This window comes from Amycolatopsis sp. NPDC059021, from assembly GCF_042739895.1.
Lineage (GTDB): Bacteria > Actinomycetota > Actinomycetes > Mycobacteriales > Pseudonocardiaceae > Amycolatopsis.
Window position 1 is genome coordinate 21,514 of the sequence record NZ_JBHYIQ010000019.1, and the last position, 56,189, is coordinate 77,702.

Genomic DNA, 56,189 nt, shown 5'->3' on the forward strand with positions numbered 1-56,189 from the left:
TCACAGCGCTCAACGCTGTGAAGGAGGCCTTCACGGCACGTCCGTCCGTTGTGGACAGTCAGGCGGAGCGGGCGAGGGCGGCGCGGACGATCGAGGTGACCCGGTCGGCGACGTCGTCCGGGGATTCCTCGGGGTCGACGACCAGGTGCCGATCCGCCCGGTAAGTCGCGATTTCGGCGATCATCTGCCCGACCTGCCAGTGCTGGTCCGACGACGGGGACGACGCACCAGAGGAAGCGGAGTCGAAGAGGACCACGAGGTCCGGGGCGGGATCAGCGGCCCAGGAGGCGAGTTCACGCAGGTCGTCGGCATCCTCGGCGGCGGAGGCCAGCGGCACCAGTTCGGCGAAGCGCCGCGTGACCACGATGCGGCCGGACTCCAGCGCCGACGTCACGCGCTCGACGGAGTCGGCGTGCACCGCGGCCGCCACGAGCGCACGCGCCCGCGTGCCGGTGAGATCGACCAGCGACACCACGTCGTGCTGCCGCGCGAGGTCCATCGTCGGGTCGACGGCGCACAGGGAGTCACCGAACTCGACGCCCAGCCGTTCGACGAGCCTGCCCGCGCGCGTCCCGTCGGTTTCGCCTTCCAGGACAAGGAGAAAGCCCCGCGTGTGCGCTGGCCGCCTGCGCATCACGCGCACCAGGTCGGCGATGCCGGGCGACTTGCTCTTGGCGTCCATCTGCCGGTACGCGACGACACCGATCACGGCGCACACGACCCCGGCGCCGAGGATCACCGGGCGGGTAGCGTCGACGACCAGCGGATGGCCCCACAGGGAGAACCGCTGCTTGCCGATCACCGTGATCAGGATCGGCGTGACGGCCACCGTGCACCCGACGACGACCTTCAGCATCGACTGGTAGATCGCGTTGATGCGGCCACGCATCGCGTCCTCGACCTTGGACCCGATGATCGTGATCCCGGTGAGGAACGCCGTCCCCGCACACGCCCCGACCAGCGTCACGGCGATCATCGCGACGGTCAGATGCGGCGAAAGCGCCACCGGGATCAGGCCGATCCCGGCCAGCACGATGGCGAGGCCGAACAGCCGCGCGTGCGGCACCCGGCGGGCCAGCTTCGGCGCGCCGAGCAGCCCGGCGACGAGACCGACGAAGATCGCGAGCAGCAGCAGGCCGAACGCCGCCTGCCCGCCGAGCAGGCTCAGCGCGTACGGTTGCGCGGCACCCACCACAGCCCCGCCGGCGGCGAACGCGCCCATCATGCCGATGAGCAGCCCCCGCACGACGCGGTTGCCGCGGATGTAGCGCGCGCCGTCCCGCAGCATCTCGCGGAATCCCGGCCCCTCGGGGCCGCCCGGCCGGACGCGGGCGACCCGCTGCGACAGCTCGGGCAGCCGCGTGGCGATCGAGACGGCGCTCGCGAGGTACAGCAGCGCGGCGATGACCACGCACAGCTTCAGGAAGCCGCGCAGCCCGAGCATGTCCTGCGGTACATGGAAAACCGCGGGGATACCGGTGACGAAGGTGAACAGCCCGCCGCCGATCGCGACCGAGACGCCGTACGTCATGACCAGGCCGAGCTGCGTCGCGGACTCGACCTGTTCGGGGCCGCGCAACAGGTTCGGCAGCGCGGCGTCCTTGCAGGGAATCCACATGATCGCGGCGACCTGGACCAGGAACGTCCCGGCGAAAACCCACCAGTATTCGTCGACGAACACGATCGACAGCAGCAGCCCGAACCGCAGGACGTCGGCGATCACCATCACGACGCGCCGGTTGAACCGGTCGGCCAGCAGTCCGCCGATCGGGGCGAACACCAGCCCCGGCAGGATATTCGCGAAAAGGACGCCGCTGAACGCGAAGTTCATGCCGATGGCGTTCGGCGCGAGCTTGCCGGCGAGCGCGGCGAGCGTCATGACGGTCAGCCAGTCGGCGGAGCTGCACAGCCCGGTGACCAGCCACAACCGGCGAAAAGGCCGGGACGCCAGCACTCGCCGCGCGAGATGAATAGTGGACGTCCGGGGTTTCTCGGAAACCGTGTCCACGGTTGGCATGCCGATGTGGACACACCCCTTTCCGGCTCTGTTCGCGGAGATCCGTCGGGCCGAGCGACGGTATCACCGCAGGTTGCAGCCGTTCTCTCGCAGTCTGCCTGTGTACAGAGCGCAACAATGGGGTCCATTTTCAGCGATTTTTTCTGTCGTACTCCGGTGACAGAATGCGCCCATGAGAACACTCGTTGCGACACCCCGGCTACGAGCGCTCGGAGCGGTGTTGCGCGCGGCTCGGCTGGAACGCGGCTGGAGCCTGCGCCGGCTGTCTCAGTTGACGGGCCTGAACTACGTGATGCTCTTCTCCTGGGAGAACGCGACCCGAGTGCCGCGCGTCGAGGACGTGTCGGCGATCCTGACCGGCTTCCGGATCGGCGGCGAAGAACGCGAGTACCTGCTGGACCTGGTCCGCCACGCCCACGACCCGAACTGGGTCGAGATGAGCGAACGGGGTCTGGAGACCATTCGCACGGCATTCCGGGAATTCGAGCGGACGGCCGCAGCGAAGTTCTCCTGGGAGCCGTTGCTCATCCCGGGACTCCTGCAGACGGCCGACTACGCGCGGGCGATCTTCTCCCGCGTGAACCTCTCGAAGGACGAAGTCGAGAAGAGGGTTCTCGCCAGGCTCACCCGTGCTGACGTGCTCAGCGGGTCCGAACCGCTGAACTTCACGGCCTTCGTGGGTGACCAGGCTCTTCGGCAGCCCATCGGCGGCAACGCCGTGATGCTCGACCAGCTCAGGCATCTGCTGATGGTTTCGGAGTCGGAGAACGTGCATCTCCACGCGGTCGCGAGCGACGACTATCACCTCTCGTACGGCAACTCGTTCGTGCTGTTCGACTTCGTGAAGATGCCGCCGATCGGTTTCGTAGACATGTTTGCCGGGAGCGCTTTTGTCTACAGTGATGAACAGCTGACCGGGTTCGTGTCCGCCAAGGAGACCCTGACCGACCTCGCGCTGAACGAGCACGACACCCGCTCGCTCATCCGGGAGGTGATTACCGAACGGGAGGCCTAGAGTGCACACCACATGGCGAAAGTCCACGCACAGTGACCATAAAGGGGACTGCGTCGAGGTCTCGGTGGCGCAGGTGGTGCGGGTCAGGGACACCAAAGACCGGGACGGCGGGATGCTCGCGGTGCCCGCCACTACATGGTCAGGTCTGCTGCGCGACCTCAAGGAGTAGAGCCGGTCATGCATGCCACCTCATGGCGGAAGTCCACGCGTAGTGGCAACAACGGAGTGAACTGCGTCGAGGTCTCGATCGCGCAGGTGGTGCGGGTCAGGGACACCAAGGACCGGGACGGCGGGATGCTCGCGGTGCCTGCGGAGGCGTGGGTGGGGCTTCTGCGGGGGCTGGGGCGCTAGCGTCATGTGCGCCAACGCGGAACTCGCGTGATTGGACGCGTAACTTGCGTGATTGAACGGAGAACTCGCGTGATTGGGCGCGCGACTCGCTCAGGTGGTCACCGGGGTTGGATAGGCGACGGGGCTTCGGTGGCCGGAGGGTCCGACGGCACGTACGCCGAAGAAGACGTTGTCCTTGGAGAGGTCGATCTTCGCGGTGGTGACGTCGCCGACGTCGATGCGGTGCGTCCAGTCCGGCGCGGTCGTCTCGCGCCACAGGACCTCGTAGCCGACGGCGCCCGCGGAGCGCTGCCACAGCAACTCGCTGGCGTTGGTGAGCGCGGCCGTCCGGATGCCCACCCCGGCGGGCGTTCCCGGCGCGGTCGCCAGTGACCACAGCGCGGCGCCGTTGACCCGCGCGACCCGGGCGATGAAGCCGAAATCGCAGAACTCCGGTAGATCCCCGAACTGCACGCCGTTCTCGACGCGGACGTTCTGGTGCTGATGTGCGAAGTTCTCGGCCGGCTCGGTGAACCGCGCGGCCGGGTAACGCTGCTCCAGGAACGGAATGTGGTCACCGCCGCGCAGGTACCGATCGCGGCGATAAACCACACGCACGTTCATACCGGTCGCGTCGTTTTCCGCAACAGAACGGACAAACCGGGCGAGCTGACGCGGCGGCGAGTCGTTCTCGCCGCCGATGCTGCGTCGCAGGTTCGCCTCGGCCGGGGTCTCGGCGGTCGGGACACCCTCGGCGAACAGACGGATGGTGCGCGGGTCACGGGTGCCGTCGTCGGCGGTGCTGGAGCCGACGATGTCGTTGGTGAACATCGCCTGTACATCCGTGTTCGCCGCCCGGAACTGCGTCGCCAGGTGCCGCGCGCCGTGCAGTCCTTGTTCCTCCCCGGCCACCGCGGCGAACACGATGGTCGCGGCGGTCTCCCGCGTCGCGAACACCCGGGCCAGCTCCATCGACACCGCGACGCCGGACGCGTCGTCGTCGGCGCCGGGTGCGTCGCTGGTGGCGTCCATCGGGTCGGAACAGCGCGAGTCGTAGTGGCCCGAAACGACGTAGACGCGCCCAGGTTCGGACGTTCCACGCAGCGTCGCGAGGACGTTGGTGATGCGCGTCGGCACCGGGACGCGGTCGCCGGGCGGCTGGATGTAGGACTGCAGCTCGACGATCATCCGGCCGTCCGACGCCGCAGCGTAGCGCTGCAACTCGGCGAAGATCCAGTCGCGCGCGGCGCCGATGCCGCGTTTCGGATCGTCCTGCGACGAGAGCGTGTGCCGGGTGCCGAACGAGGCCAGCTTGCGCACGATCGCCTCGACGCGCCGCTCGTCGACCTCACGCAGGATCGCGCGCAACTCCCGGTCCGGGCGCTGCGGCAGCACCGGACGTCCGGGCCCGCGATCGCCGAGTTCCACCGCTCCGGCGGGCGTGCCGCCAAGAACCGTCGCGGCGAGGGGAAGCGCCGCCGATGCCGCCAGGAAAGCCCGCCTCTGCACCATGCTGACCTTGATACCGCCGCGTCCCGCCGTGGGATACCGCCGACCGTATGCCGATCACCCGGTGAGGCGTTTGGCCTGGGCGTCGTAGGCGACCAGCGGGGTCAGCAGGCTCGCGGACGGGACGTCGGCGGGGTCGAACCAGAAGAAGGTGATGCGGTTCCCCTCCTGCCACTTCCCCAGCTTCGCGTCGACGGTCTTGCCGCGCACGGTGCTGGTGATCCGCGCGACGTCGCCGGAGAAGTAGCCGAACACCGGGAAGTGGCCGCTGTTGTTCGTCACGTCGCTCGACACGGCGTGGAAACCGAAGGCGTAATCGGCGCCCTTGGTCTCGTTGCTCAGGATCCCGGGGACGATCGTGCCCCCGGCGGTGCGGTGCCCGGCCATCACGCCGAACCTGACCTCGGGAAGGCGCGGCTCGTCGACGCGGACGGCGTACAACACGATCTCACCGGTCGCGTCATGAATGCCGGTGCCGACCACGGTGCCCATCGGCTCCTTCGCGGGATCGGCGGGCTTGCTGGTGGTCATCGGGGCCGAGGGCGCCGGTGACGCGGCGGGCGGCACCGTCATGACGTCGCCTGACTGTCTGAAGTAGACGGTCGAGCCGACGACCAGGACGATCGCCGCGGCCACCGCCGCCGCCCCGGCACCGGTCAGCACCCGGCGACGACGGCGGATGCGGGTGCCCGCGGCCATGATCCGGGTGAGGTCGGGCTCGGCGAACGGCTCGGCCGGCGGTTCTCGCAGTGCTTCGCGCAGCTTGTCGAGGTCGGTCATCGTCCGCCCCCGTTCGGTGTCGCGTAGTCCGCTTCCGGCTCGTCAGGCGCGGTGATCCGGAGTTTGGCCAGCGCCCGTGAGTTCGTGCTCTTGACCGTACCCAGCGAAACGCCGAGTTCCGCCGCGACTTCGGCTTCCGGCAGGTCGAAGAAGTGCCGCAGCACGACGATGGCTCGTTCCCGCGCGGTCAGCGTCGCCAAGGCCGCGGTGAGCCATTCCCGCTGGGTGACGACCTGCGCGACGTCCTGCCCCGTCGGCCGTTCGGGGACGTCCTCGGTGGCGTGTTCGCGGATCGGGCGGCGCCAGCCGTCGACGACGTGGTTGGCCAGCACCCTCCGCGCGTAGGAGTAGGCGTCCTTGTTCCGCACCCGCGACCACGCCGCGTAGGTGCGGGCGAACGCCGTCTGCGCCGCGTCCTCCGCCTGGTGCCGATCGCCCGTGAGCAGGTAGGCCGCATGGGTCAGGCGTGCCGAGGACGCCCGCACGAAGTCGGCGAACTCGTCGTCACCGCGAGCCATGCCCCCACCCCGATCCCGCCTCAACCATTTCGACCCTACGCCCGTAGGTCTCTCCGGACGATCTTCGACCCCGCGAGCGGGCGGTCAGAGGCGCTGGGCGCGAGAAGTGGTGAGGGCGTCCAGGCCGATGGTGATCGAGGTGCCCGCGAAGTCGAGTTCGACGACGCCGGAGTGCTCGAAGCACCAGCTGCAGGTGTGCAGCACCGAGCCGAGCAGTCCGCGCATGCACCAGACTGGCCGGAGTCACGACCACAGGTGACGCTACTCCGTGAAGTCGCCCGATGGGGCTCCCCAGCCGGTCGCGTCACCGCCCCGTTCTTCCGCGATCGCGCGGCGCCGCGCGTTTTCCGCGCGCACTCGGTCCACTTCGGACTGAATGTATTCCTCGTCGTAGCGCTGGAACACGCGCGCCGGATTGCCCGCGACCAGTGAACGCGGCGGAACGTCCTTGGCCACCACGGAATTCGGCTGCACGGTGGCGAAATCGCCGATCGTCACCCCGGCCATGATCACGACGAGACCGCCGATGAAACAGCCTTTTCCGATCTTCACGGGCTTGCGTTCGATCAGGTCGCTGCCGGAATGGTTCTGCAGCGTCATGTTGGCCAGCCAGCTGGAATGCGTGAAAATCAGCGTGTTCAGCCCGATGCTGGTGTGCTCGCCGATTTCCAGCCCGCCGCTCGCGTCCAGCGCTGCGCCCTCGCCGATCCAGCAGTGCTCGCCGATCTTGAGGTTCTCCGGGCTGATGATCTTGACGCGTTCCCGCACGCGCGTGGTTTCCGGCAGACCGTAGAACTTCGCGCGCTCGGCGTCGTTCATGTACTGCGAAACCAGCTCGGTCAGGATCTGCGGGCGCAGCCGGTTGCTGCGCTCGTCATCGAAGAACATCGGAGTCCGCCACGAGTTTGTCGAAGGTACGCAGGTGTTCCTCGGCGACGACGTCGAGGCCGAAATTGGCGCGCACCATGGCACTCTCGCTGCGCGCGATCGCGGCGCGGTGTTCCGGGTCGTCGAGCAGTTCGATGACAGTGCGCGCCACGGCTTCCGCGTCGTCCGGGCGCACCAGCAGGATGTTTTCGCCGTTGCGCAGCTGGATTCCGGGGTAGTTGTCCTCGGTGACCGACGCGATCGTCGCCGTCTCCGAGAGCATTGCCTCCAGCGACGCCGTACCGCAGCCGCCGTTGAGGTCGTGCGTGACGATGTCAGCCGCGGCGAAGTACGACGGGACGTCTTCCTTCGGCACCGCACCTGTGACGATCAACGACTCCGCGACGCCGAGTTCCTCGGCCCGCTTGAGAAACGCGTCGTGGTAGACGCGGCCGACGACGACTACCTTCACGCCGGGGTGCTTGTCCACAATGGACGGCAAGGCTTCGACGAGCGGGAGCCGGTTGCGCAGCGGGATGACGTGTCCGAGCGAGACGATCAGCGGCGCGTCACCGATTCCGTGTTCCTCGCGGACGTCCTTCGTCAGCGGCTTGTCGAAGTGCGCGACGTCGACCGCGATCGGGAAGTACTCGGAGTTCGCGTCGCTGGTGCCATAGCGCTCGACGCAGTAGTCGACGCCCAGCTTGTCCAGGATGACGTACCGCGGCTTCAGGTAGCGCAGGATCGGCCGCACCAGCACCGCGTCGAGGAACCGGAACACGCTTCCATACAGCTTGTTGTCGCTGATCAGGAGCGTGTGGATGGTGAGCAGCGCCGGAATTCCGTGCCGCCGCGCGTAGATCCCGGCCAGCCACGAAAGGTCGAAGAACTGGCCGTGCAGGTGGATCGCGTCCGGCTTGAACTCGTCGAGCAGCTTCCAGAGCCGCCGCCAGTTCCCCGGCCGCAGCGACGCGAAGCTCATGTCGAAGTCGATCGACAGGCCGAGCTGCGGCATCTTGACCGCGGGCAGCCGGACGACGCGGTAGCCGTCGCACTCCTCCTCGGCGGGCGCGTCGGCGTAGGCCGCCGTGATCGCGAGGACCTCGTGGCCGCGCGCGGCGAACTGAGCGGCGAGCGACGCGGCCATGTGCGCGCTGCCGCCCACTCGCGGCGGGAAGAAGTTGTTCACCACCGCGATGCGCAGCGCACGCCCTTGTGCGGGTCCCGCGGAGGTCACGGGGTGTCACTCACCAGTTCACGCATACCGTCCTCGACCGAGATCTTCGGCTCCCAGCCGAGGACCTCGCGGGCGCGGGTGATGTCGGCGGCGCGCCGCGACACCAGTACGTCGCGGTCGTTGAACACCGGTTCGACGTCGACGCCGACGGCCTCGATGAGGATCTTCGCCAACGTCGCGATGGACGTGTCGATCCCGGTGCCGATGTTGATCGGCAGGTTGCCGCGCGCGGATTCCAGCGCGGCGACCACGGCCCGCGCCAGGTCGGAGACGTGCACGAAGTCCATCGACTGGTCGCCGCGGCCGTCGATGATCGGCGGCTGGCCGCTGCGCAGGCGCTGGATGAAGTGGTTGATCACCGAGGTGTAGTAGGCCTCGATCTTCTGGCCGGGGCCGTACACGTTGAAGAAGCGCAAAGCGTTCCAGGACAAGCCCTTCTGCCGCTCGTAGAACCCGAGCAGGTCCTCGCCGGCGCGCTTGCTGATGCAGTACGGCGTGAGCGGGCGCAGCTCGTCGTCCTCGTGCATCGGCAGCCGCTCGGGGTCGCCGTAGACCGAGGCCGTGGACGCGAACACCAGGCGCTCGACGCCTTCGTCCGCGGCGGCGGCGAAGACGTTGTGGTTGCCGATCATGTTGATGTCGATCGACTCGTGCGGGTCGGCGATCGACTTGTTGATCGACACCGTGGCGAAGTGGATGACGTGTGTGCAGCCGCGCATGGCCTCGCGCACCGCGCCGCCGTAGCGGACGTCCTTCTCGACCAGCTCGACCTTGCCGGTGGCGACGAACTCGTTGACCCTGGCGCGGTCGCCGCGGGTCATGTTGTCGAGGATCCGGACGGTGTAGCCGCCCTCGATCAGCAGCGGGATGACGTGCGCGGCGATGAACCCGCCGCCCCCGGTGAAGAGGACCTTCTTGTCGGACATGGTCACGCTTTCTCCTCGATCGGCGTCCGGGCGGTGGGCAAGGGGCTTCCGGCCTCGCGGCCTGAGCGTTGAACAGTGCTCACGTGAGGCTGTGCACGGCGTCGCGCACGGTCGTGGTGACGCGGTCGACCTCGGTGTCGGTGAGGTTCGCGTGCATGGGGACGGCCAGGTGGCGGGCGAAGGCGTCGGCCGAGACCGGCAGCGGCGGCTGATCACCGTAGATCGGCTGCAGGTGCGAGGCGTAGGTGCCGAAGTTGCACTGGACGCCCTGCTCGCGGATCCGCAGCGCGAGCGCGTCGCGGCTGATCTCCGGCGCGACGGTGAGGATGTAGGCCTGCCACGGGTGTTCGCGGTCGGGCAGTTCGACGGGCACGGTCAGGCCGTCGATGTCGGCGAACGCCTCGTGATAGCGCTTCGCCACCGACCGGCGGGCGGCCAGCAGATCCGGGAGGCGGTCCAGCTGGACGTTCATGATCGCGGCCTGGATGTCCGAAAGCCGGAAGTTGTAGCCCAGTTCGTGGAAGCTCGGGATCGGCAGCGCGCCCGAGCCTTCGCGGGAGATCGCGGGCTCGATGCCGTAGGTGTGCAGCTTGCGGGCCCGCGCGATCAGGTCCTCGCGGTCGGAGACCAGCGCGCCGCCCTCGCCCGCGGTGATGCCCTTGCGGCCGTGGAAGGAGAACGCCGCGAGGTCGGCGAGGCTGCCCGCCGGGCGCGTCCGGTACGTCGCGCCCGCGGCGCAGGCGGCGTCCTCGAACAGCCAGAGGCCGTGCTTGTCGGCGATCGCGCGGTACTCGTCGAAGTCCCCCGGCTGACCGGCGACGTCCACGGCCAGGATGCCGACGGTCCGCGGCGTGATCGCGGCCTCGATCGCGGCCGGGTCGGCACTCCAGATGTCGGGGCGGATGTCGGCGAACACCGGCTTCGCGCCCGCCTGGACCACGGCGTGGCCGGTGGCGGGGAAGGTGTAGTCGCCGACGATGACTTCGTCGCCGGGCTGGACACCGAGCACCTTGAGCCCCAGGAACAGGGCGGAGCCGCAGTTGCTCGTGCTCAGTGCGTGGGCCGTGCCGGCGGTGCGGGCGAAGCGCTCCTCGAAGCGGCGGCACGCGGGCCCCGCACCGGCGAGCCATCCGGAACGGAAGACCTCGGCCACGGCGGCCAGCTCTTCGTCGCCGACGGTCGGCTGGCCGAGGACCACGGGTTCCTCGCTGTTGGACATACCTCTCCCATTGCGTGGGGACGCGGCGAAGTGTATAGAGCGCCGGATGCCAAGAGCCTTTCGGGTGACATCCGGGCGTGGCGTGACGCAAGGGGCAAGTGGGACGTTGACGCCGTTCGTGCTCGTCGGCGGCTTAGGCTGACCGTATGCGCTTCGGCATTCTGGGGGAGATCGCCGCGTGGGACGCCGACGGCGGCCGGATCGCGCTCGGCGGCCCACGGTCGAGAGCACTGCTCTCGCTGCTCGCGCTGGAGGCGGGTCATTTCGTCCCCGCCGAGCGGCTCATCGACGGGATGTACGGCGATTCCCCGCCGGACGGCGCGGCCAACGCCCTCCAGTCGCAGGTGTCGAGACTGCGGAACGCGTTGAAGGACGTCGCGTCCGTCGAATTCACGTCGGCCGGGTATCGACTCGACGTCGACACCGCCGAGGTCGACGTACATCGCTTCGAGCAATTGGCGGGCGAAGGGCGTCGCGCACTGGCTTCCGGTGAGGCGGACCGAGCGGCGGAGTTGCTGCGTGACGCGCTGGCGTTGTGGCGCGGGCCCGCGTTCGCGGATGTCCCCGAGGCCCCGTTCGTGGCCGCGCAGGTCACCAGGCTGGACGAGCTGCGGGCGGACGCCGCCGGTGATCGCGTCGATGCCGAGCTGGCGCTGGGGCACGCGCAGGACGTCGTGGGCGAGCTGCGCTCGGCGATCGCGGATCACCCGCTGCGGGAACGGCCGCGGGCACAGCTGATCCGCGCGCTGAACGCGTCGGGGCGGCCCGCCGACGCGCTCGCCGCGTTCGAGGAGGCGCGGCGGACGCTGGCCGAGGAACTGGGCGCCGACCCTGGTCCAGACCTCGCGGAAGCACATCTCGCGGTGCTGCGCGGTTCGCCGGAGAAGCCGTCGACGACGGCGTTGCCCGCCCAGTTCACCAGCTTCGTGGGCCGCGACGAGGAACTGCGTCAGGTCTCGGAGCTGTTGAAGCGCGGCAGGCTCGTCACGCTCGTCGGACCAGGCGGCACCGGGAAGACGCGGCTCGCGATCGGGGCCGCCGGTGTCGCGCCGAAGCAGGCCACGTTCGTCGGGCTCGCCCCGTACGCCGACGACGCCGAGCTGCCGCAGGCGGTCCTGGCGGCGCTCGGCCTGCGCGATGGGCCGCTCACCACTCGCGGCGACGGCGTCGCGCGAGATCCGGCGGATCGGCTCGTCTCGGCACTGGCCGAACGTGCCGGGCTGCTGGTACTGGACAACTGCGAGCACCTGATCGACGCCGTCGCGCGGCTGGTGGCCCGGCTGCTGGCGGCGTGTCCCGGGCTGCGGGTGCTCGCCACGAGCCGGGAGCCGCTGGGCATCACCGGCGAACTGCTGGCGCCGGTGCCCCGGCTCGCGGTGCCACCGCCCGGGACGTCGGCGGTGCGGGCCCTGGACTACGCCGCGGTCCGGCTCTTCGCCGACCGGGCGAGTGCCGCCGATCCGGCGTTCGCCGTGGACGAACGGACCATCGGCGACGTCCAGCACGTCTGCGCGGCGCTGGACGGACTGCCGCTCGCGATCGAGCTGGCGGCCGCGCGGGTCCGCGCGCTGCCGGTCGGCGAGATCGCGGCCCGGCTGGACGACCGGTTCCGGCTGCTCGCCCGCGGGAGCCGTGTCGCCGACGCACGGCATCGCTCGCTGCGCGGCGTCGTCGAGTGGAGCTGGGATCTGCTCGACGAGGACGAGCGGCGGCTCGCGCGCAGGTTCACCGTGTTCGCCGGAGGCGCGACGCTACCGGCCGCGGAGCAGGTCACCGGCGTCGCCGACACGCTCGACCTGCTGCCCGGCCTTGTCGACAAGTCGCTCGTCGAGGTCGTCGGCGGGCGCTACCGGATGCTGGAGACGATCCGCGCGTTCTGCGCCGAGCAGCTGACCGCCGCCGGCGAGGACGACGAACTGCGGCGCGCGCACGGCGAGTACTTCGTGCGGCTGGCCGAAGAGGCCGACCCGAAGCTGCGCACGGCCGATCAGCTGTCCTGGCTGGACCGGCTCGACGCCGAGTACGACAACATCCTCGCCGCGCTGCGCTGGTCCGCCGAGTCGGCGTCCGACATCGCGATGCGGCTGGTGACGGCGTTGTCGATGTACTGGTGGATGCGGGGGCGCCGGTTCGAGGGGGCGGCGCTCGCGCTGGAGGTCGTCCGGCACATCGGCGCCGAACCGCCCGCCGAGCGGATCGACGACTTCGTGGTGTGCGTGCTGAACGCGATGTCGAGCGCACCCGACGACGAGCTGGTGACCCGGCACGCCGCGCTGGTCGAGAAGTACGCCGAAGACCGGGTGACCACGCTTCGGCATCCAGCGCTGACCATGCTGCTGGGCGTCGTGCACGGCCCGCCGGGCGACGACGAGGACCTGGTCCGGCGGGGCGAAGTGCTGCTGGCCGACAGCGATCCGTGGGTGCGGGCGCTGGTCCCGACGGGGCTCGGCCTGTGGGCGATGATGACCGGCAAACTGGCTCTGGCCGAACAGTCGCTGCGCGAAGGGTCGACGCGGTTTCGCGCGCTCGGTGAACGCTGGGGCCTGTCGATGACGCTGGATCACCTTTCGCAGTTGCTGAGCTGGCAGGGCCGGTACGCCGAGGCGCTGGACATGATGGGCGAAGCGATAGCGCTGATGCAGGAGCTGGGCGCCACCGACGACAATGCCGATCTGTTGTGCCGCCGGGGCGACAGCCGTGCCGCGCAGGGAGACCTCGCGGGTGCGCGGGAGGACTACGAGGTCGCGATCGCACTCGCGAAGCGCGCCGGGATGCCGGAAAGCCGTGCCCTGGGCTACCTCGGTCTCGCCGGGCTCGCGCGGCGCGGCGGTGATCTGACGGCGGCGGGGGCACTGAGCGAACGAGCGCTGACGGAATGTCCCGGCGGGTCGTTCGCCACCGAAGGAGTGCGGACCGCGGCGATGATCTCGCTCGGCTGGATCGCCGTGGAGCGGGGTGTGGCCGCCGAAGCCGGGGAACGGTACCGGCTGGCGCTGCTCTCGGGCCGCCGGTGGCACGACGGGACCGCGGTGGCCTCGGCGCTGGAGGGGCTGGCCGGGGTGGCGATGCTGGAGAACGAGGGCGAGCGGGCAGCACTGCTGCTCGGCGCCGCGGTCGCCGTGCGCGGCACGGCCATGGCCGGGGATTTCGATGTGGCACGCGTGCGTTCGGCGGCGCGGAACCGGATCGGGACCGACGCGTTCGACCGGGCCTATGGGAGCGGGCTGACGATGCCGCGGCAGAAGGCGCTGACGACGGCCGGGATGCCCGCGGAGGCGTGATCTTCGGCCCGCGTTGGTTCGGCTTCACGGTTCGGCTTCACGGCCTGCCGCCGCTGTTTTGGCACCGACGCGCCCGCTGAGCCGGGCCATCGGCTTCGCGCTTTGGTTCGCGGCCTGACGCGCTGTGCTTCGTGGTCGGCGCTTGGTGTCCCGCGCGCCTCGCGAGTACTGTCCCTTGTGGAACGCCAGCATAGTCCTTTATGGACATTCGCACGCAGTTTTTCGTTGCTGTATCCCCTAGGGCAGCCCCCACCCTCCCGGGGGCACCCCTGCAACCAGCGTATCGCGCCAGGGAGTCCCGGCGGGGGTGGTCGGTGAATCTGTGGATAGCCGAACCCGTTGTGGATAACTCGAGGGTCCGGGGCAACGTCCGGTCGTTTGCGGAAGAGGCGCCGGGGCGTGAAGGCCGAGTTGGTGGCGCTCAAGTCCCTCATGGTGGCCTTCAGAGACTTGGCCTCCGAACCCCGCGGGCAGTCGGTGCGTGAACGGTGCGTGGACGGTCAGCGCCGCCGGTCAGTGTCCCGGCAGGAACCGCGCGACCGCCTGGGGACGGCCGCGCCGAGACACCTCCGGAGGGGGATCCGATGACTCGACCGTCCGCACGCCGCAAAGTCGGGATCGTGCTCGTCTGCGTACTCGCGCAACTGCTCATCGCCGTCGACATGACCGTGCTGCACCTGGCGATCCCGGCGCTGTCCGAAGCGCTGCATCCCAGCACCACGCAGGTGCTCTGGATCGCCGACGGCTACGGCTTCGCGCTGGCCGGGCTGCTCATCACGATGGGCAACCTCGGTGACCGCATCGGCCGCAAGAAGCTGCTGCTGACCGGCGCGGCGCTCTTCGGTATCGCGTCGATCGGCACCGCGTACGCGCCGACCGCCGAATTGCTGATCGTCGCGCGTGTCCTACTGGGCGTGGCCGCGTCGACGCTGATGCCATCGACCCTGTCGATCATCCGCAACGCGTTCACCGGCAAGGAACGCACCGCCGTCATCGGCCTGTCCAGCGGGCTCACGATCCTCGGTTTCGGACTCGGCCCGCTGATCGGCGGCGCGCTGCTCGGCCATTTCTGGTGGGGTTCGGTGTTCCTGGTCAACGTTCCGGTCGTCGCGCTGCTGCTCGTCGCGGGCGCGCTGGTCCTGCCGGAGTCGCGCAACCCGTCGCCGGGCCGCATCGACGTACTCAGCGTCGCGCTCTCGGTGCTGGGCATGCTCGGCATCGTGTACACGATCAAGGAGGTCGCTTACAAGGGCTTCGCGCACTGGGACGTCGGTGTCGCGGCCGTCATCGGCGTCGCGGGTCTCGTGACGTTCCTGCTTCGGCAGCCCCGGCTCGCCGAACCGCTGGTGGACCTGGCGCTGTTCCGGCGGCGGGCGTTCTCGGCGACGATCGGGACCACCGTCGTGGCGATGTTCGCGCAACTGGCGGTGTCGATCTTCGCGACGCAGTACTTCCAGCTCGTCCTCGGTTGGTCACCGCTCAAGTCGGGATTGGCAGGGCTCCCCGGGATGGGCGGCGCGCTGGTCGGTGGCGTGCTCAGCGGGCTGGCCATCAAGAAGTTCGGCCGTGCCGCGACGATGGCCGCGGGCTGCGCGCTGTCGGCGGCGGGTTTCGCGCTCTACAGCCGGATCGAGGTCGCCACCGGGTATCCGTACCTCGTCGTGACGATGGTGGTGTTCGGGCTCGGGCTGGCGCTGATCATCACCGTCGCCACCGACACGGTGCTCGGCGTCGTGCCCCGGGAGCGCGCCGGGGCGGCGTCGGCGATCTCCGAAACGGCGACGGAACTCGGTGGCGCGCTGGGCATCGCGATCCTCGGCAGTGTCCTGGGAGCGCTCTATCGCGACAACCTGGCGCTGCCGCCCGGCCTGCCGCCCGAGGCCGCCACCGCGGCGCGCGAGACGCTCGGCGGCGCCGCACAAGCCGCGGTCCAGCTTCCCGGCGAGCTGGGTGCGCAGCTGTTCGCCAACGCTCGGCAGGCGTTCGTGAGCGGTGTTCAAGTGTCGCTGCTGGCCTCGATGGTCCTGATGGCGCTGCTCGCCGTGGCTTCCTACCCGGCGTTGCGCAGCGTCCCGAAAATCCTCGAGGACCCGGATGCCGAGGACGCACCCGTCACCCCGGCCGCTGTCTGACCCGGCTGTCCGTGAAGGCCTCCTTCACAGCGCTCAACGCTGTGAAGGAGGCCTTCACGGACCTTTACGACCTCGGTGCGGCGAGCGGGACGGCGTAACGGTCGCCCGAGCGGATCATCGCCCGCAACGGCTTCACCGCCACCGCGAGCAGCCGCGCCGCGAGGGGACGGCCGTTGCGCCGTGCGATGTCGGGGCCGAACCGGTCCATCAGGGCCACCAGCCCCGGCAAGGTACGCACGAACAACGTCGCCTCGGCGATCAAGCCCTCGTCGTCGAAGCGCAGCACGGTCGCCTCCTCGACCTCCTCGCCGCCGATGCGCGCGGTATAGACCACTACCCGCGTCCGCTCGTCGCCGACGTCGGTGTGGAACCGCACGCCTTCAAGATGGGTGTACGCGACGCCGATGAGCTGCCGCAGCTGGGCGAGTCCGGTGAAGCGGACCCGCGACGTGAGGGGTGAATGCACCACCGCGTCCGGCGCGAAAGTGCTCATCGCCAGCTCGACGTCCCCGGTCTCCCCAGCGCGGCGATACCGCTCCGCCGTGGCTTCGGCCGCACCTGTCATGACGCCTCCCAGCTGACACTTCCGCCACCATCGAGCTAACCCCACCCGCACGGCTCCCGCCCGTCGGTGTGACCGACGTGGCAGCGCGCCCACTGAGGGTGGCCTCACGGGCCGCTGACCCCGGCCCCGCGTAGCCTGGTCGATCGTGCGGAATGTGGTGGTCATCGGTGGTGGGATCGTCGGGCTGTCCGTGGCCTGGGAGCTGACCAAGCGCGGTCAGGACGTGACGGTGCTGGAAAAGGAAGCCCGCTGGGCGGCACACCAGACCGGGCACAACTCGAACGTCGTGCACGCCGGCCTGTACTACAAGCCGGGCTCGTACAAGGCGAGGATGTCCACCGCGGGCAATCGGTCCATTGTGGACTTCGCGCGGCAGTACGGGGTCCCGGTCGAGGTGTGCGGCAAGCTGGTCGTCGCGACCTCCGACGCCGAACTGCCCGCGCTCAACGCGCTGGCCGAGCGGGCGGAGGCGAACGGTGTCCCGGCGAAGCTGATCTCCCCCGCCGAGGCGCGGAACCACGAGCCCGAGGTGTCCTGCGTCGGCGCGCTGCGCGTCGAGTCCACCGGGATCATCGACTTCCCCGCCGTCTGCGCCACGCTCGTCCGGTTGCTCGACGAAACCAGTGCCGACTTGCGGCTCGACAGTCCCGCGCTGGGTATCCGGCCCGGCCGCCACGGCGGTGTCGAGGTCGCGACCGGCGACGACGTCGTGCACGGCAGCGCGCTGGTCAACTGCGCCGGACTGCACTCCGACCGCATCGCGCGGCTGGCCGGGCTGACGCCCAGCGCGCGGATCGTGCCGTTCCGCGGCGAGTACTACGAGCTGAAGCCCGAACGCCGGAACCTGGTGCGCGGCCTGATCTACCCCGTACCGGACCCGTCGCTGCCGTTCCTCGGCGTGCACCTGACCCGGATGCTGGACGGCAGTGTCCACGCCGGACCGAACGCGGTGCTGGCCCTGCGCCGCGAGGGCTACCGCTGGCGCGACGTCTCCGCAAAGGACGTCGCCGACGTCGCGCGTTTCCCCGGCGTCTGGCGGCTCGCACGCAAGTACGCCTACCCGACTGGCGTCGACGAGGTGCGCCGCTCGTTCTCTCGCCGCCGTTTCGCCGCGAGCCTCGCCCGGCTGGTCCCGGCGGTGACCGCGGACGACATCGTGCGCCACGGCTCCGGCGTCCGCGCGCAGGCGCTGCGCCCGGACGGCTCGCTCGTCGACGACTTCCTGATCGAGACCACGCGAAACCAGGTCCACGTGCTCAACGCGCCGTCGCCCGCCGCGACCAGCGCGCTGGAGATCGCCAAGCACATCGCGGACGTCGTCGGCGAATCGGCGAGCTGAGCAGTGTTCAGCTCGCGGGCAGGTTCCCGCTGACCATCGGCAGGCCCGCCTTCACCGCGTCACAGGCCTTGCTGTCGTCGTCGAGGAAGCCGCTGGTCACGTAAACCGACGACGTGTCGGTGATCGCCAGCACCGCACCACAGACCGCGCCCATCCCGCCCTCATTGGGCAGCAGCACCCACTTACGCCCGTTGACGTCCTGCGGCTGGCCTGGCGGGGTGAAGGCAGGCCACTTGTCATAGGGCGTGGTCGGGCCGAGCCACACTTCGAACGACTTCTGCCCGCGAGCGCCGTCGGTGTCCTTCCACAGGCAGAACACCGCGTTCGGCGTCACGGTCGACTTGCTGGACTTCCCGGCGGGCTCCACCTTCAGCTGCTGGGCCTGCTCGGGCTTGAGGAGCGTGCACGGGTCCAACGTCGCGAGCGGCCCGGACGGCTGCGGCGGGGCCGACGGAGTGATCGACGGAGCGGTCTCCCCGCCCGGCAGATGCGACGAGACGAACGGCAGAACCTTCTTCGCCACCTCGCACGACTTCGCCTCGTCGTTGGCCGAGACGCCGACGTCCACGAACGACTGCGGCCCCAGCGGCAGGATGTAGGTGCAGAAGCCGGGGAAGCTGGAGGCGTACTGGGTCCAGGTGAACCCGCCCGACTGGACGCTGTCCTTCTTGAGCGCACCACCGAGGTAGTCGTCGAGCCGCAGGTCGGCGGCCCAGCCGATCGAGGTCGTCGCCAGCCCGCTGTCGTCCTTGGGCGAGAAGATGCACGACGCGGGAGTGCGCTGTGTTTCGCTCGCGGGATGCGGCTTGCCCGGCACCTCGAAGCCGAGGCCCGCCGCCTGCTCCTGCGAGAGCAGCGTGCAGGCGTCGACGACCTTCTTGACCGGCCCCTGCCCCGGCACCGGCGCGGCCGACCCGCCGACCGTCGCCGTGCACCCCCCGAGCAGCACCGCGACTACCCCCGCCAGGACGGCCGTCCCTAGCCGACTGATCCGCATGTGCTCATCCTCCGTTCGGCCCGCACCCTACTGGGCCGAACGCCGCCGCACCCGGTGTCCGCCGAAAATCCCCCGTCACCGGTTCAGCGGCCGGACGGCGTCAGCACTTCGCGGCCGCCGACGAACGGGCGCAGCGCCTCCGGGACGCGGACCGATCCGTCCTCGAGCTGGTGGTTCTCCAGGATCGCGACGATCCAGCGAGTGGTGGCCAGCGTCCCGTTCAACGTCGCGGCGGTCTGCGGCTTGCCGTTCTCGTCGCGGTAGCGGACCGACAGGCGCCGTGCCTGGAACGTCGTGCAGTTCGACGTCGAGGTCAGCTCGCGGTAGGTCTCCTGCGTCGGGATCCAGGCCTCGCAGTCGAACTTGCGATGCGCGGACGTGCCGAGATCGCCGGTCGCGGTGTCGATGACCCGGTAGGGCACCTCGATCTTCGCCAGCATCTGCTCCTCCCAGCCGAGCAGGCGCTCGTGCTCGGCCTCGGCGTCCTCCGGACGCGCGTAGACGAACATCTCGACCTTGTCGAACTGGTGCACGCGGATGATGCCGCGGGTGTCCTTGCCGTACGACCCCGCCTCGCGGCGGTAGCAGGACGACCAGCCGGCGTAGCGCTTCGCGCCGTCGTTCAGGTCGAGGATCTCGTCGGCGTGGTAGCCGGCGAGCGGCACCTCCGACGTCCCCACGAGGTACAGGTCGTCATCGCGCAGCTGGTAGACCTCGGACGAGTGCGCGCCGAGGAACCCGGTGCCGCCCATGATCTCCGGCCGCACCAGCGACGGCGTGATCATCGGGACGAACCCGTTCTCCAGCGCCTGCGCGATCGCCATGTTCAGCAGGCCGAGCTGCAGCTGCGCGCCCACCCCGGTGAGGAAGTAGAACCGCGAGCCGGACACCTTGGCGCCGCGCTCCATGTCGACCGCGCCGAGGCCCTCCATGAGTTCGAGGTGATCGCGCGGGGTGAAGTCGAACTTCGTCGGCTCGCCGACGTGCTTGAGCACGGCGAAGTCGTCCTCGCCGCCGATCGGCGAGGACGGGTGGACCAGGTTCGGCAGCGTGCGGAAGAGCTGGTCGAACTCCTCCGACGACTCGTTCTGCTCGGCCTCGGCGGCCTTCACCTGGGCGGAGAGGTCCTTCGCCGTCGCCAGGAGCGCGGCCTTCTCCTCACCGGACGCCTTCGGGATCTGCTTGCCCAGTGTCTTCTGCTCGTTGCGCAGCCTGTCCGCGGCCGCGATCGCGGAGCGGCGGCGGGAGTCGAGGCCGAGCAGTTTGTCGACCACTCCTTCGTCCTCGCCACGGGCGCGCTGCGACGCGCGCACGGCCTCCGGGTCTTCGCGCAGGGTCCTGGGGTCAATCACGAGAGATGAGAGTAGTCGCAGGCCCACCGCGCGTTCGAGGCGGTTTCGGCTCCGCGCCGCACACAGTGTGCGGGCCCGCCGGGACAACCCGACAGTCTGATCGTTGTCGCCGGTTTCCCGTGCTCCCCATACTCCGAGCAAGCGACGAGGATGAGGAGACGACGATGACCGAAGCGGATCTGCTCGCCCGGCACAAGGCGGTCATGCCCACCTGGATGGGATTGCTCTACGAGGAGCCGATCGAGATCGTGCAGGGCCGCGACCGCCGGGTCACCGACGGGTCCGGCCGGACCTACCTGGACTTCTTCGCCGGCGTGCTCACCAATGCGATGGGCTACGACATCACCGAGATCAGCGACGCCGTACGCAAGCAGCTCGACACCGGGATCCTGCACACCTCGACGCTGTACCTGATCCGCTCGCAGGTCGAGCTGGCCGAGCGGATCGCGAAGCTGTCCGGCATCCCGGACGCGAAGGTGTTCTTCACCAACTCCGGCAGCGAAGCGAACGACACCGCGCTGATGCTCGCGACGCAGTACCGGCGCAGCAACCAGGTCCTCGCGCTGCGGAACTCCTACCACGGCCGTTCGTTCGCGACGGTCGCGATCACCGGCAACCGCGGCTGGTCGGCGTCGGCGCTGAGCCCGGTCAAGGTGAACTACGTGCACGGCGGCTACCGCTACCGCAGCCCGTTCCGGGATCTCTCGGACGCCGCCTACATCGACGCGTGCGTCGCGGACCTGGTCGATGTCCTGGAGACCGCGACCGCGGGCGACGTCGCTTGCATGATCGCCGAACCGGTACAGGGCGTCGGCGGGTTCAGCCTGCCGCCGGACGGGTTGTTCAAGGCCATGAAGGAGGTCCTCGACGCCTACGGCGTGCTGTTCATCTCCGACGAGGTCCAGACCGGGTGGGGCCGCACCGGCGAGCACTTCTGGGGCATCGACGCGCACGGCGTCACCCCGGACGCCATGACCTTCGCGAAGGGCCTGGGCAACGGGCTGGCCGTCGGCGGCATCGTGGCGCGCGGCGATCTCGTGGACTGCTTCACCGCGAACTCGTTCTCGACCTTCGGCGGCAACCCGGTCTCGATGGCCGGCGCCACGGCGGTCATCGACTACATCGCCGACCACGACCTGCAGGGCAACGCGGCGGCCCGCGGCGAGCAGTTGCTGTCCGGCCTGCGCGCGGCGGCGAGCCCGATCGTCGGCGAGGTGCGCGGGAAGGGCCTGATGATCGGCGTCGAGCTGGTCGAACCGGGCGGCACGGAGCCGAGCGTGCGCGCGGCGGGCCGGATGCTGGAGGAGACCAAGCGGCGCGGGCTGCTCGTCGGGAAGGGCGGTCTGCACGGCAACGTCCTGCGCATCGCGCCGCCGATGACGCTCACCGCCGAGGAAGCCCAGGAAGGCCTCGACATCCTCGTCGACTCGCTGGCCGCCACCCAGGCCGCGTTGTCCTGACCTCCAGTGAGCTGAAGGGGACTTTCCTCGCATCGCATGCGCTGAAAGTCCCCTTCAGCTCGTCTTACGAGAGGAAAGTCCCCTTCAGCCGCGGACGAACTGGGCGACGTGTTCGGCGAGGCGTTCGCCCGCGTCCTCCTGGAGGAAGTGGCCCGCGTCCTGGATCGTCGGATGCTCCAGGCCCTGCGCGCCCTTCATCGCGCGCTGCAGCACCGGCGCCATCGGGCCGGTGATCGGGTCGCTGTCGGAGAACGCGCACAGCAGCGGCAGGTCCAGTTCGGTCAGGGTCCGCCACGCGGCGCGGTTGGCCTCCGACGCCGGGTCGTCCGGGCGGGTCGGCACCAGCGACGGCATCGCGCGCGGCCCCGCCTTGTACATCTCGTTCGGGAACGGCGCGTCGTAAGCGGCGCGGACCTCTTCCGGCAGCTCCGTCGTGCAACCGGACTGCACGAACCGGCCGATGTCGAGTACCTGCGCCTTCTCGACCGCGTCGTGGAAGGCCCACCAGACCTTCGGCATGTCGGCGTCGCCGGTCGGCAGCCCGGTGTTCGCGGCGACCACGCGCGCGAACCGATCCGGGTTCTCCGCGACCAGCCGCAGGCCGATGAGCCCGCCCCAGTCCTGCCCGACCAGCGTCACGTCACGCAGGTCGAGCGCCTCGAAGGCGAACGCCCGCATCCACCCGACGTGCCGGGCGTAGCTGTGGTCGGCGATCTCGGCGGGCTTGTCCGACCGGCCGAACCCGACCAGGTCCGGCGCGATGGCACGCAGCCCCGCACCGGCCAGCACCGGCAGCATCTTCCGGTACAGGTAAGACCAGCTCGGCTCGCCGTGCAGCAGGAGGACGGGCGGTCCGTCGGACGGCCCCGCCTCCACGTAGCCCACTCTGATCAGACCGCCGTGCGGATCGGGAAGATCGACATGCCGTGGTTCGAAGGCGAAGCCGGGCAGGTCGGTGAACCTGTCCTCCGGCGTCCTGAGCAGGCGCATGGGTCACACGCTAGTGGGAATCCCACCCGGTCAGCAGATCAGGAAATCCCGACGGCGACCACGAGACCCAGGCCGAGGTGCGCCGCGGCGACCACGATGGTCGCCGGCGCGAACTTGTCACTCTCGATGGTGCTGCCCACGTCGATGCGGGTCGCCCACTCCAGCAGCCGGACCGCGATGACCTGGACGATGATGCCCAGCAGGCCGTAGACCAGCGAAGTGATCAGGCCCTCGGTCAGATCGCTGGCCGAGTTGAAGATCGCGACGACGACGATGAAGGCCATCGACAACAGCCCCGACGCGGTGACGATGACCGCGTTCGGCTTGCCCTGCTGGACCAGCTTCGACAGCTTGCCGGGAGTGGTCCAGTCGATCGCGTAGAACCCGGCGAACATGAGCAGCAGGCCGATCACGCCGTAGAGCAGGATGGCGCCGATGCCCCGCACGAGGTCGGTGCCGAAGGTCTCGGGCAGCGCAACGATGGTGGTCACGGGGTCTCCCAGGTGTCGATGCCGGTGGGTGCTCCGGGCTCTCGGCCCAGATTGTGCCGTTCGCCCGGATTGCGCACGAATCGGGCCCCACCGGCATCGGCCGCGCTCAGTCCCCCGCGTCGGGAATGCGATGCGGGACGAACGCCGCGCCGTCGTCGGTCACCAGACCGCCGGTCTCGCGGATCCCCAGCCCGGCGGCGCTGTCGCCGACGATCCACGCCCCGAGCGCGGGCCGGTAACCCTGGAACTCGGGCAGCGGATCGAACGCCTGGTAGACGTAGCCCTCGGCACCGTAGACGCCGTCGGTCTGGGTCTCGTACCCGGTCGCGACGATCTGCACGTTCGCGCCTTCACGGCCGAGCTTCGGCTTGCGCACGTACTCGGTGAGCAGGCCGGGGTCGTCGGTGAACGCGGGCAGCAGGTTCGGGTGACCGGGGTAGTTCTCCCACAGCACCGCGAGCAGCGCCTTGTTCGACAGCAGCATCTTCCACAGCGGCTCGACCCACAGCGTGCGCGGCATCGTCTCGACGGCGTAGCGGCCGAACTCCTCGTCGACCACCCACTCCCAGGGATACAGCTTCACCACGGTGGCCATCTGCGCCTCTTCGAGATCGACGAAGCGCTTGAGCACCGGATCCCAGCCGATCTCCTCGATCGCGAGGCCGACCGTGTCCAGTCCCGCCTCGGCCGCGGTCTCCTGCAGGTACGCGGTGGTGACATGGTCCTCGCCGGAGGGATCGGCACTGGACCAGGTGAAGTGCAGTTCGTTCGAGGGCAGCTTGTCCTTCAGCAGGCTCCAGCGCTCGACCAGCTTCTCGTGCAGCGAGTTCCACTGGTCGTCGTCCGGGAAGACGTCGGTCTTCCAGTGCCACTGGAGGATCGACGCCTCCAGCAGCGTCGTCGGCGTATCCGCGTTGTACTCCAGCAGCTTCGCCGGGCTCTTCCCGTCGTAGCGCAGGTCGAACCGGCCGTAGACGTGCGGATCCTGCCGCTTCCACGACTCGGCGATGTGCGGCCACACCCACTCCGGGATGCCGAAGCGCTGGTAGCCCTCGGTCGTCACGACGTTGTCGACGGCCTCGAGGCACATCGAGTGCAGCAGCTCGACGTCGGCCTCGATGGAGAGGATCTCGTCCATGTCGAAGACGTAGTGGACGGACTCGTCCCAGTACGGCCGTTCCTTGCCAGAGCCGTCGCGCGCGGGGGTGCCGTAGACGAGGCCCTGTTCTTCGACGATCCGCTGCCAGTCGCGCCGCGGCGCGGCCGAATCCCGGTACACCTACGAGCCCCCGCTCTTCCCGGTGCCGCCCGTGCCCGCGGTCCCGCTGCTCTTGCCGCTGATGCCGAACCCGCCACGCTGTACCGACGTACCCGACTTGGTCGTGACGTTCGTGCGCGAGGAGGGAGCGTTGTAGCTGCCGCCGGCGACGGGCTGCCCGATCGCCCCGCTGCCGCCGTAGTTGTACCGGTAGCTGTTGTAGCCACCACCGCCCGGGATCGGGATGAAGACGAACCCGCCGCTGTGATAGCCGTGGTTCGCCGTGACGTAGTTCTCGTCGCAGTACCTGTCGTCCGAGACCACGCCGTTCTTGTCGGTGCAGACCGCGGTCATGTTCGTGGTGTGCGCGACGGTGTAGAAGGTCGCGACGAGCCCGGCGAGGCCCACCGTGACCCCGCTGCCGATCAGGATCTTGCGCTTGGTCGCCGCCTTCTGGTCGGCGATCCGCGCCAGTTCGGCGGCTTCGGCCGCCTCGCGTTCCTGATCGGCGATCGCCTGCCGCCGAGCTCGTTGCTCGGCCAGCGAGGGTTCCTTGGGTTTGGTGCTCTCGTCCTGAAACCGCATCGAGCCGCGCTGTGTCGGCTCCGGAGCTGACTGCTCCCCCGAGTTGCTGTCCTGCGTCATGCGCGCTCCGTAATCACCGGCCATCGCCTTCTACCCACACTAACCACCCGCCGCGCGCAATGTGCGCGCGGCGCAGGCATCATGGTGGTTGATGTCTTCCGACGCCGAACGGTTCCCTCCCGCCGCGAAAGCCCTGCGCACCCGAGTGGTGATGGCCGGGGCGTTCGTCGGCGCCCTCATCGCGCTCGGCCTCAGCGTGACGTTTTCCTGGGGCGAAGGTGCCGGCGGCGGCATCGGCGGCGGTGCGGGGAAGCTCAACGCGGCCGCGAAGGAGGCGTTCAGCTCGCCTCCCGGCAGCTGCCTGACCTGGGACAATCCCGACGCCACCGACGCGCACAAGGTCGACTGCGCCCAGCCGCACCTGTTCGAGGTGACCAGCGTCGTCGACGTCGGCGCCCAGTTCCCGCCCGGCGCACCGGCACCGGCGCTGGAGCAGTGGCAGCAGATCGCGCAGACGCGGTGCACCACCGACGTCCGGCCGTACCTCGGGCATCCGCTCGATCCCTACGGAAAGCTGACCACGAACCTGCTGCGGCCGACGGCCGCGCAGTGGAGCGACGGTGACCGCCAGTTGCGCTGCGGCCTGCAGTGGGCGGGCCCCGGCGGCAAGCTGCAGCCCACCTCCGGGCCGGCGAAGGACCAGGACCAGTCGGCCGTATGGGAGCCGGGCACCTGCCTCGCACTGCTCGGCAAGGGTGTCGGCGACCCGATCGACTGCGCCCAGCCGCACTCGTACGAGATCATCGCGAAGCTGGACCTGAAGACGAAGTTCACCGACGGCTACCCGTCGCAGGACAAGCAGAAGACCTGGCTGGACACCGAATGCGTCAAGGCCGCGGCCACCTACACCGACGGCGCCGACCTGGCCGCGAAGAAGCTCAGCCTCGGCTGGGACCTGCGCGAGCAGGAGAGCTGGGACGCCGGATCGACCAAGGTGAACTGCAAGATCGCGGCGAAGCTGCCGGACAACACCGGCTTGCAGGCGGTGACCGGGAGCGTGAAGGGTGGCCCGCAGGGCGACGCGCCGCGGGGCAATGGTGACGGCCCGCCGATGGGTGGCGAAGGTCCCTCCGCCGGACACGGCCCGAGCAGCACCGCGCCGAAGCCGGGCCAGTAGGTCGCGATGCCGGTCGAGATGACGCGACACCGGTTCGAAGAGCTGGTGTCCGAGGCGCTGGACGAGGTCCCGCCCGAGTTCGCCGAGGCGATGGACAACGTCGTCGTGCTGGTCGAGGAGTTCAACGAGGAGGAACCCTCGATCCTCGGGCTGTACCACGGCGTGGCGCTCACCGAGCGGACGTCGGACTACGGCGGGGTGCTGCCGGACCGGATCTCGATCTACCGGCGGCCGATCCTCGAAATGTGCGAAAGCGAGGAGCACGTCGTCGAGGAAGTGCTGGTCACGGTGATGCACGAACTCGGCCACCACTTCGGGATCGACGACGCGCGGCTGCACGAGCTGGGCTGGGGTTGACCGCTGCCGGTACCGAATCCACGGTTGGAAACGGTTACCGGCGGGCATTTCACCGTGTACCGCACAACAGTTCCGGTTTCCTCACCCTTCGTGACAACCCCACCACAACGGGCGACCCCTCTGGCACACTGTCACGCGTGGTCGGGGGGCGGCCGCGAACGGTGCGGGGGAGGCACGGTGAATGAGGAACAGGGCAGCGCGGGCAATCGCAGACTCTGGTGGCTGCTGTCGTCGACGGGCGTGGGGAACCTGGCCGACGGCATCGCGAAGGTCGCCTTCCCGCTGCTCGCGACGACGCTCACGCACGATCCGGTCCTGATCGCCGGGCTGTCGGCCACCCAGTTCCTGCCGTGGCTGCTGTTCGGCCTGATCGCGGGCACGCTGGTGGACCGCATCGACCGCCGTCGCGCGATGATCTTCGCGAACATCGGGCGGGCCGCCGTGATCGGGGCGCTGACGATCCTGATCGCCGCCGGCGGCATGTCGATCTGGCTGGTCTACGCCGCGGCGCTGCTGATCGGGACCGCGGAAACGGTCGCGGAGAGCGCCGCCAACGCGCTGATCCCATCGGTGGTGGACGAGCGGTCGCTGGAGAGCGCGAACAGCAAGCTCCAGGCGTGCGAGATCGTCGGCCAGACCTTCCTCGGCGGACCGGTCGGCAGTGCCACGTTCGCCCTGTTCGCGCTGTTCCCGTTCCTGCTGACCTCGGCGGGCTTCGCCGTCGGCGCCGCGCTGCTGATCGGGCTGTCCGGCAGCTTCCGGCCGAAACCCACGGCCGTCAGGGACGCGGGGGCACCGCCGACCCGGCTGCACACCGAACTGCTGGAAGGGCTGCGCTGGCTGAAGGGCCATCCGCTGTTGCTGCGGATGGTCGCCATTGCCGGGCTGCTGAGCCTGGTGAGCGAGCTGGCTCAGGCGCAGCTGGTGCTCTACGCGCTCGACGACCTGCACCTGAACGAGGCGACGTACGGGCTCTTCGCGTTCATCGGCGGGATCGGCGGCCTGCTCGGCGCGGCCGCCGCGCCCCGGATGGTGCAGGCCGCGGGACGCCGGGCGGTACTGGTCATCGGGATCGGCTGCTGCGCGCTCGGGTTCGGCGGGATGGGCCTGATCCGGCAGCCGGTCGCGGGCGCGCTGCTGTTCGGCCTGTTCGCGGCCGCGATCGTGATCGTCAACGTCGTCTTCGCGACCGCACGGCACACGCTGGTGCCCGGCGCGCTGCTCGGCCGGGTGCTGGGGGTGTGGCGCACGGTCGTCTGGGGGACGATCCCGCTCGGCGCGCTGCTCGGCGGTGTCCTCACCGAGGCGCTGGGCTCGGCGTCGAAGACCTTCGTGGTGTCCGGCGTCGGGCTCCTGGGCGTCGCGGTTCTCGCCTTCCTGGCGTTGCGCCGGTTCTCGCTGGATGACGAATCGGCCTCAGCTGGCCGCGCGGTCCACTCGGACCAGTGAAAACGCGCGCGTTCGGTGCTGGAATAGCGCATCACCCCGGCCGGTGGGAGGTAGGCGATGCGCACGATGGACGGACAGCCTCCTGGTCCCCAGGCCGGGAACACCCCGTCACGCCGTCCGCTGGTGCTGGCCGCGCTGGCCGGATTCGCACTGGGCGGCGGCGTCTTCGGCCTGCTCTGGGCGTTGTCGGGAGTGCACGCCGGAGCACTGGAGGACGCACGGGCGGCGTGTGGCGCGCTCGACCGCGTCGGTTCGATTCCCGACACCACCCGGTCCGGCAGCGGCCGGAGCCCGACGGCGCTGTCCGCCGGGCAGCTGCACCGGATGACCGCCGCGCGGGAGCTGTCGGCGGCCGCCGCCGAAGTCGACCCGGCGTACCAGTCGCTCGCCGACCACATCGACGGCGTCAGCCGGATGGTGTTCAGCTTGCACTTCAACGACCTCTCCGGGCAGCGCCACCTCGTGCAGGCCGAGCAGCTGTGCGCCCGGCTCTGACGTCAGCCCTTGTGGACCGCCTTCACGGTCAGCTGGTTGCCGGGGATCTTCTCCCCGGTGCAGCCGGTGCCCGGTGACGGCACGAAGTTCGAGGCGGTCTCCCCTGGCAGGTACACCCGCACGCCGGTGACCTCGGTGGGCTTGCAGACGGCTTCGTCGTAGTTGCGGACCTGGACGAACCCGACGTCGGCGGTCGCGCTCTGCCCCTTGGCCAGCGTGACCAGGCCGCCGGCGCCGCCGTCACGGGCGGCGGCCGGGCCGACCTGGTGGCCGTCGGCGCCCGCCACGTAGGACACACCGGGGAAGCCCTGGATGGTGCACTGCCGGCCGCTGGTGTTGGTGATCACCAGCGGGCGATAGGCCGTGCCCGCGGCGGCGTCACCCTGGCCGAGCGACACCTTCACGTCGCTCGCCTTGCAGTGCCCCTCGGCCACCGGCTGCGCCGGGCTGGAGGACGGCTGGGACGTCTGGGGGCTCGAACTGGAGGAAGCCGTCGGCGCCGTCGAGGTCGAAGACGACGGGGAACTGGGCGCGCTGGAGGTGTTCGACGCCGGTGCCGCCCCCTGGCCGCAGGCGGAGAGAAGCAGGAGAACGCCTGCCACGCCGGTGGTGATCGCGCCGACCCGGGTGATCTTGCTGCGTACCATGGTCAATCGCCTCCCCTGTGCTGGGTGACTTCTGTTGTGAAGACGTGCGGCCTCGGCGCGGGGTTGCGCCCATGGTTACTTTCCACCCGGGGACAGGGGTAAACGTGACGGGATTTTCTGACCAAGCGTGGCAGCACACGGCGAACTTACAACAAGCGATCCTGGCTCACCCGTTCAACGAGGAGCTGGCCGCGGGCACGCTGGCCAAGGACCGCTTCCAGTTCTATCTCGCGCAGGACGCGCGTTACCTGATCGGGTTCGGCCGCGCGCTGGCCGTCGCGGCGGCGCGCGCACCGGAACCGGACGACGTCGCGTTCTTCGCGGGCGCCGCACGGGAGGCCGTGGTCGTCGAGCGTGCGCTGCACGAGGGGTACTTCGAGCGGTTCGGCCTCGGCGAAGCCGATCTCGCGGCGATCGAAACCTCGCCGACCTGCCTCGCCTACACGTCGTTCCTGCTGGCCACGGCCCAGTCGGACGGCTACCCGGAGCTGCTGGCGGCGTTGCTGCCGTGTTTCTGGATCTACCAGTACGTCGGCTCGGACATCCTGCGGCGCCTGCCGGACGGGGCGGACAACCCGTATCGCGCGTGGATCGACACCTACGCCGACGAGGATTTCGAGGCGGCGGTGCGCACCTGCCGTGACGCGGTGGATCGCGCGGCGGCCTCGGCCGACGAAGCGACTCGCGCCCGCATGCTCGCCGCGTTCACCCGCGCGTGTGAGTACGAATGGCTGTTCTGGGACAGCGCTTACCGGCAGGAGCCGTGGCCCACCGCGGCGTTCAGATGACGGTGTCCACCCACGTCCGGCAATGCCAGCCGTCCGGCACGGCTTCGAGCTCGACGACGCCCGTGTTGGGGATGAGCGCGCTGTTCGCGATGTCGGGCCGGACGTTCGAGGCAAGCCATTCGGCGCAGACCCGGATCGCGCCACCGTGGCTGACCAGGACGACGGTGCCGTCCGGATCGGTCCGCTCGTGTGCCGACCGCAACGCCGCGACCGCGCCGAGGAACCGGGCGCGGACCTGTTCGCCGGTTTCCCCGCCGGGAATCGCGACGGCCAGGTCGCCCTGGAGCCACTGGCTGACGGTCTTCAGGTAGATGCTGATCGACTCCTGGTCGTTGCGGTTCTCCAGGTCCCCGGCGTCGATCTCCTTGACGCCGTCGATGACCTGGACGTCGAGACCGAGCGCGCCAGCGAGCGGCGCGGCCGTCTGCTGCGCGCGGACGGCTTGCGACGCGTAGATCGCGACGATCGGCTCGCCGTCCAGGCGGGTGATGAGGTTTCGCGCCTGTTCCGCACCGAGGTCGGTGAGCGGCGGACCGGGCAACGCCGTGTCGAGCGCACCCCGCACGTTGCCCTCGGTCTGACCGTGACGGACGAGCAGCAGCTTCACGCGAGATCTCCCTTCAGGACGGCGTCGACCCACGCCGTCGCTTCGACGAAGCTGTCGTTGTCGGCGCCGGGCTCGATCGTCGACCGGATGCCGTCGGCGCGCGGGTGCGAACCGAGGAAGCGCAGCTGGCAGCGGCGGCGCAGCGCGGCGAGCGCGTCGATGATCCGCGGTTCGGCGATGTGCCCCTCGAAGTCGATGAAGAACCGGTACTCGCCGAAGTTGTTGCGGGTGGGGCGGGCGTCGAGCCGGGTGAGGTTGATCCCCCGCGTGGCCAGCTCGGTGAGCAGCTCGGCGAGGGTGCCGGTCCGGTTCACCGCCGCGGCGACGATCGAGGTGCGGTCGGAGCCGGTCGGCGGCGGCAGTTCGCCCGGCTTGCGGACCAGCAGGAACCGGGTCCGGGCGTCCGCGACGTCGGCGACACCGGTGGCGAGGACTTCGAGCGGGTAGTGCTCGACGGCGACCGGGGCGGTCACAGCGGCGTCGAAGTCACCCGCGTGCACGCCGACCGCTGCGGCCGCCGTCGACGAGGACGCGACCGGCTTCGCGCCGGGCAGGTTCACCTCCAGCCAGTCCCTGACCTGCGCGAGCGCGTGCGGATGGCTGGCCACGGTCCGGATCTCCGTGGTGCCCGGCCGTTTCAGCACGCTGAAATGCACGGGGAGAATCGCCTCGGCGACGGCGACCAGCGGGTCGGCGTCGCTCAGGCCGTCGAGGGTCGCGGTGACCGCGCCCTCCACCGAGTTCTCGACCGGGACGCAGGCGGCGTCGGCGTCGCCCTCGCGGACCGCGGTGAGCGCCAGCCGGATGGTCTCCGCCGGAACGAGTTCTTCGCCGGCGGCGAGCACCCGCGCGGCCTGTTCGGTGAACGTGCCCTGTGGGCCGAAATACGCGATCCTTGCCACGCCGCCAGGCTACGCAGTCGGCGAAAGGGCTTCGCGTCTGAGGCGCGAAGAACTTACCCGCGCGCAGCCGCTCGGCGTGGGTGTCCGGTAAGCGCTGCCACGACGACCCGTCACCGCGATGTTGCCCGCCGGCCACCGTAGTGGCCACTTTCACTCGGACAGCCGGTATGCAAACCGGTTACGCCGGGTGGCATTTTTTGCCATGCTAGGCGGGTGACCGCCGACTCAGGCACACACACCGGCCGCGAGGGCATCGGTCCTCCGGTTGCCTCACGCACCCCGGAGCTGGTGCTGTGCGCCGTCGATGAACCCCTCGCCACCGCCTGGACCGCCGCCGCGGAAGCCGTCGACGGCACCGTCCGGGTACACCGCGGGTCGGTACTCGACGTTCTCGCCCAAGCCGTGGTCAGCCCCGCGAACTCGTACGGCTGGATGCGCGGCGGGATCGACGCCGTCTACGCCAGGGCGTTCCCCGGCGTCGAGCAGAGCGTCCGCAGCGCGGTGCTGGCCTTCCACGGCGGGGAACTGCCGATCGGGGAGGCCGTCGTCGTCCCCACCGGGGAAGCCGCCCCGGCGTGGCTCATCAGCGCGCCGACGATGCGGGAACCCGGCGAACACCTCCCCGCCGACACCGTGCACCCCTACCTCGCCGCGCGAGCGGTGTTCCAGCAGTGGCGGGACGGCCGGGTCGACCGGGGCAGGCTGTGTGATCTCGTGGACACGATCGCGATGCCCGGCCTCGGCACCGGCGTCGGCGGCGTCGAGCCGGCCACCTGCGCACGGCAGGTCGCGGCGGCCTGGGAAGAGGTTTTCGGCACCCGGCGTATTCCCTCGGCACGCTGACCACCCTTCCGCTCCCCTGGGGCGTGCACCACATCACAGCGCGTTCACGCGCGGTAAGCCCTACCGTTGGTAGCGCGTTAATTCGGCGCCAGCGCAGGCGACGGCCGAGGAGTGTGCATGTCACGGGTCCGCGAGCTCAGCCCCTACGTGGAGCTTCACCGGGAACAGTGGCGCGAGCTGCGGAGCTCGACCCCGTTGCCTTTGACCGCCGACGAACTCGTCAAACTGCGCGGTCTCGGCGAGCAGGTCGACCTCGCCGAGGTCGCCGAGGTGTATCTGCCGCTTTCCCGGCTGATCAACCTCCAGGTCGCCGCCCGGCAGCGGCTGTACGAGGCCACCACGACGTTCCTCGGCGAAGACTGCCGCGGCACCAAGGTCCCCTACGTGATCGGGATCGCCGGAAGCGTCGCCGTCGGCAAGTCCACCACGGCCCGGATCCTGCGCACCCTGCTCGCCCGCTGGCCGGATCACCCCCGCGTCGACCTCGTCACCACCGACGGCTTCCTCTACCCCCGCGCCGAGCTCATGCGCCGCGGGATCATGCACCGCAAGGGTTTCCCGGAAAGCTACGACCGGCGTGCCCTGCTGCGCTTCGTCACCGAGGTCAAGTCCGGCGCCGAACGGGTCAGTGCCCCGGTGTACTCCCACCTCGCCTACGACATCCTGCCCAACCGCGAGCAGGTCGTGCAGCGGCCGGACATCCTCATCCTCGAAGGCCTGAACGTCCTGCAGCCCGGCCCCCGGCTCACCGTCTCCGACCTCTTCGACTTCTCGATCTACGTCGACGCGCACACCGGCGACATCGAGCACTGGTACGTCGAACGGTTCCTCAAACTGCGCCACACCGCGTTCGCCGACCCGGCCTCGCACTTCCACCACTTCGCCGGCCTTCCCGACGACGAGGCCCGCGCCGAAGCCCGCCACCTCTGGCGCACCATCAACGAGCCCAACCTGATGGAGAACATCAAGCCCACCCGGCCCCGCGCGACCCTGGTCCTCCGCAAGGACGCCGACCACACCATCAACCGCGTCCGCCTCCGCAAGCTCTGAACCTGCAAGCTCTGAACCGCCGGGCCGGAGCTCCCGGACGGCGAGGTCGTAAAGCCGCTGTCCCGGTCGCCCGGGCGCGACAGCCCCGGTTACCCCGGTGACCGGGCTGGTTCACCCGGTCGCACGAATGTTCGCACTGTGGGCGAACACCCGGGCACCATCCGTCGTCCATTCCGCGCGTTCCGGCGTTTTCCTCGGCCGATCGGCCGAGGAAGCCACCCTGACCTGTAACCGGTTGGCCGATACCGGCTCGTCGGCGATGCAGCGACTCTGAGAGGGAGCAGAAAACCACCCTGAGCTGGGAGGGAGGCCGACGATGTTCTCGATCATCGTGACCTGGGTCGGCGCGGTTCTGGGCTTGACCCTGCTGGTCGCCATGGCGGCCGGCGCCTTCGTCGTCGATGTCGACGACGCGCTCCGCGACCGGCACCGGAAGACGTCCGACGTCAGCGAGGGCACCGGCACCAGCGCGGCTCCGCTGGCCTGACCGCTGGCCCAGCCGCCGACCTTGCCGCCGACGCGCACCGCCGATCCGAACCACTCACCGAGCACATCTACCAGCACGGCATCCGAAGCCCGGCCGAAGCCGGGAACGAACCCGCCTGCCGTCCCACGCCCTGCCCAGGGTTCCGTCAGCTGAACGGGTTGAGCACCCGCACCCCGGTTCCCGCCACGTCCGCCACATTGCGCGTCACCAGTGTCAGCCCGTGGACCCGGGCGGTCGCCGCGAGCAGCCCGTCGATCGCCGGGACGCGGCGCGGCGCGGACTGGCGCCCCCACTCGGTCGCGATCTCCGCCGTGACGGAGAGGATCCGATCGGCGAACTGCCTGCCGAGCCCGTCCAGCCACGTGCTCAGCGCGTCGGCCCGCTCCCGGTCCGCGCCCTCTCGTTGCCGCAGCTTGTGAATCCCCCTCTCGATCTCGCCGATCGTCAGCACGCTCAGGTAGAGCCCGCTCGACGACACACTTCCCCACCACCGGGCGAACCCCGGGTTCCACGTCCGGCGCCGGGCCTCGGACACGATGTTCGTGTCGAGGAGAAAGCTCACTCACCCACCCCCAGCGACACCTCTCGGGGCAGTTCTTCCGCCCGTTCCGCCGCCACCTCTTCCAACACGTCCGCCAGTGCCTCCCCCGCCTCCGTGTGGTGAGGCGCCAGTGCGACCTTGAAGTCCACGCCGCCTTCGGTTCCGGTGAGTTCACGGAAGTACTTGATATCGATCACCACGGCCACCTCCTCCCCATGCCTGGTGACGAACTGAGGACCCTCCTCAGCCCTGCGCAACAGTTCACTCAGCCGTTGTTTCGCGTCCTGAACCTGCCACGTCTCATCCTTCATCTAGACAGACTAGACAGAATGGGGAGAAGAGACAAGGAAGGGCCGGGCTCCGCGTTCCCGGAGTCCGGCCCTTTTCCCTGAAAAGCCCTGGTCAGCGCCTTGCGGGCGCGTGGGCTACTTCACCTGATCGAGTGCTTTGCGGTAGCCGTCGACGTCGTAGTCCAGCCGGTCCGGCCCGGTCTCCCGCAGTTGCCCCTCCAGCACACCCACCAGCTGGTCGAGGATCTCGTCGCGTTCGAGGCCGTTCTCCCGCAGCCTGCTCGCCGCCTCCCAGGCCTCGGGCGGCTCGTTGTCCCACAGCTGGTCGACGAGCGCGGTCTTGAGCTCGAGATGCATCCGGGGTGCGCCGTCGAACGTGTCCGACGCCAGCGATTCGTGGTATTCGGGGTGTTCCCCGATCACCAGCAGCCGCCGCTGCTCCGGATCGGTGGGCTCCAGGTCGACCTCTTCGTCGCCGATCACTGTCGACAGCGAGGGAATCGCGAACATCCGGCGATCGAGCGCCTCGGCCAGCTCGGTCGGATCCTCCAGCTCCTCGGAACCGTCCAGGTAGGCGTCGAGCGCCGAGTCGTCGGTCGCGTACTCGTCGAGGTATTCCGTCACGGCGTCGACCAGCGCCGCCACCGCGGACTCACCGAGTCCGGCCCGCCCGGCGGCCCAGGCCGTCCACGCCAGCAGCACCGGCGCGACCGCCTCCTGGTGTTCCCCGTCGAGGTCGAATTCGCCGTCCAGCAAGGCTTCCAGGAACCTCGCGATCTTCTCCGGGCCGACACGCAACGGCGCCGACGGCTCGGTCTCGCAGCCGTGGTCGACCAGCAGCCGGGCCAGCACCCGCGCGGCGCCGGTGTCGTCGATCCCGCTCTGCGTGACGAAATCCTCGACGACGGCGTCGCGCGTCGCTTCGTCCCACTCGGCCGTGTCCGGCGACGGCGCGGGATCCGGCAGCGCCCGGCACCAGGTCAGTGCGATGGCGTGGAACCGGGCGTAGTCCTCGCTGACGTCCGGTTCCTCGAGCACGTCGGTCGCGGCGAGGCCGTCCACGAGCAGCCGGTGCGCCTCAGCGGGTTCGACCTGGGAAAGCACGACGAGCTCGGGCTCCGCCGCGGCCTGCTCGCGCATCTCCGCCAGTACTTCCTGGGGTTCGTCGATGACCACGAGATCGCGGACCCGGCCGCCGTCGGTGAAATCGAGCAGCGCCAGCAGGCCGTGCGCCCGCTCCCCGTGCGAGAACACGCACAGCAGCGACGATTCGTCGCCGTAGACGTCACCGGTGCGCCAGCATTCGCCGACCTTCACCTCACCCACCGAGGCCGCCCACTCCGGCTCCGGGATACCCCGTCCCAGCACGACCGCGAGCGCCTCGGCCGCCGCGTCCCGCTCCTCCTGCGTCTCCGCCACGACCCGCAACGCCGCCAGCAGCGCGGCCGCGCCCGGGGTGATCTTGCGCTGGGCGAACGCGATCAGCTCGAGCCCGAGCGGTTCCTGGTCCTCCTCCAGCGGCAGGTCCCACCACTGGCCGAGTACCTCCGACGTGAGCAGTTCGACGTCGAACGCGCCGGGGTCGGCGCCGAGCGCCGAGAAGTCCCGGAGGACGTCCTTGAACACCCCGTTCACGCTGGGCGCTGTGGGCTGAGAAGCAATCTTGCGGGCACGACTCACCGGGCTCATGGCGCACATGTTTGCACCGCCCCGCACGGGCGCCGCTCCCGGGCGCCGTTCGGCGGGCGTTTCAGCTCGTCACGGGCTGCGGCGCGCGCGGTTTCGGCAGGGCGATGCGCGCGGCCCTGACCTCCGCGATCAACCGCGTCTTACGCCGATGCGTTTCCACGAGCCCGCCGAGATACTCCGTGAACTCGTCGGTGCTGCCCGCGCGCCGATGCAACGTACGCAGCTTCCGCAGTTGCCGGGCCGCCTCGCGATAGGACTGCGGGTCCTTGCGCTCGATCAGGTCTTCGATCCGGCCGCGGTACACCGGGATCGCGTCCGCCGGATGCTCGTCCGCACGCAGTTCGGCCAGTTCGGCACGGACTTCGAGCGAGGCGCCGAAACGGACGCAGGCACGCCAAGCGTCGTCGAAGCGGTCCTCGGCGAGCAGGACGTGTGTGAGTTCGTCCGCCCCCTGCTGCCCTTCGCGGGCAGCCTCGCGAAGCCGGGACATCGCGGCCCGGTGATGCACCGACCAGCGCCCGGCCGCCACCGCGGCGGCCTGCAGCGCGGCGTAGGTGTGCCGGTTCGGTTCGGCGTCGAACTCCTTGCGGCGCAAGGAAACCGTCTCGTCCTCCGGCTCGGGTTCCGGTTCGGTCTTGTCGAGGGTGAGCGCGCGGGCGGCGTGCGCTATCGCCTCGCTGTGCCTGCCCGCCGCCCGCAGCACCCGCACGATCTTGAGGCTGACCTCGACCCGTGGCGGCTTCGCGGACAACAGCGCGACCAGCCCGTCGACGTCGCCGAGCACCTCGGCGAGTTCCTCCTGCAACCGCTCGGCGATCTCCCGGCGCGGTCCGGTGCCACCCTCGGCCAGCACAGCGTCCACAGTGGACTTTATGTGGCGAAGTCCCTTCTCCCCCAACGCGGACGCGAAGTCGGCGAGCTCGATCGCCGGCCAGCCGGGCCCATCGAACTCGACCTCGAGAATCCATTCGGCGAGCCGCTCGGGATCCGGTGGCCGGGCGGCACACGCCCGCGCGTACAGGTCGACCGCACGCTCGAGCCGGTCGGCCAGCTCACCGGAATGATCGCCCGACTGTTCCACGGTCTCGCTGATGTCGTCCACCGTGCGCCGGGCCAGCGGAGCGAGATCGGCACTGCTCCCGGCGTCGAGAAGACGCTGCAGGGTGTCGAGCACCGCGCCGATCTTGGCGCCGTAGTCGACGTTGCCACCGCCGACCGCGGTGTCGAGCAGCCGGTGCGCCTCGGCGACGTCCTTACCCTGAGTGGTGGCCCGCAGTTCGAGTGACTGACGTAACTCAGGGTCACGGGCGGCCTGGCCGCAGAGCAGCTCGACCAGCGTCTCCACGTCCAAAGTGCGCAGGTAAACGCGCAGATCCGCCGGGGAGTTCACGCGCATCAGTCTGCCTTACCTGATCACTCGAGGTCGTGCGCCAACCGCGTACTCTTCTTGGAGTAATACGAATACTCCGGGTGACCGGTTCACGAGGAACGCGCACCGGGTGATAAGCAGGTCCGGTGACCCTCGACGACCTTACCCAGCGCCTGCGCGAGTTCGCCGCGGCACGCGCCTGGGAGCCCTTCCACACCCCGAAGAACCTGACCATGGCGCTGTCCGGCGAGGTGGGCGAACTGATCTCGCTCTTCCAGTGGCTCACGCCCGAGGAGGCGGCGGCCTGGCGCTCGGATCCGGAGCTGGAAGCCAACGTCCTCGACGAGATCGCGGACGTCACGCTCTACCTGGTCCAGCTCGCCAACAGCCTCGGCGTCGACCTCCTCGCCGCCGCGAACGCCAAGATCGACCGCAACGAGATCCGGTTCCCACCACCGAAGACCGCCGATCCGGCGACGCCCTCGCCCGATCCGTCGCGGTGACCGGCTAGCCTCGGGGAATGCATCAGAACAGCACCGACGGGCTGCTCGGCTGGCTCGCGAGGCTGGACGAGAAGCAACTGGCGACCGTCCTGCAGCACAGGGCGGACACGCTGCTGCCGCCGTGGCCACGCAGGCTCGACGTGCTGGCCGCGCGGCTGTCGTCGAACACGTCGATGTCGAAGGCCATCGAGCCGCTGCCCGCCCCGTATGTCCAGGCCCTGCACGCGGTCCAGCTCTGTTTCGCGCTCGGCCAGGACCCGGCGCCCATCGACGAGATCGCCCGGTGGCTCGGCACGAAGACGGCGACCGTCGAGTCCATTGTGGACGAACTGCAGGACAGGGCGCTGGCATGGCGCGAGGACGGGGGTGTGGCACTTCCCGAGGTGCTGCACGCCGACGCCTACCAGCAGTACGGCCTCGGACGCTCCATGGCGGACATGCTCTCGGCGTTGAGCATCCCGAACCTCAGGCAGCTCAGCGACACGCTGGGCCTGCCGTCGAAAGGGCCGAAACGGGAACTCCAGGAAAACCTCGTCGCGTTCTACCGTGACGGCGACAAGGTCCGGGAGCTGGTCGCCACCGCACCCGCGGGGACGCGGGCCGCGCTCGTCGAGATGGCCGCGGACGGCCCGGACGTGGAGAATCTGCACGTCGAAGCCCTGTCCGAGGCCTCGCCATTGGCCTGGGCGTTCGCGCGTGCGCTGCTGTTCAGCACCTACTACGGCATGGGCTACATGGCCCTCGAGATTTCGCTCGCGCTGCGTGGCCCGGACTACCACCTGCCGTTCACGCCGGAACCGCCCGAACTCCCCACCACCACGGTCGGCGCCGAACACGCCGAAGCGCTCGCGTCGGCGGCCACGCTGCGGCTGCTCGACCGGGCCACCGCGATCCTCGACACGGCCGCCGCGGAGCCGCTTCCCCTGCTCAAGGACGGCAACGTCGGTGCCCGGCTGATCAAGAAACTCGCCAAGGACTTCGGCGCGTCCGTCCCGGAGATCGAGCTGGCGCTGGAGCTGCTCCTCGACACGCAGTTGCTGGTCGCCGTGGAAACCGGCCCGGCGCCGTCCGGCCGCGGCCGCAAGGCCCCGCCCCGGCCGCTGGGGCTGAGCCCGAACGACGAGATCGCCCGGCCGGGACAGGCCGAACTGGCGCTCCTGCTGCTCACCGCATGGTGGACCCCCTCCTCGCCCGAGTACGACCACGACCTCCTCGGCACGGCGGCCGCCTACCACCAGCTGACCGTGCGGTTGCTCGCCGAACTCGAACCCGGCACCGCGGTCACCGATCAGGCCGCGTTCGCCCGGATGGCCGCCTGGCGGGCGCCGATGCTGGAGGAAACCGAGCTGGCGGAGAACCTCCCGGTGGCCTTGGCGGAAGGAGAGTTGCTCGGCGTCGTCGCCTCGGGTGCGCTGACCACGATCGGGCGAGCGCTCGAGCACCTCGAAACCGACGAACAGCCGCTGCGGGACGCCGTCGGGGAACTGGTGGCCCGCGCTCGCACGACCGCGTTGTTCGGCACCGATCTGACCGCGATCGTGCCGGGCTCGCCCGACACCCGGCTCACCGCCCTGCTCGACCGCGTCGCCGACCGGGAGGCGCAGGGCACCGCGACCAGCTGGCGCTTCAGCCCGGCGACCGTCCGGCGTGCGTTCGACCAGGGCGCGACGGCCGAGACACTGCTGGAAGAGCTGCGCTCGATCGCGCAGGGCGAGCTCCCGCAGCCGCTGGTCTACCTCGTCAACGACGTCGCGAGGCGACACGGCGAGGCCCGCGTGATGAACGTCGCGAGCGTCGTCGTCGGCGAGGACCCGGCCACCCTCGCCGAGATCGCCGCGCATCGGAAACTCGGAAAACTGGGCCTGCGCGCGATCGCTCCCACCGTGCTCACGTCCACAGTGGACGCCGCGGGCACGCTGGCCGCCCTGCGTGACGCGGGCTACGCACCCACTCACCACGAGGCCGACGGCAGCATCATTCTCCCCGGCACCGCACCACAACCGGCACTGGCCGCCGCTGTCCCGGAGCCGGACAGGTCCTACGCAGCGCCGCCGCCCGAGGACCCGGTCCGCCACGCGAGCCGGCTGCTGGCCGCGCCGCTTTCGGCTCCGCCGCTGCAACGCGGCCAGCTGGCCAAGGCGTTCAGCGATCGCTATGGCGGTCGTCTCAGCCTGGATCAGCAGCGCGTGTGCTGGCAGCTCGAAGCGGGACAGCCGGTTCCCGTGCAGTACCACGAAGAGGACGGCGAAACGTCGACCCTGCTCGTCCTCGCCCCGGAACTGGACGTCGACGTGCTCGACGCGTGGTGTGTCCATGAGAACAAGTACCGCCGCCTCGCGCTGGAACGGATCGAACTGGACATGTCGTAGCCTCGGGGTATGCCCATTCAGGTACTGCTCGTCGACGATCACGAACTGGTCCGTCGCGGCCTGCGTGATCTTCTCGGCGACGAGCCCGACATCGAGGTCGTCGCCGAGGCCGGCGGTGTCGACGAAGCACTCGCGGTGGCGATGCACGTGGAGCCGGACGTGGCGGTCGTCGACGTCCGGCTCGGCGACGGGGACGGCATCACGCTCTGCCGTGAACTCCGTTCCAAGCCGAACGCGCCCCAGTGCCTGATGCTCACCGCCTTCGACGACGAGGAGGCCATGGTCGGCGCGATCATGGCCGGCGCCTCCGGGTACCTGCTGAAACAGGTCCGCGGCCAGGACGTGGTCAACGCCGTGCGCGAGGTCGCGGCGGGCCGGTCGCTGCTGGACCCGGTCACGACCGCCCGTGTCCTCGACAAGCTCCGGCACCCGCCCACGGACGACCTCGACACGCTCACCGAACGCGAACGGGACGTCCTCGAGCTGATCGGCCAGGGGCTTTCGAACCGCGAGATCGCGGAACGCCTCTTCCTCGCCGAAAAGACCGTGAAGAACTACGTCACGTCCGTGCTGGCGAAGCTCGGCATGCAACGCCGCACGCAGGCCGCCGCGTGGATCGCGCGGCGGGACAAGTAGCCGTCACGCTCCATTGTGGACGGATTGACCGTGCCTGCGCTCAGCCGTGCACGGTGTCGCGCTGGTCCGGGATGACGCTGCCGTCGTCGCGCAGCACCGGACCCCGGGTGCCGTCGGCGTTTTCGTACGCCGTGGTGGAGCAAGGGTAGGCCCGCTTCAGTTCCGGGAGCGGCTGGATGAACATCGGGTTCACCGCCCACCGGTCGTCGGCGTTGTCGTAGGCACGGCACATCAGCTCGTCCTTGTTGCGGTTGAGCGCGATCCGGACGCCGGTCGCGTCGCGCAGCATCGACACGTCGGTCGTCGCGTCGCCGCCCGCCACGGCCTGCCGGATCGAGGCGGGCGCCTGGTCGAGCTGCGCCGCGCCCTGGATTCCGAGGATCTTCTTGTTGATGAAGCAGCGTTTCCCGTCGATGTAGGTGATGATCCCGTCCGCGCCGTCCGGAATGCCGCCGCAGCCTTCAAGGTGACCGTTGATCCGGCCGTGGGTGGTCAGCGAGCCGATCCCGATGGTGCGGCTGGGCGGGATCCCGGCGCCGGAGCTCCACACGTCCGCGGTTTCCTTGGGCGAGGCCGAAACCACCCAGGTGGCGAACCCGGCGCGGTTCAGCGTCGCGATGAGGTCCTTGATCTCCGGGTAGTACCGGACCCACGCGACCTGCGTCGTCGAACCGACCCGCTGCGTCGCGCCGATCGGCGCCCGGAGCGCCTCGTCCCGCGCCTGGCGCGCGATCGCCCGCACCTCGTCGGGCCGGTATCCGGCGTTGATCTGCGCGACCCAGGCGTAGGCGGCCTCCATCCTGCGCCGGTCCGCGTCGGCGAAGACGTCCTTGCCCGCGGTGGTCTTCCCGTCCTTGCGCACCGAGAGCAACTCGTCGGCGCAGGCGACGTTCGTACTGGTGGGCAATGGTTTTCCGGCCGGAGTCTCGGTGCCGCAGGCAGCGCTCAGCGCCTTCGCGCCCTCGTCGGTCATGTACCGGCTCGTCGTGCGCCAATCCCGTTCACGCGGCTGGAGCACCTTGTCGTGCCGGATCATCCAGAACACCGTCTGATCCGAGATGTCGTTCTTGATCACCGTGTTGTCCCAGTCGAACACGGCCAGCGGCGCCGGGCGCTCGCGATGTCCGCCGCATCGGCCACGCTCGTCGATCACCCGTTGGATCTTCGCGGCATTGTCGCCGTACCACCGATCCGCGAGCTGCAGTTCCGGGCAGGGCCACCCGGCGGTGTCCGCCTCGGCGGTGGCCGCGGGGATGCTCGCGGCGGTCAGGGCGGCGACGGCGAATCCCGTGGTCAGGGTGCGGGCGAGCTTCGGCATGCGGTCTCCAGCGTCGGCGATCGGACGAGGTGATCTTGCCACGAACGGCTGACGCGAATCTTCCCTTGTCCGGCCTAGTCGCCATCACGCAGTGCCACTTTCCCGGCGCGTTTTTCACTCGTTAGAGAGTCGAATGTATGTTCGACTCTCCGGTACGATCGTCGGCACGTCGTCCGTTGTGGACGCCCTGTGGTGACCACCGTCCAGAAGGGAGGTGACTCGATGACCCGAGAAGGCTGAGCAGCGGACCTAGTCCACCGGCAGATCGAAGGCGACGAGCGTGCCGAGGCTCGGCGAGGAGTTGATGAAGAACTTCCCGCCCGCGGCTTCCGCACGTTCGGAAAGATGGCGCAGACCACGGGTGGCAACACCCTGGGGAACACCGGAACCGTTGTCACGTACGCGGAGTTTCACGCCCTCCGCGTCGCGTGTGAGGGTCACCCTGGTCGCGCTGGCGCCGGAATGTCTGACCACATTGGACAGCGCCTCGCGCAGCGCGGCGCGGATGTGATCGGCGCGCTCGGCGGGAACGTCGGCGAATTCACCGGAAAGCTCGAGCGTCGGCGGGTATCCCAGCAGCTCGCCGGCGATGCGCACTTCACCGCGCGCGGATTCGGCCAGATCGGCCGGTGCGCCGGTGTCGTGCCTCGGCTCCGGTGACCGGAGCGCGCGTACGGTGCCTCGGATCTCCTCGATGGTCTGGTCGAGCTGGTCGATCGCGTCGGACAGCCGTGCGCTGTCGGCCTGGGCGAACCGTTTGCGCATATTGCGCCGGACCCGGTCGAGCTGCATCCCGGCGCCGTACAGCCGCTGCACGATGACGTCGTGCAGTTCGCGGGCTATGCGCTCGCGCTCCTGGTAGAGCGTGACGCGATGGCGCGCGTTGGCTCCCTCGGCCAACGCGAGCACGACGCCCGCCTGTGCGGCGAAGGCAACCAGCATCTCGACCGTGCCCGCGGAGAACGGATCACGCCCGTGCCGCCGGTACACGGTGAGCGCGCCCAGCACGCGTCCACCGGAGCCGAACGGCGCGGCCGCGAAGGGGCCGAAGCCACGCAGTTCCTCCCGCACGTACGGCGCGGTGCGCGGGTCGACGGTGAAGTCCTCGGTCACCACCGGTTCGCCACCACGGGCGACCTGCCCCGCGGCCGAGTCGGCGGGCAGGGTCAAGCCGCGGAGCGACTCGTCGGCACCACTGTGGTCGTGCATCGCTTCGACGACGACCTGGCCGTCGTCGGCGCTGACCATGACCAGTCCGAGGTCGGCCTCGGCGAGTTCGGCGGCCCTGGCCACGACGGTGTCCAGCACCGCACCCGGATCGTCGCCGGACAGGGCGGTGCTGGTGATCTCGGTGGCGGCGGACAGTGCCCGCGCGGCAAGCGTCGGATCCATGAGCAGTACCGACATTAGACCGCCCCGGCTCCGGCAGGTCGACATGTGGTGACCTGGCCCTCGCGGATTTCGACCACGAGGTCGGCCTCGGCCGCTTCGTCCGCGCTGTGGGTCACGTGCACCACGGTCCGGCCCGCGAGCGCGGCGCGCAGTGTTGCGCGCAAGGCCCTGGCGGTCGGTTCGTCGAGATGCGCGGTCGGTTCGTCCAGCAGCACCAGGTCCGCCGCCGGTGCGGCAAGCAGCGCCCGAGCGAGGGCGACGCGTTGTGCCTGCCCGCCGGAGAGCCCGGCGCCGGCGCTGTCGAGCATCGTGGCGGGATCCAGGTCGCCGAGTTCGGCCTGCGCGAGCACCCGCCTGATGTCGTCGTCCGTGGCGGCGGGATCGGCGAGGCGGAGGTTCTCGGCGACGGTCGTCGACACGAGCATCGGTTCCTGCGGTGCCCAGGCGACCTTGCCCGGCACAGTCACCTCACCCCGGCTGGGCGTGAGGAAGCCGAGCAGGGCCGCGAGAAGCGTCGACTTGCCCGCGCCGCTTGGGCCGACGACGGCGACATAGCTGCCGGGAGTGAGTTCGAGGTCGACGTCACGCAGCACGGGCTGGCCACCTGGCCACGCGAGGTCTGCCCTGTGCAGCCCGGCGTGCTGCCCGGATCGCATGGCAGAGCGTTCGCCGGCGGTGGCCGCGAGTTCGTCGATCTCGGCGACGCGGGTCCTGGCCTGGCGCAGCGTGTCCCAGTGCTGCGCCACGGGCGGGAGCAGCGCGAGGACTTCGGCGACGGCCAGCGGGACGAGGGCGAGCACCGGCGCCAGCACGGCCTCGAGGGTGCCCGCCGCGACGGCTTGCGCGGCCAGACCGGTGCTGACGACCATGGCCGCGCCGCAGGCCAGTGTGATCAGCGCTTCCGCCGCGCCCGTGCCGAAAGCCTGTCGGCGTGCGTCCGCGGCGAGTCGCGCGTCAGTGGCGGCGAGGTCCTCGCGGCGTTGTCGTGCCGTGCCGAAGGCGAGCAGTTCGGCGGCCGATTCGAACAGCACCAGCACCTTGGCGGCCACCGCCCGGCGCCCCTCCGACAGCGCCGACGTCGCCCGTCGCTCCGCCCCCAGCGCCAAGAACGGCGCGAAAGCACTGACGAGCACGGCGACGGCCAGCGTGACACCGGCCGACGGCAGCAGCCACGTCTGCACGGCGATCGCCCCCGCCGCGACCAGCGCGACGACGATCGGCGGCGAGACGACCCGGGGCAGCAGATCGCGCACGGTATCGACATCGGCGACCAGACGGCGTTGTCCTTCCCCGGCACGGAAACCGCGTGCGGGTCCGAGCCGGGTCAGCGACTCCCACAACCGCACCCGAAGACGTCCGGCGACACGGAAGGCGGCGTCGTGCGTGACGAGACGTTCGACGTAGCGAAGCACGGCCCGGCCGAGACCGAACGCGCGCACTCCGACGACCGCGACCGTCAGCGTCAGGATCGGCGGCCGCAGGGAGGCCGTGGCGATGAGCCAGCCGGACGTCGCGGTCAGCGCGATCCCGCAGAGCAGCGCGAGTGCTCCGAGCACGCCGCCGCCGATGAGCCGACGGTCGGCGAACAGCCGCTGAAAAACGGGACGGTGGACCGAACCGAGGGCAGCCACCTCGGTCCGGTCCACCGGCTCGGGGTCCACCGCGACGACGGCGGACCGCTCGTGCGCGGCGATGATCGCCGCCGCGCCGTTGTCCACGGCCAGCTCCACGGCGTCCATGACGCGGCGGGCGTTGACCTCGTCGAGGTGTGCGGTGGGTTCGTCGAGCAGCATCAGCCACGCGCCCGCGCGCACCCGCAGCAGCGCCCGCCCGACGGCGACGCGCTGCCGTTGCCCCAGCGAGAGTTTGTCCACGGGCCGGTCGGCGAGGCCGGTCAAACCGAGTTGTGCGAGCACGGCATCGACGTCCTCGCCTGCCGGAGCGAGTTCCTCCCGAACGGTGCCGCCCGCGAACACCGGATTCTGCGGCACCCAGGCGACATCGCGACGCCAGTGCGTCAGATCGGCGTCGGCGAGACGGGCGCCGCCGACGGTGATCGTCCCGTCGTGCGACGGCACAAAACCCAGCAGTGTCAGCAAAGTTGTCGTCTTGCCGCCGCCGCTCGGCGCACGAAGCCAGGTGATCTGGCCCGGCCAGACCTCGAAGCTTTCGCCATCGGGCGCGAAGCCTCCTCGCCGTGCGACACGCAGTCCCGACACGCGCATCTCCCCGCGAGGAAGCCGCTCAGTGCCCTCGGCGGGAACAGGCTCGGCCAAGATCGCGGTGACGCGACGCACCGCCTCGACGCCGTCTTCGCTGGCGTGAAAAGCCGCGCCGACAGCACGAATCGGCTGGTAGCACTCGGGCGCGAGGATCAGCACGCCGAGGCCGATCGCGAGCGGCAGGTTTCCACCCACGAGCCGGACACCGATCACCACGGCGATCAACGCGACCGAAAGCGTCGCGGCGAGTTCGAGGACGAACGCCGAGGAGAAGGCGACCTTCAAAGTCTTGAGCGTCGCGCGACGATGCCGTTCCGACAGTCGCCGGACGACGTCGGACTGGGCGCGAGCGCGCCGGAACGCGGTCAGCACCGGCAACGCGCGGACGAGTTCCAGCAGCAGCCCGGACATGCGATGCGTCGCGTCGGTGGCCCCGGCGACGCGGTCGGCGGTGTAGCGGCCGACGAGGATCGCGAACATCGGCAGCAGCGGCACGGTCAGCGCGATGATCACCGCGGACGGCCAGTCGGCGAACAGCACCGCGGCCCCGGCACCGAGCGGGACGACCGCGGCCGTCATCAGCGCCGGGAGGTACTCGCGGAAGTAGGCGTCGAGCGCGTCGAGGCCCCGGGTCGTCAACGCGGTCAGCTCGCCGTGCCCGCGCCGCGCGATCCACTCCGGCCCCAGCCGCAGCACGTGGTCGACGGCCCTGGCCCGCAGCTCCTCCTTGGCGGTGGCGGCCGCGCGGGCCGAGATCACCCGCACCGCCCAGCCTGCCAGTGCCCGGCCCGCGACCACCGCGAGCAGGACGGCCAGCTGGGCGGTGCGGCCCCCGACCCCTGTGGAGACGACCGACGCGAGTACGTCGGCCAACAGGAAGGCCTGTGTCACCAGCAATGCGGCGTTGAGCAGCGAAAGCGCCGCGACCTGGGTCAACGCCCGGCGCGCCGCGGGCCCGAGAGCCCGAAACGCGCCGAGCGGACCCTTTCCCGGCCGCGCTGGGTCCATTGTGGACACCGTGGCGGAAAGGGACGCGCTGCCGGGAAGCTTCGTCATGGTGCGTGCACCGCGGGGATGTGCTGGGTGCCGATGCGTTTGCGGAACACCCAGTACGTCCAGCCCTGGTAGATCAGCACCGCGGGGGCACCGAACAGGGACACCCAGCTCATCACCACGAGCGTGTAGTGGCTCGACGCCGAACCGGCGATCGTGAGGCTGTGTGCCGGATCGAGGGTCGACGGCAGGACGTTCGGGTAGAGCGCACCGAAGATCGTGATCACGGCCGCGGCGACCACGACACCGAGCGCGGCGAACGCCTGGCCGTCACGGTCGGCACGCAGCCGCAGCCAGGCGACGACGGCCGCGAGCAGGGCGATCACCAGCGTGACCAGCGTCCACACCTTCCCGGTGCGCGACTGCACGATGATGAGGAACGCCACCATCGGCAGCAACGCGACCGGCAGGATCCGGTAAGCCAGGAGGCGCGCGCGTTCTCGCAGGTCACCGGTGGTCTTGAGGGCGAGGAACGCGGCGCCGTGGGTCAGTGAGAACCCGACGACGGCGAGCGCGCCGAGCACGGTGTCCCACCGGATGGCGGCGAACGCGGAGCCGACCCTGTTGCCCGCGGCGTCGAGCGGCAGGCCGAGCGTGGTGGTCGCCAGCAGCAGCCCGACGCCGAGCGGCGGGATCCACGAGCCGATCATGATGACCCTGTCCCAGGTCCGCCGCCAGCGTTCGGAGTCGACCTTCCCGCGGTACTCGAACGCGACGCCGCGGCCGATCAGCCCGACCAGCACGACCAGTAGCGGCAGGTAGGCGGCCGCGAACAGGCCCGCGTACCAGGCGGGAAACGCGGCGAACATGACGCCGGCCGCGACGATGAGCCAGACCTCGTTGCCGTCCCACACCGGGCCGATCGTGTTGACCATGACGCGGCGTTCGGTGTTGTCGCGGCCGAGGATCGGCAGCAGCATGCCGACGCCGAAGTCAAAGCCTTCGAGGAAGAGGTACCCCAACCAGAAGACCGCGACGAGGCAGAACCAGATCGTCTCGAGCGTCATCGGCTCGGCTCCTTCTCCTCGGGCCCCACCGGCGGTCGCATCGACCACGGGGCACGCGTTACCACGTCCCGCCGACGCCGGACGCCCTCGAGGACGTCGTCGCGGCGAGTTATCCACAGTCGGGTGAGTTGTCCACAGATCTGCTGTGGGTAACCCTCCCGGGTGACCATCTCGATACACTGGGTTCGGGGTCGCCCCCCGAGGCGGGTGGGGGATACCTCGAGGGTGGTCAAGGGCGGCCGATCAGTAGGCGAAGGCGAGAGTGTCGTCTTTGTCTTCATCGGATTCGCTGTCCTGCTGGGGTTTCGGGGGCATGACGGCGTCCACGCCGCCGCGGACGTACTTGCGCATGAGGTACACCTCGACCACGCCGAGCACGCCGTAGAGGGCGGTCAGCACGATCAGGGATGTCCACACCTCGCCTGTGGACAACTGCGACACGGCGCGGGCGGTGAACATCCACACGCCGTCGATCCCGGTCGGGTTGGGCGCGACCACGAACGGCTGCCTGCCCATCTCGGTGAAGATCCAGCCCGCGCTGTTGCCGATGAACGGCGTCGCGATCCCGCCGAGCACCAGCAGCGGGAACCACCGGCCGCCCGGGATCCGGCCTCGCCGCGTCAGCCACAGCGCGAGCAGGCCGATCCCGGCCGAGATCGCGCCGAAGCCGATCATGGCCCGGAAGCCCCAGTAGGTCACCGGCAGGTTCGGCACGTAGTCGATCGGCTTGCCCGCGAGCGGGCCGAGCGCCGGGTCGTCCGGATAGTTCGTCCCGTACTTCGCCTGATACTCCCCGATCAGGTTCTCCACGCCCTTGACCTCGGTCGAGAAGTCGTTGTGCGCCAAGAAGGACAGCAACGCGGGCACGGTGAACGTCTTGACCGACTCGCAGTTGGCGTTCGCCACGTCACCGATCGCGAGTATCGAGAAACTCGCGGGCTTTTCCGTGTGGCACAACGCTTCCGCGGAGGCCATCTTCATCGGCTGCTGCTCGAACATGAGCTTGCCCTGCATGTCGCCGGTGATCGCGAGCACGGCGAAGGCCACCACGCCGACCCAGCCGCCGAGCCGCAGCGAGGACCGCCAGACCTCGCGGTGCTCGTCGTCGCTCTTGCGGCGCCGCCACAGGTGCCAGCCCGCGACGCCGACCAGGAACGCCGCCGCCACCGAGAACGCGCCGGCCAGCGTGTGCGGGATCGCGGCGAGCGCGGTGTTGTTCGTCAGCACCGCCCAGATCGAGTTCATGGTGGGCTTGCCGTTGTCGAACGTGACGCCGACCGGGTGCTGCATCCACGAGTTCGCGGCCAGGATGAAGTAGGCCGAAGCCATCGTCGCCAGCGAGAACGCCCACGCGCAGGCGAGGTGCACCTTCTTCGGCAGCCTGTCCCAGCCGAAGATCCACAGGCCGAGGAAGGTCGACTCGACGAAGAACGCGACGAGGCCTTCCATCGCCAGCGGCGCGCCGAACACGTCCCCGACGAAGCGCGAGTAGGCGCTCCACGACATGCCGAACTGGAACTCCTGCACCAGTCCGGTCACCACCCCCATGGCGAAGTTGACCAGGAGCAGCTTGCCCCAGAACTTCGTCATCTTGAGGTACTTCAGCGAACCGGTGCGGACCCACGCCGTCTGCATGACCGCGACCAGGATGGACAGCCCGATGGTCAGCGGGACCATCAGGAAGTGATAGACGGTGGTGATGCCGAACTGCCACCGCGCTAGCTCCAGGACCTCCACGCGATCAAGCCTGCTCCGCCAGCCGGAACCCGGCCAGTTCAACTGGTCCTGTTCTCGGCGGGACGAAGGTCCTGCCCTCGGAAAAGAAGGTCCCGCAAGGGGAAATCCGGCCTAGCGCGTCTCGAGGGTTACCCATTCGAGGTACTCGGCTCCGCCGCCCTCGATCGGCGTCACGATGATCTCCGGGACGTCGTAGGAGTGCCGAGCCTTGAGCAGGTCCACGAGCGCGGCCGCGCGATCCCGCGCCGTCTTGCACTCGACGCGCCATTCGGTCTCCGTCTGCACCGCGCCCTCCCAGCGGAACACGCTGGTGATCGGGCCGACGATCTGCGCGCACGCCGCCACGCGCGCCTCGATGGCGGCGGAGGCCAGCGCACGAGCGGCGTCCTCGGAATCGATGGTCGAGGCGACAACGACGTGGTCAGCGGACATGCCGTCACGGTACCGCAAACCACAAAAGCGATTTCGGCACGCCGAAAAAACAAATCCGGTCGCCCACGAAGCAGTATTCACGAGACCCGAATGCGCATTTCGCGAAACCCATCTGCTTGCCCTTTTCCGAATCGCTCCTTTATCGTTGCAGCGAAAGGGGTGCCAAACCACTATGTCTACTACCGCTCTGGCGTTTCTCAGCGCGTTCGGCCTGGTACTGGCCGTGGAACTGCCGGACAAGACACTGGTCGCCACCCTGGTTCTCACCACTCGTTTCCGGGCATGGCCGGTTTTCGCCGGGGTGTGCGCCGCATTCGCCGTGCAATGCGTCGTCGCGGTCGCTTTCGGCAGTGTGCTCACCCTGCTCCCGGATACCGTTGTCGCTTTGGTCGTGGCCGCGATGTTCGGCGTCGGCGCGTTCATGCTCCTGCGGGAGGGATTCCGCGAAGGCACCGACGGCGGCGAGGACGCGTCACGCTCCGGGCCGGCCCCGCTGTCCTTCCTGCGCTCCGCGATCACGTCGTTCGGGGTGCTCTTCGCCGCCGAATGGGGCGACGCGTCCCAGCTCGCGACGGCCAGTGTCGCCGCGAAGTTCGCGAGCCCGATCGCGGTCGGACTCGGCGCGTTCGTGGCCCTGGTCTCGGTGGCCGGGCTCGCCGTGTTCATCGGCGCGAAGATCCGCAGCCGGATCCGGCCGCGGCTGATCCAGCGCTGCGCCGGGTTCGTCTTCGCGGGCTTCGCCGTCCTCACCCTCGCCCAGCTGGCGTTCTGAGCCGCCGGCGCTCGCTACAGGGGTTTCACAGGATCACCAGGTAACCTCTCGCGGAACCGCGGGTGAGGGCAAGGTGAACCGGCGATGACGTCGGGGCGCCTTGCCCTCGCGCATGCCAGCCCCGACCCGCTCAGGAGCCAGCCCGGTGACCTCGCCGAAGACCGCCGTCGCGCGTGCCGTCTCGCCCGTGCACGGCAGGCTGGCGGTCGTCGGCATGGCGACCGCGGTGCTCATCTCCGTCGACCTGCACGTCCGGCTGTCCGGACAGGTCAGCCCGATCTGGCAGACACTGTCGGAGTACGTCTACGGCCGCCTCGGCCACGGCTCCGCCGCGCTCCTGTTCGGCGCGATGTGCCTGGCGCTCGCGCTCGGCTCGCTCGCCCTGCTCACCGGGATCGCCAGGACCCGCCGGGAGGGCACGCGGCCGGTGCTGGCCCTGCTCGGGGTGTGGTGTGCCGGGCTGCTGGTCTGCGCGACCGTCCCGGTGGATCCCGAGGGGCAGGCCCGCTCGCTGGCCGGTCAGGTGCACAACTACGCCGCGCTGACGGCGTTCGTCGCGCTGCCCGCGGCCGCGTGGGTGCTCACCCGCCGCGGCCGCTCCCGCTGCCCGTGGGAGCCGCGGCGGACCACGATCCGGTGGCTCGCGGTGGCCAGTATGACGAGCGTGCTGGTGGTGCTCGGCGGGTTCATCGCGACGCTGGTCATCGGCCCGATGCGCCAGGAGATCAGCATGGGCCTGTTCGAACGCCTGCTGTTCACCATCGACCTCGCCCTGCTGGCCACGATGGTCCGGCCGCTGCTGGAGCCCGCCCGGCCCCGCTAGCCGAGCGGATCGACGTGGATGTCCTCGACGCCGTCACCCGACAGCCACCACGATGTGTACTGCTCATCGGGACCGACGCGTAGTTCGGCGCCGTCATCGAACGTCAACGTCAGCCGGTGGTCCATCAGGTCGGCCGCCACCACGGTCCTGCCGAACAGCGCGAGCACGGGAGGCAGCGTGCTCCGCTCCTCCGGGTCGATCTCGTGCCGCGCCCCGTCCGCGCCGAGCAGCGTGAACGGCACCGAGACGGCCAGCTCGGCGCAGACCTCGGCCCCGCGGACCAGCAGGAGCCGCACCTGATGGTCGAACGCGGTCCTGGTGACCTCGCAGCCGACCAGGTCCGGCGCCGTCATGACGTCTCCGTCCGGAGGATGTCCGCGAGACGGGCGGCCGCGGCGACGACCTGGGGGCCGACCTCCTTCGCGGCCAGCGGCTCCAGCGACACCACGCCCACGCTCGCGCGCAGACCCGGCACGCCCCGCACCGGAGCCGCGACCCCGGACGCGCCCGCCTCCAGTTCGCCCGTGGACGTCGCCCAGCCGTCGCCACCCGGACGCAGTGTCATCGCCCTGCCCGCCGCACCCGCGGCGAGCGGATGCCGCGTGCCGATGCGGTAGGCGACGTGGAAGCTGGTCCACGTCGGCTCGACCACGGCGACGGCGAGTGCCTGGTCGCCCTGCGCCACCGAGAGATGCGCTGTCGCGCCCACCTTCTCCGCCAGCTCGCGCAGCACCGGCGCCGCCGCGTCCCGCAGCTGCGGCAGCACCTGGCCCGCGAGCCGGAGCAGGCCGACGCCGAGCCGGACCTTGGTGCCGTCCCGCCAGACGAGCCCGCGTTCGGACAGCGGCACGAGCAGCCGGTACACCGCCGCCCGGCTGGCGCCGATGGCGACCGCGAGCTCCGAGATGGTCGCCGCGCCGCCACCGGCGTCGGCGACCGCCTGGAGCAGCGCCAGTCCGCGATCCAGCGTCAGCGAGCCTTCACGCGTCACAACAGTTCGAGTTCCCCGAGGTCGGCGATCGGCTCGTCGAACGACGCGGCCGCGTAGGACGCGAAGAGCTGCCGGACCGCCTTCGCGGCGGGTTCGGACAGCGCGCGTGCCTCGGCGGCCAGCGCCTTCCCGTCGGTCGACTCCAGCGCCGCGCGGACGTCCCCGCCGGACAGGCAGCGGGCCGAGGCGACCAGCAGGTTGAGGAAGCCGTGGTGGGTGAAGCCGCTGTCGGCGTCGGTATGCCGGATGGCCCGGTGCAGGCTGTTGGTCGCCTTGAACGAGGCACCCTCGGCACCGCTGACCACGGACAGGAAGTCCGCGACCTCGTCGACGCTGGGGAAGTTCTCCCCGGCCTGGCCACCACACCGGATCTTCGGCCAGCTGCCGTGCTCGATGACCTTCCGCACACCGTCCAGCCAGCCGACACCGCGGCGCGGCTCGACGACGCGGATGACGTCCTCGGGCACGAACTCCGAGACCCGCTCCAGCCACACCTCGTCGACGTCCGACGGGGCCGGCATCTCGACCATCCGCAGCGCGAGCAGTTCGCCGCGGGATTCCACGATCGAGATCGCCTTCGGCACGCCGCCCAGACCGGTGTCGATGATCAGCGACAGCGGCAGCGGCTCCTTCGGTTTGATCTTGATGAGCTCGGTGATCAGCTCCGGCAGGCGGGAGGCCTGGCAGAGGAAAACCCCCAGTACACCGGCGTGTTCACCGGTCCGCGACGCGAAGTGCGCACGGAGCGCGTCGGGCATCTTCGCATCGGCAGGCGGGAACAGCGCCGAGTCGTCGACGAGCCGCGCGAACAGGGGAGGAATTCCACGGGGGCCGGGGGGCGTGAGTTCCACAGCGCTTGACACGACTGACACGCTAGTAGCGTACGACATGAGGACAAAATCGTTCGTTAAACGGACACATCTCGATCGGTCACGAAGGAGGCACCGATGCCCTACTACCGGCAAGTAGGCGAGGTCCCGCACAAGCGCCACACCGCGTTCCGCAAGCCCGATGGCGGGCTCTTCGCCGAGGAGCTGATGGGTGTCGAGGGCTTCTCCGCGGACTCCGCGCTGCTGTATCACCGCGGCTTGCCGACGGCGATCGTCGACGCGGTGGCGATCGCGGACGAGCGCGGCGCGCTGACCCCGAACCACCCGCTCAAGCCCCGGCACTTCAAGACCCAGGACCTCAAGTTCGCCGAGGGCACCGACGCGGTCACCGACCGGCGGCGCCTGTTCGGCAACGCCGACGTGACCATCGGCTTCGTCACCGCGAACGCCCCCAGCCCGCTCTACCGCAACGCCGCCGGTGACGAGCTGTTCTACGTCCAGGGCGGTTCGGCGACGGTCGAGACGATCTACGGCGCCCTCGAAGTAGGCGACGGCGACTACCTCGTCATCCCGACGTCGTGCACCTACCGCGTCATCCCGCACGGCGAGGTCAAGCTGCTGACGCTCGAAGCCCGCGGGCACATCGGGCCGCCGAAGCGCTACCTGTCGGCGAAGGGCCAGTTCCTCGAGCACTCGCCGTACTGCGAGCGCGACATCCGGGGCCCGTCGGAGCCGATGCTGGCCGACGGCACAGACGTCGAGGTCCTCGTGCGCCACCGCGCCGGGCTGACGCGCTACACCTACGCCACGCACCCGTTCGACGTCGTCGGCTGGGACGGCTGCCTGTACCCGTGGGCGTTCAACATCGACGACTTCGAGCCCATCACCGGCCGCGTGCACCAGCCGCCGCCCGTGCACCAGACGTTCGAGGGCCCGAACTTCGTCGTGTGCTCGTTCTGCCCGCGCAAGGTGGATTACCACAAGGACTCGATCCCGGTCCCGTACAACCACGCCAACGTCGATTCCGACGAGCTGATGTTCTACGTGCGCGGGAACTACGAGGCCCGCAAGGGCTCCGGGATCGGCATCGGCTCGCTTTCGCTGCACCCGTCCGGCTTCACGCACGGACCGCAGCCGGGCGCCGCGGAGGCGTCGATCGGCGCCGAGTTCTTCGACGAAACCGCGGTCATGGTGGACACCTTCGCGCCGCTGGACCTCGGCGAGGCCGCCGAAACGTCCGAAGACCCCGGCTACGCCTGGACCTGGTCCGGACGAGGGCCGGCCTGATCCGCCCGGCGGCCGGTGCTCCCGTTACCCGCGAGCACCGGCCGCCCTGTTACGGCACTCTGTGAAACGTCACGTCTTCCCTTGCGGCCGGAATTCAGGTTAGGCTCACCTAAGTAGGAGGTGAGCCGTGACCGAGGCACCGATGACCATCCGCCGCCCGCCGGCACCGAACCCGGCCGAACGCGCCAAGACGATCGCCACCCGCAATGGGCCGGCCTCGCTCGTGCCGACCGTGGAACGCGCCGACTGCGACACCGGCCGGGTCGTGCCCGTGCTGCACCACGTGCACCACAGCGGCAGCGTCAGCATCCTGCTCCCGGACGCGCACACCCTGGTCGGCGCCGCGAAGCAGGCACAACGCGGCGAGCTCGCCGTCATGGTCGAGCTGACCGACGAGGCGCCGGTGGACCTGCGCGAGCCGATCCGCGGGCTGGTGTGGATCACCGGCTGGCTGCGTCCGCTCAGCGAGGTCTCCGCCCGCGCCCGCGCGGTGTCGATCGCCGAGACCCGGCCGGATCCGCGGCTGCTCGACGTCGGCCATGGCATGACTCTGCTGCGGCTCACCCCGGCCTCGATCGTGCTCGCCGACGCCGAGGGCACGCATTCGCTGCGCCCGCACATGTTCAGCGCGGCGCCGCCGGACCCGTTCCACGACTACGAGGCGGAATGGCTGCGGCATCTGGAAAGCGACCATCCCGACGTCGTCGAGCAGCTCGCCAGGCACCTGCCCGAGGAACTGCGGGACGGCCGGATCCGGCCGCTCGGCCTCGACCGCTACGGCCTGCGGCTGCGGGTCGAGACCGACGCGGGCGATCATGACGTCCGCCTGGCGTTCTCGCGATCGGTGGACTGCCCGCGTCAGCTCTCCATGGAGCTGCAGCGGCTGATGGGCTGCCCGTTCCTGCGGCAGCGGGACGGGCGCGACTAGGCGAGTTCCGGCGGGAAACCGCCCTTCGCGATCGGCCCCCAGGACTCGATCGTCACGCGGATGAGGCTTTTGCCCTGCTTCCGCATGGCTTCGCGGTACTCGTCCCAGTCCGGGTGTTCGCCCGAAATACTGCGGAAGTACTCGACCAGCGGCTCGACGGACTCGGGCAGGTCGAGCACCTCGGCGGTGCCGTTCACCTGCACCCACTGGTCGTTCCACTCGTCGGAGAGGACGCAGGCGGACACCTTCGGCGCGCGCCGGATGTTGACCACTTTCGCCCGCTTCGGGTAGGTCGCGATGACGAGCCTGCCGTCGCTGTCGACGCCGCAG

Annotated in this window: 56 protein-coding genes (1 of these 56 running past the window's edge); 23 read left to right on the top strand and 33 right to left on the bottom strand. The window is 70.0% G+C overall.

The annotated features are described in order from the left end of the window. Positions 1-58: 58 nt before the first annotated feature. The gene (locus ACFWX1_RS13855; protein WP_378387105.1) at positions 59-2,008 is read right to left on the bottom strand and encodes an MFS transporter; all 1,950 of its coding nucleotides are present in this window, start codon (positions 2,006-2,008) and stop codon (positions 59-61) included. Between the two features lie 181 nt (positions 2,009-2,189). On the opposite strand from ACFWX1_RS13855, the gene ACFWX1_RS13860 reads away from it, so the two are divergent. From ACFWX1_RS13860 to ACFWX1_RS13870, 3 genes are read left to right on the top strand one after another with little or no spacing between them, the layout of a single operon-like run. Then, complete coding sequence (locus ACFWX1_RS13860; RefSeq protein ID WP_378387107.1) at positions 2,190-3,032, top strand: helix-turn-helix domain-containing protein; 843 nt, start codon at positions 2,190-2,192, stop codon at positions 3,030-3,032. Between the two features lies 1 nt (position 3,033). Then, the gene (locus ACFWX1_RS13865) at positions 3,034-3,201 is read left to right on the top strand and encodes a DUF397 domain-containing protein (protein WP_378387109.1); all 168 of its coding nucleotides are present in this window, start codon (positions 3,034-3,036) and stop codon (positions 3,199-3,201) included. 8 nt (positions 3,202-3,209) lie between these two features. Then, positions 3,210-3,383 carry a DUF397 domain-containing protein gene (locus ACFWX1_RS13870; protein ID WP_378387111.1) on the top strand — a complete coding sequence of 58 codons (174 nt, stop codon included), beginning with the start codon at positions 3,210-3,212 and terminating at the stop codon, positions 3,381-3,383. Positions 3,384-3,473: 90 nt separating this feature from the next. On the opposite strand, the gene ACFWX1_RS13875 is transcribed toward ACFWX1_RS13870, so the two are convergent. The 8 genes from ACFWX1_RS13875 to ACFWX1_RS13910 form a co-directional block, all read right to left on the bottom strand. After that, entirely contained in the window at positions 3,474-4,874 is a 1,401-nt protein-coding gene (locus ACFWX1_RS13875; protein WP_378387113.1) for a M20/M25/M40 family metallo-hydrolase, read from the bottom strand. Positions 4,875-4,928: 54 nt separating this feature from the next. Continuing rightward, on the bottom strand, positions 4,929-5,651 hold the full coding sequence (locus ACFWX1_RS13880) for a hypothetical protein (protein ID WP_378387115.1): 723 nt from the start codon (positions 5,649-5,651) through the stop codon (positions 4,929-4,931). Further along, entirely contained in the window at positions 5,648-6,169 is a 522-nt protein-coding gene (locus ACFWX1_RS13885; protein ID WP_378387117.1) for a SigE family RNA polymerase sigma factor, read from the bottom strand. The genes ACFWX1_RS13880 and ACFWX1_RS13885 overlap by 4 nt, the downstream gene beginning before the upstream one ends. An 84-nt stretch (positions 6,170-6,253) precedes the next feature. Then, the gene (locus tag ACFWX1_RS13890) at positions 6,254-6,394 is read right to left on the bottom strand and encodes a hypothetical protein (protein ID WP_378387119.1); all 141 of its coding nucleotides are present in this window, start codon (positions 6,392-6,394) and stop codon (positions 6,254-6,256) included. A gap of 36 nt (positions 6,395-6,430) precedes the next feature. Beyond that, positions 6,431-7,057: an acyltransferase gene (locus ACFWX1_RS13895; protein ID WP_378387121.1), complete on the bottom strand. Its 627-nt coding sequence runs from the start codon at positions 7,055-7,057 to the stop codon at positions 6,431-6,433. After that, positions 7,044-8,240 (bottom strand): glycosyltransferase family 4 protein, encoded by a 1,197-nt coding sequence (locus ACFWX1_RS13900; protein WP_378387291.1) that lies wholly within the window; start codon positions 8,238-8,240, stop codon positions 7,044-7,046. Before ACFWX1_RS13900 ends, ACFWX1_RS13895 begins: the two co-directional genes overlap by 14 nt. 29 nt (positions 8,241-8,269) lie before the next feature. After that, positions 8,270-9,199, bottom strand: coding sequence for an NAD-dependent epimerase/dehydratase family protein (locus ACFWX1_RS13905; RefSeq protein WP_378387293.1), 930 nt, complete (start codon positions 9,197-9,199; stop codon positions 8,270-8,272). 79 nt (positions 9,200-9,278) lie between these two features. Further along, positions 9,279-10,418: a DegT/DnrJ/EryC1/StrS family aminotransferase gene (locus tag ACFWX1_RS13910; RefSeq protein ID WP_378387123.1), complete on the bottom strand. Its 1,140-nt coding sequence runs from the start codon at positions 10,416-10,418 to the stop codon at positions 9,279-9,281. Positions 10,419-10,564: 146 nt separating this feature from the next. Here ACFWX1_RS13910 and ACFWX1_RS13915 point away from each other — a divergent pair, with 146 nt between their 5' ends. Both ACFWX1_RS13915 and ACFWX1_RS13920 read left to right on the top strand, forming a co-directional pair. Next, a complete protein-coding gene (locus tag ACFWX1_RS13915; protein WP_378387125.1) occupies positions 10,565-13,699 on the top strand; it encodes a BTAD domain-containing putative transcriptional regulator in 3,135 nt (1,044 codons plus the stop codon). Positions 13,700-14,283: 584 nt separating this feature from the next. Continuing rightward, positions 14,284-15,831, top strand: a complete 1,548-nt coding sequence (locus ACFWX1_RS13920; RefSeq protein ID WP_378387127.1) for an MFS transporter — start codon at positions 14,284-14,286, stop codon at positions 15,829-15,831. A 64-nt stretch (positions 15,832-15,895) separates the two neighbouring features. On the opposite strand, the gene ACFWX1_RS13925 is transcribed toward ACFWX1_RS13920, so the two are convergent. Beyond that, on the bottom strand, positions 15,896-16,396 hold the full coding sequence (locus ACFWX1_RS13925; RefSeq protein ID WP_378387129.1) for a nuclear transport factor 2 family protein: 501 nt from the start codon (positions 16,394-16,396) through the stop codon (positions 15,896-15,898). A gap of 145 nt (positions 16,397-16,541) precedes the next feature. Here ACFWX1_RS13925 and lhgO point away from each other — a divergent pair, with 145 nt between their 5' ends. After that, positions 16,542-17,735: an L-2-hydroxyglutarate oxidase gene (gene lhgO, locus ACFWX1_RS13930; RefSeq protein WP_378387131.1), complete on the top strand. Its 1,194-nt coding sequence runs from the start codon at positions 16,542-16,544 to the stop codon at positions 17,733-17,735. Between the two features lie 7 nt (positions 17,736-17,742). Here the strand turns inward: lhgO and ACFWX1_RS13935 are convergent, their stop codons facing one another. After that, on the bottom strand, positions 17,743-18,732 hold the full coding sequence (locus ACFWX1_RS13935; protein ID WP_378387133.1) for a DUF3558 family protein: 990 nt from the start codon (positions 18,730-18,732) through the stop codon (positions 17,743-17,745). An 83-nt stretch (positions 18,733-18,815) separates the two neighbouring features. After that, positions 18,816-20,084: a serine--tRNA ligase gene (serS, locus tag ACFWX1_RS13940; protein WP_378387134.1), complete on the bottom strand. Its 1,269-nt coding sequence runs from the start codon at positions 20,082-20,084 to the stop codon at positions 18,816-18,818. 164 nt (positions 20,085-20,248) lie between these two features. Here serS and ACFWX1_RS13945 point away from each other — a divergent pair, with 164 nt between their 5' ends. Next, positions 20,249-21,544, top strand: coding sequence for an aspartate aminotransferase family protein (locus tag ACFWX1_RS13945; protein WP_378387136.1), 1,296 nt, complete (start codon positions 20,249-20,251; stop codon positions 21,542-21,544). 84 nt (positions 21,545-21,628) lie between these two features. On the opposite strand, the gene ACFWX1_RS13950 is transcribed toward ACFWX1_RS13945, so the two are convergent. The 4 genes from ACFWX1_RS13950 to ACFWX1_RS13965 all read right to left on the bottom strand — a co-directional run bounded on the left by ACFWX1_RS13950 (position 21,629) and on the right by ACFWX1_RS13965 (position 24,928). Then, positions 21,629-22,534 (bottom strand): haloalkane dehalogenase, encoded by a 906-nt coding sequence (locus ACFWX1_RS13950; protein ID WP_378387138.1) that lies wholly within the window; start codon positions 22,532-22,534, stop codon positions 21,629-21,631. A gap of 38 nt (positions 22,535-22,572) precedes the next feature. Further along, positions 22,573-23,025 carry a DUF350 domain-containing protein gene (locus ACFWX1_RS13955; protein WP_378331330.1) on the bottom strand — a complete coding sequence of 151 codons (453 nt, stop codon included), beginning with the start codon at positions 23,023-23,025 and terminating at the stop codon, positions 22,573-22,575. Positions 23,026-23,131: 106 nt separating this feature from the next. Next, a complete protein-coding gene (locus tag ACFWX1_RS13960; RefSeq protein ID WP_378331331.1) occupies positions 23,132-24,304 on the bottom strand; it encodes a glutathionylspermidine synthase family protein in 1,173 nt (390 codons plus the stop codon). After that, complete coding sequence (locus ACFWX1_RS13965) at positions 24,305-24,928, bottom strand: hypothetical protein (RefSeq protein ID WP_378387140.1); 624 nt, start codon at positions 24,926-24,928, stop codon at positions 24,305-24,307. 91 nt (positions 24,929-25,019) lie between these two features. Between ACFWX1_RS13965 and ACFWX1_RS13970 the strand changes: the two genes are divergently transcribed. From ACFWX1_RS13970 to ACFWX1_RS13985, 4 genes are all read left to right on the top strand, one after another. Then, on the top strand, positions 25,020-26,045 hold the full coding sequence (locus tag ACFWX1_RS13970; RefSeq protein WP_378387142.1) for a septum formation family protein: 1,026 nt from the start codon (positions 25,020-25,022) through the stop codon (positions 26,043-26,045). 6 nt (positions 26,046-26,051) lie between these two features. Further along, entirely contained in the window at positions 26,052-26,402 is a 351-nt protein-coding gene (locus ACFWX1_RS13975; RefSeq protein WP_378387144.1) for a metallopeptidase family protein, read from the top strand. Between the two features lie 177 nt (positions 26,403-26,579). Further along, positions 26,580-27,851, top strand: coding sequence for an MFS transporter (locus ACFWX1_RS13980; RefSeq protein ID WP_378387146.1), 1,272 nt, complete (start codon positions 26,580-26,582; stop codon positions 27,849-27,851). 57 nt (positions 27,852-27,908) lie between these two features. Further along, a complete protein-coding gene (locus tag ACFWX1_RS13985) occupies positions 27,909-28,346 on the top strand; it encodes a hypothetical protein (RefSeq protein ID WP_378387148.1) in 438 nt (145 codons plus the stop codon). A 2-nt stretch (positions 28,347-28,348) separates the two neighbouring features. On the opposite strand, the gene ACFWX1_RS13990 is transcribed toward ACFWX1_RS13985, so the two are convergent. Beyond that, complete coding sequence (locus ACFWX1_RS13990; protein ID WP_378387150.1) at positions 28,349-28,750, bottom strand: DUF4232 domain-containing protein; 402 nt, start codon at positions 28,748-28,750, stop codon at positions 28,349-28,351. Between the two features lie 10 nt (positions 28,751-28,760). Here ACFWX1_RS13990 and ACFWX1_RS13995 point away from each other — a divergent pair, with 10 nt between their 5' ends. Next, positions 28,761-29,021, top strand: a complete 261-nt coding sequence (locus ACFWX1_RS13995; protein WP_378387152.1) for a hypothetical protein — start codon at positions 28,761-28,763, stop codon at positions 29,019-29,021. A 76-nt stretch (positions 29,022-29,097) separates the two neighbouring features. After that, positions 29,098-29,781 carry a thiaminase II gene (gene tenA, locus ACFWX1_RS14000; protein ID WP_378387154.1) on the top strand — a complete coding sequence of 228 codons (684 nt, stop codon included), beginning with the start codon at positions 29,098-29,100 and terminating at the stop codon, positions 29,779-29,781. Here the strand turns inward: tenA and ACFWX1_RS14005 are convergent. Both ACFWX1_RS14005 and pheA read right to left on the bottom strand, forming a co-directional pair. Beyond that, on the bottom strand, positions 29,774-30,388 hold the full coding sequence (locus ACFWX1_RS14005; RefSeq protein WP_378387156.1) for a histidine phosphatase family protein: 615 nt from the start codon (positions 30,386-30,388) through the stop codon (positions 29,774-29,776). The two genes, tenA and ACFWX1_RS14005, sit on opposite strands and share 8 nt — an antisense overlap. Next, positions 30,385-31,290, bottom strand: coding sequence for a prephenate dehydratase (gene pheA, locus ACFWX1_RS14010; RefSeq protein ID WP_378387158.1), 906 nt, complete (start codon positions 31,288-31,290; stop codon positions 30,385-30,387). Before pheA ends, ACFWX1_RS14005 begins: the two co-directional genes overlap by 4 nt. A 213-nt stretch (positions 31,291-31,503) precedes the next feature. Between pheA and ACFWX1_RS14015 the strand changes: the two genes are divergently transcribed. From ACFWX1_RS14015 to ACFWX1_RS14025, 3 genes are all read left to right on the top strand, one after another. Next, positions 31,504-32,133 carry a macro domain-containing protein gene (locus ACFWX1_RS14015; RefSeq protein ID WP_378387160.1) on the top strand — a complete coding sequence of 210 codons (630 nt, stop codon included), beginning with the start codon at positions 31,504-31,506 and terminating at the stop codon, positions 32,131-32,133. Between the two features lie 117 nt (positions 32,134-32,250). Then, on the top strand, positions 32,251-33,183 hold the full coding sequence (gene coaA, locus ACFWX1_RS14020; protein WP_378387162.1) for a type I pantothenate kinase: 933 nt from the start codon (positions 32,251-32,253) through the stop codon (positions 33,181-33,183). 316 nt (positions 33,184-33,499) lie between these two features. Continuing rightward, positions 33,500-33,670: a hypothetical protein gene (locus ACFWX1_RS14025; protein WP_378387164.1), complete on the top strand. Its 171-nt coding sequence runs from the start codon at positions 33,500-33,502 to the stop codon at positions 33,668-33,670. Positions 33,671-33,815: 145 nt separating this feature from the next. Here the strand turns inward: ACFWX1_RS14025 and ACFWX1_RS14030 are convergent, their stop codons facing one another. The 4 genes from ACFWX1_RS14030 to ACFWX1_RS14045 form a co-directional block, all read right to left on the bottom strand. Beyond that, the gene (locus tag ACFWX1_RS14030; RefSeq protein WP_378387166.1) at positions 33,816-34,232 is read right to left on the bottom strand and encodes a type II toxin-antitoxin system VapC family toxin; all 417 of its coding nucleotides are present in this window, start codon (positions 34,230-34,232) and stop codon (positions 33,816-33,818) included. After that, entirely contained in the window at positions 34,229-34,522 is a 294-nt protein-coding gene (locus tag ACFWX1_RS14035; RefSeq protein ID WP_378387168.1) for a type II toxin-antitoxin system Phd/YefM family antitoxin, read from the bottom strand. The genes ACFWX1_RS14030 and ACFWX1_RS14035 overlap by 4 nt, the downstream gene beginning before the upstream one ends. Before the next feature lie 114 nt (positions 34,523-34,636). Beyond that, positions 34,637-36,190: a hypothetical protein gene (locus tag ACFWX1_RS14040; protein WP_378387170.1), complete on the bottom strand. Its 1,554-nt coding sequence runs from the start codon at positions 36,188-36,190 to the stop codon at positions 34,637-34,639. A 61-nt stretch (positions 36,191-36,251) separates the two neighbouring features. Continuing rightward, positions 36,252-37,580 (bottom strand): DUF6880 family protein, encoded by a 1,329-nt coding sequence (locus tag ACFWX1_RS14045; protein ID WP_378387172.1) that lies wholly within the window; start codon positions 37,578-37,580, stop codon positions 36,252-36,254. A gap of 125 nt (positions 37,581-37,705) precedes the next feature. On the opposite strand from ACFWX1_RS14045, the gene ACFWX1_RS14050 reads away from it, so the two are divergent. The 3 genes from ACFWX1_RS14050 to ACFWX1_RS14060 are packed head-to-tail and all read left to right on the top strand — an operon-like array spanning position 37,706 to position 41,067. Beyond that, the gene (locus ACFWX1_RS14050; protein WP_378387174.1) at positions 37,706-38,062 is read left to right on the top strand and encodes a nucleotide pyrophosphohydrolase; all 357 of its coding nucleotides are present in this window, start codon (positions 37,706-37,708) and stop codon (positions 38,060-38,062) included. 17 nt (positions 38,063-38,079) lie between these two features. Further along, entirely contained in the window at positions 38,080-40,431 is a 2,352-nt protein-coding gene (locus ACFWX1_RS14055; RefSeq protein WP_378387176.1) for a helicase-associated domain-containing protein, read from the top strand. A gap of 9 nt (positions 40,432-40,440) precedes the next feature. Further along, the gene (locus ACFWX1_RS14060; protein ID WP_378387178.1) at positions 40,441-41,067 is read left to right on the top strand and encodes a response regulator; all 627 of its coding nucleotides are present in this window, start codon (positions 40,441-40,443) and stop codon (positions 41,065-41,067) included. A gap of 40 nt (positions 41,068-41,107) precedes the next feature. Here the strand turns inward: ACFWX1_RS14060 and ACFWX1_RS14065 are convergent, their stop codons facing one another. From ACFWX1_RS14065 to cutA, 6 genes are all read right to left on the bottom strand, one after another. Then, positions 41,108-42,385 carry a haloacid dehalogenase-like hydrolase gene (locus ACFWX1_RS14065; RefSeq protein WP_378387180.1) on the bottom strand — a complete coding sequence of 426 codons (1,278 nt, stop codon included), beginning with the start codon at positions 42,383-42,385 and terminating at the stop codon, positions 41,108-41,110. A 249-nt stretch (positions 42,386-42,634) separates the two neighbouring features. Next, a complete protein-coding gene (locus ACFWX1_RS14070) occupies positions 42,635-43,777 on the bottom strand; it encodes a GAF domain-containing protein (protein ID WP_378387295.1) in 1,143 nt (380 codons plus the stop codon). 14 nt (positions 43,778-43,791) lie between these two features. Then, complete coding sequence (cydD, locus tag ACFWX1_RS14075) at positions 43,792-47,055, bottom strand: thiol reductant ABC exporter subunit CydD (RefSeq protein ID WP_378387182.1); 3,264 nt, start codon at positions 47,053-47,055, stop codon at positions 43,792-43,794. Continuing rightward, a complete protein-coding gene (cydB, locus tag ACFWX1_RS14080) occupies positions 47,052-48,059 on the bottom strand; it encodes a cytochrome d ubiquinol oxidase subunit II (protein WP_378387184.1) in 1,008 nt (335 codons plus the stop codon). Before cydB ends, cydD begins: the two co-directional genes overlap by 4 nt. Before the next feature lie 243 nt (positions 48,060-48,302). After that, a complete protein-coding gene (locus ACFWX1_RS14085) occupies positions 48,303-49,796 on the bottom strand; it encodes a cytochrome ubiquinol oxidase subunit I (protein WP_378387186.1) in 1,494 nt (497 codons plus the stop codon). A gap of 111 nt (positions 49,797-49,907) precedes the next feature. Continuing rightward, positions 49,908-50,228 (bottom strand): divalent-cation tolerance protein CutA, encoded by a 321-nt coding sequence (gene cutA / locus ACFWX1_RS14090; protein ID WP_378387188.1) that lies wholly within the window; start codon positions 50,226-50,228, stop codon positions 49,908-49,910. Positions 50,229-50,400: 172 nt separating this feature from the next. Here cutA and ACFWX1_RS14095 point away from each other — a divergent pair, with 172 nt between their 5' ends. Beyond that, entirely contained in the window at positions 50,401-51,000 is a 600-nt protein-coding gene (locus ACFWX1_RS14095; RefSeq protein WP_378387190.1) for a TMEM165/GDT1 family protein, read from the top strand. Between the two features lie 145 nt (positions 51,001-51,145). Further along, the gene (locus ACFWX1_RS14100; protein ID WP_378387192.1) at positions 51,146-51,823 is read left to right on the top strand and encodes a DUF998 domain-containing protein; all 678 of its coding nucleotides are present in this window, start codon (positions 51,146-51,148) and stop codon (positions 51,821-51,823) included. Here ACFWX1_RS14100 and ACFWX1_RS14105 read toward each other — a convergent pair. The 3 genes from ACFWX1_RS14105 to ACFWX1_RS14115 are packed head-to-tail and all read right to left on the bottom strand — an operon-like array spanning position 51,820 to position 53,665. Then, positions 51,820-52,176 carry a DUF6188 family protein gene (locus tag ACFWX1_RS14105; protein ID WP_378387194.1) on the bottom strand — a complete coding sequence of 119 codons (357 nt, stop codon included), beginning with the start codon at positions 52,174-52,176 and terminating at the stop codon, positions 51,820-51,822. The two genes, ACFWX1_RS14100 and ACFWX1_RS14105, sit on opposite strands and share 4 nt — an antisense overlap. Next, positions 52,173-52,814: an IclR family transcriptional regulator gene (locus ACFWX1_RS14110; protein WP_378387196.1), complete on the bottom strand. Its 642-nt coding sequence runs from the start codon at positions 52,812-52,814 to the stop codon at positions 52,173-52,175. Before ACFWX1_RS14110 ends, ACFWX1_RS14105 begins: the two co-directional genes overlap by 4 nt. Further along, positions 52,811-53,665: a hypothetical protein gene (locus tag ACFWX1_RS14115; RefSeq protein WP_378387297.1), complete on the bottom strand. Its 855-nt coding sequence runs from the start codon at positions 53,663-53,665 to the stop codon at positions 52,811-52,813. Before ACFWX1_RS14115 ends, ACFWX1_RS14110 begins: the two co-directional genes overlap by 4 nt. Before the next feature lie 96 nt (positions 53,666-53,761). Here ACFWX1_RS14115 and ACFWX1_RS14120 point away from each other — a divergent pair, with 96 nt between their 5' ends. Further along, positions 53,762-54,931, top strand: coding sequence for a homogentisate 1,2-dioxygenase (locus ACFWX1_RS14120; RefSeq protein WP_378387198.1), 1,170 nt, complete (start codon positions 53,762-53,764; stop codon positions 54,929-54,931). A gap of 127 nt (positions 54,932-55,058) precedes the next feature. After that, on the top strand, positions 55,059-55,859 hold the full coding sequence (locus ACFWX1_RS14125) for a DUF2470 domain-containing protein (protein ID WP_378387200.1): 801 nt from the start codon (positions 55,059-55,061) through the stop codon (positions 55,857-55,859). Here ACFWX1_RS14125 and ACFWX1_RS14130 read toward each other — a convergent pair. After that, a protein-coding gene (locus ACFWX1_RS14130; protein WP_378387202.1) for a PPOX class F420-dependent oxidoreductase crosses the window boundary here: on the bottom strand, positions 55,856-56,189 show its 3' portion. It continues 128 nt past the right edge of the window; 334 of the gene's 462 nt are visible here — the last part of the coding sequence; its start codon lies beyond the right edge, outside the window; its stop codon occupies positions 55,856-55,858. The genes ACFWX1_RS14125 and ACFWX1_RS14130 overlap by 4 nt on opposite strands.

Bases quoted from the DNA above. Each gene is read 5' to 3' on its own strand.
- ACFWX1_RS13860 (WP_378387107.1), top strand. From the start codon at position 2,190: ATGAGAACACTCGTTGCGACACCCCGGCTACGAGCGCTCGGAGCGGTG.
- ACFWX1_RS13870 (WP_378387111.1), top strand. From the start codon at position 3,210: ATGCATGCCACCTCATGGCGGAAGTCCACGCGTAGTGGCAACAACGGA.
- ACFWX1_RS13875 (WP_378387113.1), bottom strand. From the start codon at position 4,874: ATGGTGCAGAGGCGGGCTTTCCTGGCGGCATCGGCGGCGCTTCCCCTC.
- ACFWX1_RS13880 (WP_378387115.1), bottom strand. From the start codon at position 5,651: ATGACCGACCTCGACAAGCTGCGCGAAGCACTGCGAGAACCGCCGGCC.
- ACFWX1_RS13885 (WP_378387117.1), bottom strand. From the start codon at position 6,169: ATGGCTCGCGGTGACGACGAGTTCGCCGACTTCGTGCGGGCGTCCTCG.
- ACFWX1_RS13890 (WP_378387119.1), bottom strand. From the start codon at position 6,394: ATGCGCGGACTGCTCGGCTCGGTGCTGCACACCTGCAGCTGGTGCTTC.
- ACFWX1_RS13895 (WP_378387121.1), bottom strand. From the start codon at position 7,057: ATGTTCTTCGATGACGAGCGCAGCAACCGGCTGCGCCCGCAGATCCTG.
- ACFWX1_RS13905 (WP_378387293.1), bottom strand. From the start codon at position 9,199: ATGTCCGACAAGAAGGTCCTCTTCACCGGGGGCGGCGGGTTCATCGCC.
- ACFWX1_RS13910 (WP_378387123.1), bottom strand. From the start codon at position 10,418: ATGTCCAACAGCGAGGAACCCGTGGTCCTCGGCCAGCCGACCGTCGGC.
- ACFWX1_RS13915 (WP_378387125.1), top strand. From the start codon at position 10,565: ATGCGCTTCGGCATTCTGGGGGAGATCGCCGCGTGGGACGCCGACGGC.
- ACFWX1_RS13920 (WP_378387127.1), top strand. From the start codon at position 14,284: ATGACTCGACCGTCCGCACGCCGCAAAGTCGGGATCGTGCTCGTCTGC.
- ACFWX1_RS13925 (WP_378387129.1), bottom strand. From the start codon at position 16,396: ATGACAGGTGCGGCCGAAGCCACGGCGGAGCGGTATCGCCGCGCTGGG.
- ACFWX1_RS13935 (WP_378387133.1), bottom strand. From the start codon at position 18,732: ATGCGGATCAGTCGGCTAGGGACGGCCGTCCTGGCGGGGGTAGTCGCG.
- ACFWX1_RS13945 (WP_378387136.1), top strand. From the start codon at position 20,249: ATGACCGAAGCGGATCTGCTCGCCCGGCACAAGGCGGTCATGCCCACC.
- ACFWX1_RS13950 (WP_378387138.1), bottom strand. From the start codon at position 22,534: ATGCGCCTGCTCAGGACGCCGGAGGACAGGTTCACCGACCTGCCCGGC.
- ACFWX1_RS13965 (WP_378387140.1), bottom strand. From the start codon at position 24,928: ATGACGCAGGACAGCAACTCGGGGGAGCAGTCAGCTCCGGAGCCGACA.
- ACFWX1_RS13970 (WP_378387142.1), top strand. From the start codon at position 25,020: ATGTCTTCCGACGCCGAACGGTTCCCTCCCGCCGCGAAAGCCCTGCGC.
- ACFWX1_RS13975 (WP_378387144.1), top strand. From the start codon at position 26,052: ATGCCGGTCGAGATGACGCGACACCGGTTCGAAGAGCTGGTGTCCGAG.
- ACFWX1_RS13985 (WP_378387148.1), top strand. From the start codon at position 27,909: ATGCGCACGATGGACGGACAGCCTCCTGGTCCCCAGGCCGGGAACACC.
- coaA (WP_378387162.1), top strand. From the start codon at position 32,251: ATGTCACGGGTCCGCGAGCTCAGCCCCTACGTGGAGCTTCACCGGGAA.
- ACFWX1_RS14025 (WP_378387164.1), top strand. From the start codon at position 33,500: ATGTTCTCGATCATCGTGACCTGGGTCGGCGCGGTTCTGGGCTTGACC.
- ACFWX1_RS14035 (WP_378387168.1), bottom strand. From the start codon at position 34,522: ATGAAGGATGAGACGTGGCAGGTTCAGGACGCGAAACAACGGCTGAGT.
- ACFWX1_RS14040 (WP_378387170.1), bottom strand. From the start codon at position 36,190: ATGAGCCCGGTGAGTCGTGCCCGCAAGATTGCTTCTCAGCCCACAGCG.
- ACFWX1_RS14055 (WP_378387176.1), top strand. From the start codon at position 38,080: ATGCATCAGAACAGCACCGACGGGCTGCTCGGCTGGCTCGCGAGGCTG.
- ACFWX1_RS14060 (WP_378387178.1), top strand. From the start codon at position 40,441: ATGCCCATTCAGGTACTGCTCGTCGACGATCACGAACTGGTCCGTCGC.
- ACFWX1_RS14065 (WP_378387180.1), bottom strand. From the start codon at position 42,385: ATGCCGAAGCTCGCCCGCACCCTGACCACGGGATTCGCCGTCGCCGCC.
- ACFWX1_RS14070 (WP_378387295.1), bottom strand. From the start codon at position 43,777: ATGGATCCGACGCTTGCCGCGCGGGCACTGTCCGCCGCCACCGAGATC.
- cydD (WP_378387182.1), bottom strand. From the start codon at position 47,055: ATGACGAAGCTTCCCGGCAGCGCGTCCCTTTCCGCCACGGTGTCCACA.
- cydB (WP_378387184.1), bottom strand. From the start codon at position 48,059: ATGACGCTCGAGACGATCTGGTTCTGCCTCGTCGCGGTCTTCTGGTTG.
- cutA (WP_378387188.1), bottom strand. From the start codon at position 50,228: ATGTCCGCTGACCACGTCGTTGTCGCCTCGACCATCGATTCCGAGGAC.
- ACFWX1_RS14095 (WP_378387190.1), top strand. From the start codon at position 50,401: ATGTCTACTACCGCTCTGGCGTTTCTCAGCGCGTTCGGCCTGGTACTG.
- ACFWX1_RS14105 (WP_378387194.1), bottom strand. From the start codon at position 52,176: ATGACGGCGCCGGACCTGGTCGGCTGCGAGGTCACCAGGACCGCGTTC.
- ACFWX1_RS14120 (WP_378387198.1), top strand. From the start codon at position 53,762: ATGCCCTACTACCGGCAAGTAGGCGAGGTCCCGCACAAGCGCCACACC.